A 54,532-nucleotide genomic window follows, 5' to 3' on the forward strand; every position below is an offset into this window, starting at 1 on the left:
GCTTGCCCTGATTGCAACAGTATTGTTCATGCATCGGTGCGCGAGTGTCCGGACTGCGGGCACATCTTCCCGCCACCACAGCTCAAGATCGATACCAAAGCCAGCACGCTGGATATTCTGAGTAACCGCAACTCGCAATGGGTGCCTGTCACTCGGGTGAGCTATGCCAAGCATGACAAGCCCGGCAAGCCCCCATCACTGCGAGTGGATTACTGGAGCGGCCTGGCTCACCACAGCGAATGGATCTGTATCGAGCACACCGGCTATCCACGGCAAAAGGCTGCCTCTTGGTGGGCTAATCGCGCACCGGGGCTGCCGCTACCCAAGCGGGTGGATGACGCATTGGCCTGCGCGCAACAGCTGAAGTGCCCGGCCGAGATCGCAGTGCGGTCATCAGGCCGCTACATGGAGGTTGTCGGGGCGCGCTTTCAGTGATCTGCGCGATATGTCGGCGGGCACCCCGAGGCTTTGGCTACGAGCCCGCCTTAACCAGACAAGAGGGGCCGCGCACGGAGTACTGCTCTATGCGCTGTCTTGATATTGGAAGCAGGCTTAAAGGAATGATTAACCCAAACAAACACGAACAGACGGCGCTTGCTGCTGCCAGTCGGGATGGTGGGATCTACGTGGAGCTCACTGGCAAAACGGATCTGGTGACCTGGACCGAGCAGGAGTGGGCGACGTTGATTGATGTGATCGTGACATCGTTTCAAGACTCCTTGCGGGAGTCTTATGGCGATGACCCACCGTTTTAAGGAGCCCCATGACAAACAACAACTACATGGCTCAGTTAGGGGCCACATTGGTCGATCGCGGCTATCCGATTCTGCCCATTCAACCCAACACCAAAAAGCCGGGCGTCTATCGCAAGGGCAAGTGGCACGAGTATCCCAAGTGGAGTCGGCACTGCGAGCGTGACACCACCGATAACGAGGTCGACATATGGGGTAACTGGCCGCAAGCAGGTATCGGCATTGCGGCTGGTCGAGTCATCGGCATTGATATCGATGTTCTGTTTTCAAAAGAAATCGCTGAAAAGATTGAGGGCTTGGCCAAGCGGCTTTTGGGCGACACCCCGGCGGTTCGCATCGGACATGCGCCCAAACGGCTCTTGGTCTACCGCGCAGCGCAGCCATTCTCCGGGTTTAAATACCCGCCTATCGAGGTGTTGGGCGTCGGGCAGCAGTTTATTGCGTACGGGGTACACCCAGATACAGGCAAGCCCTATGAGTGGCCCGTCACAACCCTGGCCGATCTCACACCGGACGAGTTGCCAGCCATTACAGAGGCCCAGGCGCGTGAGTTTGCCAAGCAAGCCTATGAACTCATACCTCCGGCGCAGCGACCCCAGACCTTGGTGGCCGGGCACACCGCAGTTAAAGAACAGGTGACACTGCCAGAACAACGGGGAACCTTTGAGGCGGTCGAAGATGCCTTACAACACATTCTTAATGCGGATCTCGATTACGACAGCTGGGTTCGGATTGGGCTGGCGATCAAGGGCGCGCTTGGAGATGAGGGCTGGCCGCTTTTTGATGCGTGGTCAGCTTCCTCAGGAAAGAACGACCCGAAGTTCACGGCAAAGACATGGCGTGGCTTTGCGCCTGATCGGATCGGGGCTGGAACGATCTATAAGCTTGCCCTTGATAACGGCTGGGAGCCTGCCGCCGATATTCGCCTAAACGGTGAGATCGTGGTCAACGGCCATCACCCGGCAAAGGAGTTCTTGCAGTCGTTACAGGCGGCAGATCCGATCACCATTGAGGAGCAGCAGTCGCTCCCACCCCCGCCAAAGCCTATGCCCGTGGGGTGGGATAAGGTGGGCGGAATCATCGCTGATCTGATGGCCTTTATGGCCGCTACCGCCAAACGTCCGCAGCCAGTGTTAGCGCTCGGTGCAAGCTTGTGTGCGATCGGCGCATTGATGGGGCGCAAGTACCGCACTGAGAGCAATACCCGCTCAAATCTCTATGTGGTGGGTATCGCGGAAAGTGGTGCGGGCAAGAATCACAGCCGTGTGGTGGTCAATGAGCTCTTTCGCAAGGCGGGCCTTCTGCAGTACTTGGGTGGCAATAAGATTGCCTCGGGCTCGGGGCTTTTAAACGCGATCCAACGCCAGCCTGCCATCTTGTTTCAGCTCGATGAGTTCGGCATGTTTTTGTCTGCAGCAGCTGATCGGAAACGCTCGCCACGGTATGTCTGCGAGATCTTGGATCTGATGACCGAGCTCTACACCACTGCAGGTACGACCTATTTTGGCATCGAGTACGCAAGCAATCAGCACAACAACTCCCACCGGGCGATTCACCAGCCATGCGCTTGCATCTACGGCACCACAACGCCCTTGCACTTTTGGCAGGCGCTACAGGCTTCTAACGTGGCCGATGGGTCGCTGGCGCGGTTTCTGATTATGGAGAGCGAGGAGGATTTTCCCGACAGCAATGAGCAGTTCGGTGTCATCGATCCGCCGCAAGACCTTATCGATCGGCTGATCTTGATTCACACGGGTGGAGGCGAGTTAAGCGGCAACCTGACCGATGTAGGTGCCATCGACGAGGTCATGGTGGACCCTCGAGTTGTTCCCATGACACCGGCTGCAAAGGCTGCATTTAGGCAGTTAGATGATGAGTTGGTGGCGAGACTCAGAACAACCCGGGGCACGGGCTACTCATCAATCTTGGCGCGTATTGAGGAAAACGCCACCAAGCTTGCCTTGATACGCGCTGTATCGCGTGACCCCATTGATCCGCAGATCGAAGATCACGATGCCCACTGGGGGATCATGCTCTCGCGGCACTGTGCTGAACTCACGATTCGTGAGGCTTCCGCTCGAGTCTCAGAGAACCTGGTGGAGTCAAACCACAAGCGGGCGCTGCAGATTCTGCGTGACGCAGGCCAAGCCGGGATGTCAAAAAGCGAGTTCACTAGGCGAACCCAGTTCATGGATCACCGCCAACGAGATGGGGTGCTGCGCACCTTGGCAGAGGCAAGGCTTGTGGAGTCGCTATTACTTCAAGCGAAAGGCAGGCCCACGCAATGGCTAAAAGTCATGTGAATCAATGGGTTGCGGGTGCAGCCCAGAGTTTCTTCAATTTCTTCAAATTTCAAGGCCACATCCTATATATACATTTTTAAAGTGGGTCCCTATACACACCTAAAAAGAGAAAAAGAAAAAGGTATCTATATTGAAAGAATGAAATATTGAAATATCTATAGACCCACCACCATGGGATCTAGGTTGAAAGAATGAAGTATTGAAATAAGTCGTTACACGTACCCGAACGATCTTCGGACGTGAAGGAGCCTTGTAGACCCTGACCCGGTGTGCAGTGGTGCTCCTCCAAGTCGCCTCGTGCACTTAAAGGAGGACACGCCCATGGGCATACGCACAAAGCTGCCGCCAGACAGCATCAAACCGGCCTTGGCAACGGAGTCATCACCGCTGGGCGTGATCTTGGCGCTTGACCTAGGACAAACGACTGGATGGGCTTTGCAGGCCAGCGGACTGACCCACTCGGGAAGTCACGGATTTAAGCCGGGACGCTTTGAGGGTGGTGGCATGTCGATGCTGCGCTTTAGCCGGTGGCTCACGGAGTTGCATGAACAAAGCGGGCCGATTGCCCGGGTTTACTTTGAGGAGGTTCGTGCCCACAAAGGCACGGCGGCCGCTCACACCTATGGTGCATTTCTAGGACAGTTGTCTGCGTGGTGCGAGGCCAATGGGGTTGCGTACCTGGGCGTACCGGTCGCAACCATCAAAAAGCACGCCACTGGCAAGGGCAACGCTGGCAAGGATCTCGTCATTGAGGCCATGCGGGCTAAGGGTTACCAGCCTACTGATGACAACGAAGCAGATGCTCTTGCAATCCTGCACTGGGCCATGGATCAGGAGGCAAGCCATGGGTAAAAAGCACCCTAAGCTTGTCCCTTTACCCCATGGCAGCGTCGTTGAACTGCCCGGCGGACGCGTAGCGCAGTGGGAGTCTTTAGAGGAGGATGGCACGAGCTATCGGACCGAACACTTCCGCTGCGTTGATAGCCTGGGCCTGCTTTTGAAAAACGGAGCGATCACGCAAGAGATGCACGATGCTGGGCAGGAGTTCAACCGTAACTTTGTCTACGCCCAACTCAACCCCGTGGGTTCGCCGCCGCTTGACCGTATCCCCGGTGGCCATTGGCAAGACACCATTACCGAGCGCGTAGCGTGGTCACGAAAGCGCTTAGGGCAAGCGCTGGATGCGGTGGGCGGGGTCTGCAGCCCGGGTGGGTGTGCGGTCTGGCATGTGGCCGGTCTTGGCCGAAGTGTTAAAGAGTGGTCTTTGCTTGAAGGTTGGAACGGACGCACACTGAATCAGTACGAGGCCAAAGGCATCTTAGTCGCAGCGCTTGGCATGCTTGCCGTTCACTACGGATATTCAACCCAAAGATAGAAACCTGTATTTTTCAGATGTTTAAATCTATTATTGAGTCGAAGCCGAAACCGCGATATCGAGTCTGTGAAAATTTAGGGAGCCGCATGCTGCAGAAATTCAAGCTCATCGCATACGTCCGTGCAATTAACTCAATAGGAGAGACGGGTCACTTTGACCTCGAAAAACCTTGTCAAGGTGAACTTGAGCCGACGGAAAAGGAAAAAGAGCTTTTCTTTGGTGAAAAATTCCGAGGACGGAAAGGCGAGAGCGAGCCCTGCGACTTCGTGGTCGTAGAGGTGATAGATATCGATTGTGTGCCCGAGCCTTTTTATCTCTCAGTAACAGAGGGCGGACGAGGTTCTGTTCGGTTGGGAAATTACGATAGTCCGGAGGACCTCAATCCAAGTTACCGTAAGTCTCCTTTAACTGGCCTTACGGTTAATTTTGAGATGTTGTCCGGCGAGGGGTTGGTTTTTTGTCAAGGAATTCGGTATTCACATGGTGTGGCGGCTAGCAAGTTTCGCTGGACAGCAAAAGAGTACATAGTGAAAAACGGCAAGGAGGAGATCTGGACTTTTCCGAAGTCGGATTGGGAACTTCATCTTTCGCCTGTCACCGGCGTCGATTATTTGGATCCTGATAACTTTCGGGACTCATTACCTGAAGTAACTTCTTGGTGAGTTACCGGCTTAGAAGAATATTTCAGTAAAGGGACGAAAATAGGCGCAGCAACTAACCTCGTTCAATTGGTACGTGTTTTTGCGAGCGAAATTTTTTAGCAAAAACCTTGACCGGTATATATCGATGATGTAGAGTTTCACTAATCGCTAAAAAAGCGCCCACTCGGATCAGCCCTGTGGGCGTTTGCGTTTCTGAATCCCCAAAACCCGCCCAAGGCTGCTTGCGCGGGTTTTTCTTTTTCCAAGGCCCTATGAACCCACTCAAGCTTGAGTACCGCTCTGTTGAGGCGTTGATTCCTTACGCACGCAACGCAAAGCAGCACCCCGATGCGCAGGTTGCGCAGATCGCAGCAAGCATTCGTGAGTTTGGCTGGGGCGCGCCAATCCTGGTCGATGGAAACAACAATGTCATCGCAGGCCACGGCCGCCTCATGGCTGCACGCAAACTAGGGATGGCTGAGGTACCTGTTGTCTCCATGGACCACCTCACGGACACGCAGCGTCGGGCTCTGATCCTGGCGGATAACAAGATTGGTGAAAACGCTTCTTGGGAAGATGAACTCTTGGGTATTGAGTTATCCGAACTGAAGGACGCAGGCTTTGATCTCGAACTCACGGGCTTTTCAACAGAAGAGTGGGAAGCGCTGATCGCAGGCGAAGAGACAGACAAAGATGGACTCACCGATGAGGACGCTGTGCCAGAGGTGGTGGAGACCATTTCGAAGCCTGGTGACTTATGGGTACTAGGCGAGCACAAGCTTTTGTGTGGCGATGCCACCAAGCTCAATGACTACAAGCGTTTACTGGGTGACGAGTTGGTCGACATGACCTTTACCGACCCTCCTTACAACGTGAACTACGCAAATACAGCAAAAGACAAGATGCGCGGCAAAAACCGCCCCATCTTGAACGACAACTTGGGCGATGGCTTTGAGCAGTTTCTCAAAGATGCTTGCGCCAACATTCTGGTTTACACCAAAGGCGCGGTTTACATGGCCATGAGCTCTTCCGAACTCGACACCCTGCAGAACGCGTTTCGTGCTTCAGGTGGACGTTGGTCGACATTCATTATCTGGGCAAAGAACACCTTTACCCTTGGGCGCGCTGACTATCAACGTCAGTACGAGCCAATCCTGTATGGATGGAAAGACGGCAACGACCATTACTGGTGCGGAGCGCGTGACCAGGGAGATGTTTGGAATGTGAAAAAGCCTGCGAAGAACGATCTGCACCCAACAATGAAACCGGTTGAGTTGGTTGAGCGGGCTATTCGTAACAGCAGCAAAACCAAGGATCTAGTCCTTGACCCCTTCGGTGGTTCAGGCTCCACACTCATTGCCTGTGAAAAGGCTGGACGCCGGGCCAGGCTCATTGAGCTTGACCCGAAGTACGTTGATGTCATTGTCAAGCGCTGGGAAGAGTACACCGGCCAAAAGGCTGCAAGGCCAGTCGCCTCGTCGGCCGACCCGGGTGAGCTGGCGCCTGCGACCACTTACTGACAGCCGGATAGGGCTTGGGGTATAAATAATGCCTATAACAAAAAAAGGCAAAAAATGGCCCAAGACTACGAAAGCGTCGTTCGAGATAACTACCGGCGAATGTCGACCGAAGAGCTTATTGAGCGAAAAGAGCGCGGTGGATTAACGGCTGAGGCAGCATCGATTCTTGACTCAGAGTTAGCAGGTCGCGGAGTAGCAGGTGAGGAGTACTCCTCAATACTCGAGAGTGTTAAAGCAGAAGAGAAGGCAATATTTGATCTTCCGGATGGGGTTGAAGGAAGAGACTTGGCGAGCCCCGGTATTCGGTTGGTGGCTCATTTCATTGACCATTTTGTCGCCCTTGGTTTGCTGCTTTTTTTGGCTTCAATGTCAGATGATCTGCTCTTGCTTGGCCTGCTTGCATATGTTGCGTATTACATATTTAGTGACGCACTGCCCGGTGGTAAATCGCTAGGAAAGCGAGTGGTCGGGATCAAAGTGATTGGTCTGAAGGGGTTGAAACCCTGTACGCCAGTTCAAGCGCTTCAGCGCAACATCCTCATGATGGTTCCTCTGGTCGGATTCTTGGACATGCTTTCGATCTTCGGTCGCCGATACCAGCGGTGGGGCGATAGATGGGCTGAAACAATCGTCGTTAAGTATCGCTAACCCAGGGCTTAGCCCTGAGCAGCGAGATTTTGTTTTTGACGTTAACTCAGCTAATCCGATATACGCGCTCGGCGTTACCGTCCTTGTTAGAGGTGATCACGAGACCGAGCTTTTTCTTAAACGAACCTGCAAAGGCACCCCGCACTGTGTGCTGCTGCCAACCGGTGGCTTCGCAGATTTGTTTGATGGTTGCTCCCTCCGGGCGCTTTAGTAGTGCGATGACCTGAGCCTGTTTGCTGTTTTCGCGCGTTTTGATTTCACCAGGTACTTTTACTGGCGAGCTTGGCGGATCAATGCCGAGCGCAGCGTAGGCTGCCTTGGTAAGGACGATGGCGCGCTTGCGTTGTGCAATCAGTCCAGCCTTGGTCAGGCTCTCAAGCGTCTTTGCTTTTGCGCCGCCTTTTAAGGTCTCCGGAAACCATTCGACCTTCCCGTCGTGATGCTCATGAGCGTGGGTGAGGATGGCCTGCTGGGTGGTGGTTAGTTTGTGGGACATGGCTACTTCCTTTTAGCGTTATGAGTGGTTTGATGTTTTGTTTTGTGTGCCAGCAAGTTGTCCGGCCTCAAAGGCTGCTTTGAGCGCAGCCTTTACACCCCAGACACTCACATCATGAAAGTCCAAGCTATCGCTGTGTTGCGTCTTTAATGTCTCAATTAGCAGATGCTCCTTGGCGATCTGTTCCAACTGTTGGTCTAGGTGATTAGCTTTCAAGGTTGACTCCTTTGATTGGTTGATGGTGTTCGTATGAACGCTCTAGTTCCGAGGAAAGCCAAGTCAATAAGGCCATCGTGTTGCTTATTTCTTGATTACCTGCCCTGATGCCCAAAAGTGCGCCGACTCCCTGCCGCTCCCCCGGTTGTGGGGCGGTGCTCGATAAGCCTGGTTATTGCCCAGCGCACCGTGTCGCAGTGCATCGTGACTACGGACGGGCCAGGCGAGCCTTTGACACCGAGGTCGGTTTCTACCAGTCCAGGGACTGGCGCTTGGTCAGAGCCCAAGTCCTGCGAGATAGGCCTGTGTGTGCCCAATGTGAGGCTGCTGGGCGGGTCGTTGCGGCTGGGGTTGTGGACCACATCGTGCCGCTCAAAGACGGCGGTGCGCGGTTCGATCGCGCCAACCTTCAGCCTCTTTGTGTCTCTTGCCACAACCGCAAGACGGCAAAAGAGTCGGCTGGCAGGCGCTAGACCCCCCTAGGGGGATCAAATCTCTACGGTTGGGTGGCGGCGATGCGCGCGTCAGCCCAAATTTTTGTGCGTGCAAATTGAAACAAGGGGGGGTCCCCTCCCCAATAAGGATTTATGGCGGGTCGAAAACCTTTACCGACAAAAGTTAAGCAGATCAAAGGAACGCTGCAAAAATGCAGAACCAATCCCCGGGAACCGAAACCCGATGGTGATCTGGTTGAGCCGCCGGAATACATGACCGAGGGAGCGAAGTCCGCATGGCGATACGCCCTGGAGTGCGCTCCCCCGCATCTTCTTAAGCGGCTTGATATGTCTGTGCTGGAGATCTGGGCATGTGCCGCAGATCTTTACCGCAAAGCGCAAGCTGGAATCAGTAAGACGGGATTGCTTATCAAAGCACCAAACACCGGTGTGCCGATGCAGTCACCTTACTTGGCAATTGCAAATAAACAAGCGCAGATCATGACGAAGGCGGCCGTTGAGATGGGTTTCACTCCAGCGTCACGCTCGCGAGTCATCCTGCCTATGGAAGCAGTTAATGATGAGATTGACCCATGGGCCGATATTGCCGGGTAGTTTCCATGCGGAGTTGCTTGTCATTCCGATGTAAATTTCTTGAGAGCCGCTTGTAATTTTTCCTTCGAGCTGCAGTAGTAAAAGCTGTAAGTGGATGACATGCCAGGTGCACTTTCTGGCGAAGCTTCTCTTTCGGCATCCGCAAGAGAGTTAACTTCCTGTAGGAGTTCTTCGAATGGCTCACGCTCGTCAAAATCTGGATCGTTTGCTTCGTCAAGAATTTTTGCCCAGCGCGCATTAAAGGCTTCAAAGAGAATACCGCCTTCCGCGTGGCGAAATGTTTGATCGACCATTAGGAGAAGATGGGCGCAATTGTCGGAGGTATTACAGAAGGGGCACCGAATCTCTCCGTCACCTTCGGCCTTGTCGGCTGGCACTTCTCCGTATTCGTAGACGTTGTCCCAAGCGGTCCGGGCGTAGGCGATTGCTGACTCGGAATTCAAGAAGTAACCAATGGGATCGCACTCAAGGGTTGATACCCAAAAGACCTCATGGTATTCGTTGACGCTAACGGGCCAATCATCGTTTTCGTCATGAATAAAGCCCGACCAGACAGTCTTTGCATTATTGACGATAGCGTCTAGTAAAAAATCATGCACCGTCGCGCCAAGGTCGCTATCAAGCTTCCCGGCTTCCATCAACTTTAGTGCCTCTGGATATCTGACGCTGCCCACTTGCTCTTTTAGGAGCATCTGAACGGAGTCACTTTTTGCGAGCACTTTGCAGGCCTCAGCCAAATCGACGGTGTCAGAGGAAAAACCCTTATCCATGCTGTCTCCCATTTTTTATGTGCCGCCGATAGGTGGCTTCGCATCAGGAGTGGGGCCGAAACACTTGGATTTTGACCGTTTACTCTCCGAGACGTAAATTGTACGAAAAAGGTAACTACTCCGAAGTAGCAAGGCAATATGCTGAGCAAGTCGTGGCTGGAGAGATCCTCGCTTGCCGATGGGTCCAGCGGGCCTGTCAACGCCAATTGGATGATTTGGCCAGGTTCAAGGGAAAGGCTTCGCCATATCGTTTCAACCCAAAGCTCACGGATAAAGTGGGCAGGAGTTTCCTGCCAGCAGACAACCTCTGCGCGTTTATTGAACGGTTGCCCCACGTCAAAGGACCACTCGCTGGCGATTCGATCCGACTGGAGCCTTGGCAAGCCTTTATTCTGACGACCGTATTCGGATGGGTAAAACCCGACGGTACCCGTCGGTTCCGACGCTCATACATTGAGGTGCCTCGGGGCAATGCCAAGTCGACCCTCTCATCGGCTGTCGGTCTTTATATGCTCACTGCGGATCGTGAAGGTGGCGCCGAGGTCTACTCTTTGGCGACGACCAGGGATCAGGCGCGAATCGTGTTCGGCGATGCGCAGATGATGGCTAGACGCAGCTCTGGGTTCCGGAGTCGGTTTGATGTGAATGTTGGGGCCCACAACATTCATGTGCTCGCATCGGGATCGAAGTTTGAGGCGCTCTCTGCCGAAGGCTCAACCCTAGACGGTCTAAACATTCACTTTGGTTGTGTTGATGAACTCCACGCGCATAAGACTAGAACGGTCTATGACGTGGTCGAGACCGGTACGGGTAAACGCGATAACTCCTTGTTGTGGGTCATAACCACGGCGGGCAGCAATCGCTCAGGCATCTGCTACGAGGTTCGTACCTTTGTGAGCAAGGTCTTGGAAAACGTTGTAGCCGATGACACACAGTTTGGGATCATCTACGGGCTTGACGATGGTGATGATTGGACGAGCGAGGATGCGCTGATTAAGGCAAATCCTAACTGGGGCATCTCCGTTCGGCCAGAAGTGCTCGGGCCATTGCAGGCCAAGGCGATGCAACTGCCCAGCGCAGTTAACAACTTTAAGACTAAGCACCTTAATGAATGGGTCAACGCCGACACGGCGTGGATGGACATGCGCGCCTGGGATGCTTGCGCGGATGCGGGCCTGGACCTTGATACGTTTGCTGGGCAGCCTTGTTGGGTCGGTCTTGACCTTGCAAGTAAGACAGACATTGCCGCGCTTATCTTGCTGTTTGCCCATCCTGAGATTACGGATGCATTCGTCGTCTTTGGGAAGTACTACCTGCCTGAAGATACGGTGAGCAGTTCAGCCAATAGCCAGTACTCCGGCTGGATGAGAACTGGTCGGCTAACGGTGACGCCTGGCAACGTGATCGATTTCTCGTGGATTGAAGCGGACCTGATCGACTTTGCATCGCGCTTTGAAATTCAGTCAGTTGCCTTTGATCCATTTCAGGCAACACAACTCTCAACGCGGATGATGGCCGAGGGGCTACCGATGATTGAGGTGAGACCTACGGTGCTCAACTTTAGTGAGCCCATGAAAACGCTTGAGGCCTTGGTACTTCAGAGAAAGCTAGCCCACGATGGCGACCCGGTACTTGGCTGGATGGCCAGCAACGTGGTGGCGCATCTGGATGCGAAAGACAACATCTACCCCCGTAAGGAGCGAGCAGAAAACAAGATCGATGGAATCGTGGCACTGATCATGGCGCTATCACGCGCAATCAAACCGGGCGACTCGGTGGTGCTGGGGTCCGATTACGAACTGATGCTGCTCTGATCACATGGGACTATTCAACTTCCTCGATCGATTCAAAGCGTCAAGCGAGGATCGATCTGCCTACGGTGATTTTTGGTTTGAGCCTGTTTCTGTTCGTACTGCAAGTGGCGCACGCGTCTCTGCTGACAGCGCCATGCGCTTGGCGGCGGTGTATGCCTGTGTGCGAATCCTGGCCGAGACCATGGCATCGCTGCCGATCGTGGTTTATCGCAGACGCCTAGATGGCGGCAAAGACAAGGACACGGATCACTGGCTCTACCGACTCCTCGTTAAGCGACCCAATCGCTATCAGAACGCGTTTGAGTGGCGCGAGATGCTTCAAGGGCACCTCGCACTGCGTGGCAATGCCTACTGTCAGATCATCACCAATCCGCGCGGCGAGATTGCAGAGCTGATCCCGATTCATCCAGACCGAATCAAGCTCGAACTGCTCTCAAGCGGAGACTACCGCTACCGGGTGACGGACCGATTCGGTAAGGAGTCGGTGTTGCCCCGGGAGGATGTCTGGCATCTGAGAGGGCTTTCCTCTGACGGTCTAATTGGTATGAGTCCCATTGAACTTGCTAGAGAAAGCTTAGGCATGGCCTTGGCCGCTCAGGACTACGGCGCACGGTTCTTTGCAAACGATGCCAAGCCAACCGGGGGCTGGATTGAGTTTCCCGGGTCATTTAAAGACGCTGAAGCCAAGCGCGTCTTTCGAGACTCCTATCAAGCAGCTCAGTCAGGAGCAAATCGGGGTAAGGTCCTAGTGCTTGAAAACGGGATGAAGTTTCATGAGGTGGGCGTGACCAACAAGGACGCACAGTTTCTCGAGCTTCGTAAGTTCCAGATGACCGATGTGGCTAGGCTCTTTCGGGTGCCACCCCACATGATTGCGGACCTAGACCGTGCGACGTTTTCAAATATCGAGCAGCAGTCCCTGGAGTTTGTGATGCACACGATGACGCCCTGGGCTGAGCGCTGGGAGGCTTCGATTGCCTCTGAGCTTTTGCTGGAGTCAGACGACCTGGAGGTGGAGTTCAACTTTGCCAACCTCATGCGAGGTGATGCTGCAAGCCGCTCTGCCTACTATCAAAGCGGGATTCAAAATGGGTGGCTAACCCGCAACGAGGCTCGCGCGGCAGAGAACCTCAACCCAATTGATGGCCTTGATGAGCCGCTTCGACCGTTGAACATGGTGGAGGAGCACGCCGCACAAGATATCGAGGAGCCTGTAGAGGTGGAATCGATTGTTCCAGAGCCTGCCGATGCCGAGCGTCTTGATGCGCTGATTAGCAGCACTGCGAACCGTTGGGCACGACGGCTTGCGAGATCTAAGCAACTTAATGCCAAGGACAGAGCGTTGTTGTCCGACGCCTTCGCATTGCCATTAGCAAAAGTAGACGAGTGGGCAGCGCGGATCGAACTCGCCTCCCTTACTGAACAAGATTTATCCCGATCACTGATCGAGTTAGGAAGAAAACCATGAATCGCCAGCTTCTTGCCGCTGAGTTTTTAGCCACACCCTGGGCCATGATGCCCGAGCGATTAGATGCTTTTGCAGCCTTAATTGGTAGGTGGTCTGTCGGAGTTAGTCCCCCTGAAGAGACGTTGGCAAGGATTGAAACGGACCGACAGCTTCGCACCGAGCGCAAAGCATCGTTACCCACGAGCGGAAGGTCTGGGATTGCAGTGTTGCCGCTTTACGGCGTGGTAACCCAAAGGGGCAATATGGTCGATGACGTCTCAGGACCTGGATCGACGAGCACACAGAAGTTTTCATCCGCGCTGCGGCAGGTCATTGCAGATGAATCAGTTGGCCAAATTTTGATCGACATCGATAGCCCAGGCGGAAGCGTCTACGGTGTGGCAGAGCTTGCCGATGAAATCTATCGCGCGAGATCGCAAAAGCCCGTTATCGCCTTGGCTAACTCGCTTGCCGCTTCTGCCGCTTATTGGGTAGGAAGCGCAGCCTCCGAGTTCTACGTCACCCCGGGCGGGGAAGTCGGCTCAATCGGTGTATGGCAAGCCCACTTTGACTACTCCGAGGCGTTCGCATCAGAGGGCGTTAAGCCTACGTTGATCTCGGCCGGAAAGTACAAGGTTGAGGGCAACCCCTATGCGCCCCTTGATGAGGAGGCGCTTGGGTTTATGCAGAGCCGGGTCGATGAGTACTACGCCGCGTTTACCAAAGCAGTAGCCAAAGGACGTGGCGTCTCTCTAAGTGATGTTCGTGACGCTATGGGCCAAGGGCGCGTACTCGGCGCCGATACCGCTTTGGAGCAACGTATGGTGGACGGAGTAATGACATTTGATGAGTTGATCCGCCGAATGTCCGCCAACGGAAGAGTTGGAAGTAAAAAATTATCGAACCTAGCGCGGGCAGAGCTAAACCTGCAGGTCATCGCTCTTTAAATATCGGTTGTCAGGAAGTTATTTGTGCGCGGCTTTTGTTGCAAGAAAAAAAAGGACTCTTTCCGGCACGGGTTCATTATCAATAACTGACGCAATTTGCTTTTGCGCGGGATCCATAGCGACCATAATCTTTTCGATGTTCGGACGGCACTTCCAACATCGTATGAAGTCAAGGAGATAAGATTGTGCGATCAAATAGCCTTCGTCATGTTCTGGGTTCGGGAACGGCTTTCCAGTCAAAGCATTATTAATGCACAGATCAATTGGTATTAGCGTTTCGATCGCAAGTCCTGTTGCTTTTTTAATTGCCGGGTCAAGTGCCCCAATGCCGGTAAGTAGCTCGAGACTATTTCGAGAGAGCTGATTCAGAATGTATTTTGAAAGGTGACGAATTTCATTGCGAGCCTCTCGGTGAGCCGCCGCGTATTTTTCTGGACTATGAACTTTGAAAACAGGTTCGATAAAGCTCTTTGATTCAAGGAGATCGGTTTCTATTGTCTCTGCTGTCCATCGAGAAAAAAGAGTTCTAAATCCAAAATATTCACGACGAGAGTAAAAGATCAGCCCTAAGCGTTCGAGGGAAGATTGAATCTCGTTGTAAGGTGAGGAAATGAGTCCGTTTGTTTCAAGATATTTTTTTAATGTTTGATTCAGCTCTAAGCGGGCGGGCTCATAGGGATTGAGCTTCTTTGCGGATTTTTCATTTTGAGTGGCCGAATGTGGGTGCTTGGTTAATGGCAGTCCCTGCTCAAACCGAAGATGGTTTTTTAGCAGTTCGTCAGCAAACCCGGGCTGATCCGGGAAAAGACCACGAAAATCAGGAGGTTTTCGCCAATTTCTCATTGGATGGTGTCGCTCATACCTTGCAGATAATTTCCCATCCGGAAAGTTTTGTAAACCCCAGCTTTAAACCCCAATTAATTCGCCCCATTGGGCGCTTTCTGACCCAAAGGTCACCCCAGACAAACCGCCGAGAGGCGGTTTTTTCATTTATGGAGATTTGAAATGAGCAAAAAACTTCGCGAGCTCCAAGCCCGCAAAGCCAGCTTGGTGAAAGAGGCTCGCGCCCTGACCGAACAGGCGGCATCCGATAACCGCGATCTGACCGACGAAGAGGTCAGCGCATTCGACGAACTGAAGTCCCGCATCGAGGCCGCCTCAAGCGCTATTGATCGAGAGGCTTCGCTAATTGCCGAGGAGGCATTCATGGCTACGACTGACACCGCAGAAGCCGCATCCTTTATCACCGTGACTGACAACCGTGAGGCGGATCCTGCCCACGGATTCAGAACTGTTGGTGAATTCATGCAGGCTGTATTTCAAGCCGAAAAGCCCGGTAAAGCACCCGATGAGCGACTGCTGATTGGTCGCTCGGCCGCCACGCCGGGCTCCTATGCCAACGAGTCTGCTGGCCAAGACGGTGGATTTTTGGTCCCGCCTCAGTTCTCCCAGCAGATCTTTAAGCTCTCATTGCAAGAGGACTCAATGTTGCCGTTGACCGATAACGTCGAGATCACAGGCAACAGCATGGCGTTTCCCCGGGATGAGACTACGCCCTGGGGAACCAACGGTATTCGCGCTTACTGGCAGGGCGAGGTAAGTACCGCCATTCCCACCAAGCCGGTCCTGGGGCTATCAACCCTGCGCTTGAAAAAGCTGATGGCGCTTGTGCCAACCACCGACGAGTTGCTTGACGACGCCAACGCACTAACCAGTTACTTGCCTGAAAAGGTTGCAGACTCGATTCGTTGGAAAACGAATGAGTCCATCCTCTTTGGCGCCGGTAACGGTGTTCCGATTGGTGCTCTGACTGCGGGCGCAACGGTAACCGTGGCCAAGGAGACAGGTCAGGCCACGCAAACGCTCGTGCCTCAGAACCTGGCCAAGATGATCTCGCGTCTGCCACCTGGAAGCTTTGCCAAGTCCGTGTGGATCGTGAATAACGATGTGCTTCCAGCACTCTTTACTCTGACGCTGGGTAACTACCCGATCTATCTGCCCAACGGCCTGAATGTTGGTGGCATCCAAGTCTCGCCATACGGCACCTTGCTCGGTCGCCCAGTGTTCGTCTCCCAGCACGCCAACAGCTTTTCTAGCCAAGGCGATGTTCTCTTGGTCGACTTGTCTTATTACCAGACCATCACCAAGGCGGGCGGTATTCAGACGGCCACCTCCATGCACCTGTACTTCGACTCGGATCTCACGGCATTTAGGACCACCTTCCGTATGGATGGCCAGTCCAAGATCTCCGCGCCGATCTCGCCCGCAAAAGGCAGTGCATCGATGTCACCGTTTATCCAACTGGGCGCGCGATAAGCGCTCCCATCAAATAGGAGATTTACTATGCTTCCCAACGCAAAAGGTAGCGAGCAACTCGCCGTGCTCGCATCCATCGATCCCGCTAGTCAGGCCGCAGGCACAAGCAACTCGGATTGGGTGTCTTGTGCCCAGTTTCATTCCCTCCTGGCGTTTATCCAGACTGGGACCATGGGCACCAATGGCACCCTGGCAGCCAAGCTACAACAGGCAACCGATGCCAGCGGCACTGGAGCCAAGGATGTAGCTGGAAAGGCCATCACGACGCTCGAGCAGGCTAACAACGGCTCCAACCGTCAAGTCCTGATCAACGTCCGTGGTGAAGAGCTCGATACGGTCAATGGTTATGGCTTTGTTCGCCTGGCGATCACAACCGCCACGGCAGCAAGCCAAGTGGCCGCGCAGATCATTGGCGTGGACCCACGTAACTTACCAGCCAATGTCTCAAACATCGCCTCGGTAGCTCAGGTGGTCTAAGGGCGGTTGGCGTGTCACTCAGTCTTATCACCCCACCCACGGTGGAGCCTGTCTCGCTTGCCGAGGCAAAGCTTCATCTTCGGGTGGACTTTGACGATGACGATGCCTTGATTGAGTCTTTGATCTCGGCCGCACGGGTTGCAGCCGAGACATTGACTGGCCGCCAGATTTGCACAGCCCGGTGGATGCGCACACTCGATGGGTTTCCCCGCTCGTCGCTGCACCTGCATCGCTGCCCGGTGCAGTCTGTCGTAGAGATTAGCTACCAAGACCAGTTGGGGCAGTGGCAAACGGTTGACCCTTCCATTTACGTCTCGGACCTTACTTCGGAGCCTGCCCGAATCACGCCAGGATTTGGCAATACATGGCCAATTACGCTGTCGCAAATCGGCGTGGTTAGGGTTGTCTTTGATGCGGGGTACGGCACACCAAGCGATGTGCCTGAGGGGTTAAAGAGTTGGATCAAGCTGCGCATCGGTAGTCTGTATGCACATCGAGAGGAAATGTCGATTCTAAGCAAAGGGCGAATTGACCCTCTGCCATTTGTCGACGGACTTCTTGATCCCTATCGAGTGGCTTTGGTATGAGCGCGCTATCGGCAGGCACGCTGGATAAGCGCGTCCGGTTTCAAAGACCATTTATGGTTAAAGACAGTCTTGGCGCACCGCGCAGAGAATGGGTAGACGCGGTAACCGTCTGGGCAAATATAGATCCCTTAAGCGCGCGTGACTTGATCTCTGCTCAAAGGATCTCAAATGAGATCTCACACATCATCACGGTGCGATTTCAGTCAGCGTTTTCCAACGCCGCACTGGTCTCTGAGTACCGGGCCCTCTACAAGAACCGGGTTTTCAGGATCTTTGGCGCAATCAACGAAGGCGAGCAAGGTGTGTTGGTGACACTTTGGGCTGCAGAGGGGCTCGATGATGGCCAAACGTGAGCGCTTTGAGGTCAAGGGTGCTGCGGAGTTGGTTAAAGCCCTAGAGGCCCTACCGGATCGGGTCGCTCGAAATGGACTCAGGGCGTCTGTTTATGCAGGGGCTAAGGTTGTGAGGGATGAGGCAAAGCGCCGTGCTCCTATTGCAAAGCAGTCGATGCCCAACCAGCCAGCGCCCGGGACCCTGCGTCGCTCCGTGATCATGAAGCACATCCGGGAGCTTTCAAGCCTCACGCGGCAGACCTTTTTCGTGACTGTTCGGCATGGCAAGAAATTCCGCAATCAGGGAAAGAAGAAGAACTTATCGCAAGACGCCTGGTACTGGCGCTTCATCGAGTTTGGTACACGCAAGATGGCGGCTCGTCCGTTTCTTCGACCAGCACTAGAGGCTAAGCGCTATGAGGCGGCCGATGCAATTAAGACTCGGCTTGCCCAGCGCATTGAGCTTGAGGCCAAGAAACTCAAAGGGCTTTAATGCAGGACTTTTACGATGCGATCAAGCACCTCGCGGACGGTCAGGTCTACGCCCTGATTGCACCAGGTGAATCAACCTATCCCTTTATCGTCTACACCCCCGTATCGGGCGAACAGATTCTTGGGATTAACGGTCTGCACGGTCTGGAGCGCATACGCGTGCAGGTTGATTGCTACGCGAAAACCTATGCCGAGGCACTAGGGCTTCAGGACGAAGTCTTGTTGGCCGTCCTCGCAGCCAAGAACACCGTTTCCGATGTTCGGATGGTGCTCACAGATTTTGAAAGCGAGACACGAAGTTATCGCGTCTCGGTGGACTACACCTACCACCGATAGGTGCACAACCCCAGCAACGCCTGGGATCAATCTTAGGAGATACCACGATGCCTAGTTCTGCGGTCCCTTCGCAGGGAATCACTATTGCCCGTTTTGGAACCACCGCGTTCGAGACGATCCCCAATGTTGTGTCATTTCAAGGTCCCGGTGGTCAAGCCTCGGTTATTGATGTGACAAACCTTGCCTCTACCGCGAAAGAAAAGCGTGTCGGGCTTCGCGATGAGGGCCAGTTATCCCTCTCGGTACATTTCAACCCAGACGATCCGGTACATATCGCCATGCGTGCAGACCGTGCTGCAAATACTCGTCGGCAATACAAGATCACCTTTACCGACTCGACACCTCCTGCAACCTGGACCTTTTACGGCTATGTGACGCAATTTAGCGTTCAGGGTGGAGTGGATGCGGTCGTTGAAGCTTCGGTGACGATTGAAATCGATGGCAGCATCACGGAGGAGTAAGCCCATGGTTATTTTGACTAAAGATGCAATCCTCGCGGCTGATGATCTCCCCAAAGAGCGGGTCAATGTTCCTGAGTGGGGCGGCGATGTCTATGTCCGAACCATGACAGGGACCGACCGTGATGCATTTGAGGCAAGCCTCATTGGCAAGGATGGGCGATTAGAGAACGTTCGCGCCCGCCTGGTGTCGCTCACCATTTGCTCGGAGTCCGGGGATCGTTTGTTCACGGATGATGAGATCTCGGCGCTTGGCAGTAAGAGCGCCAAAGCGCTCGATCGACTGTTTGCGGTGTCCCAGCGACTCAACGGCATTGGCGCTGAGCAGGTAGAAGCCGCAAAAAAGACCTAACGGCCAACCCCTCCCGACGATTTGTCTTTCGGCTTGCCTTGTCTTTAGGCATGACGGTGCGAGAGCTACTCGCAAAGCTTGGCTCTGATGAACTCTCGGAGTGGATGGCCTTTTATCAACTCGAGCCCTTTGGTGACTTTCGAGCCGATTACCGCAGTGCTTTGATGACTTCGACCTTTGCCAATGCCCATCGACAAAAAGACAGCCCCCCATTTAGGCCAGAGGACTTTATGCCCTTTATCGAAAGACAGCCCAGCATGTCGGACGCAAAGTCCAATGCCATGCGTCTGAAGGCAATGTTTTCGCATTTGGTGAAGAAAAATGGCTGATATTGGCTCGCTCGTCGTAAAGCTTGCCGCCGAAACGGCAGAGTTTCATGCGGATCTGGGCAAGAGTGCCCGCATGGTGGAAAAGCGCACCAATGAGATCAAGTCATCCTTGGCACAGGTTGCTTCTGTCGCCAAGACGGCATTTGCTGTGGCAATCGGCGTGACCAGCGTTGCAGCGCTTCGGGACTTCGTCAATCAAACTCTGGAGGCAGCCTCAGCGCTGCAAGGACTTTCCGAGCAGACAGGCGCAAGCGTAGAGGCGCTCTCGGGCTTTGCGCCTGTTGCAACCATCTCTGGCACGTCCATGGAAAACGTCGGCGCCAGTCTGTCTCGACTTTCAAAGGGCCTTGCGGGAATTGATGAAGAAACCGCAGGTGCCTCGAAAGCACTGCGCTTTTTGGGCATTAGTGCCAAGGACAGTAGCGGCAATCTGCGTGACCCAGCCGAGGTCATGAATGACATTGCACTTAAGCTCGCGGGTTTCCAGGATGGCGCCGGAAAGACAGCAATTGCGATGGAACTCTTTGGGAAGTCTGGCGCATCGCTGCTGCCGTTTCTGAAGGACTTGGCCGAGAATCAGGATCTCAATATCCGCCTCACAGCGGATCAGGTCGAGCAGGCTGATCGTGCGGGTAAGGCGCTCGCGCGTCTGAAGGCCGAAAGTGGTTTTATCGCCCAGACGCTTGTCACCGCGTCGGTCCCGGCCATGTCTGCGCTTGGTCAGGAGCTAAGCCGGGTGTTCTTTGGAAGCCAAGACGCCGTAAAAGGCATCATTCGGCTGCGTGAAAACGGCACCTTGACGAATTGGGCAGAGACCACCGCGTACGCACTGGCGGTTGTCATTGATGCCCTGCGAGGTATCGGGCAGACCATCAAGTCTGTCATCGGTAGCTTTCAGGCGGTATGGGCGGACATTGAACTCGCAGGTACTTTTCTTGCGGGTGGAAAGGGCATCAACCCCTTCTCGGAAGAAAACCGGGCGCGTCTGCAGGCAGCCTTAGAGAAACGAAACCAAATCGTCTCTCAGGCCAATAAGAACTACGTCGAGCTCTGGGAGATGCCGCTGCTTGCCGATGCAGTGACCGAGCGATTTAAAGAGATTCGAAGCGGTGCCGATGCAGCCAATGCGGCAGCAGAGGCATTGAGTAACCCTCGCAAGGCTCTGAATTACAACACCGCGAGCGCTTCACAGTCGGCCAATGCAATCTCCACTATGGAGATGCAACTGCGCGCTCTGCAGCGACTGGTCGACGAAGAGTCCGCTCTCTTTAGAGACCGTCAAAAGGTAACGGATCTACAAGAGGGCGCTGGGTATCTCAGCTTTAAACAAGCCACCGAACTACGGGTCTCTGCGCAGCAAGAGTATCTCGACCGAGTGCGCACCTTGTATGCGGACCAAGAGGCGATTGTTCGTAAAAGCTTGGCCGTTGATGCGCAGACTGCGCAGGATCGAATGAAGCTTGAAGAAAAGCTTGTTGAGATCGTCTCAAAACGTGAAAAAATCGAACGTGAAGCCCAGCAGTCTGCACTTGAGAGATCGATTCGCCAGCCCGTCGAAACACTCAAGGACTTGCAAGAGCAGGCGCAGCGCGGTCAGCTAGAACTCAGTGCCATTGAAGAGCAAATACGGACGCAAAGAGACGCGCGCGCAATCTCCGAGGTCGAGTCTCTGAACCGACTTGCTGAGGCTAGGCAGCAAAGTGCTGCCCAGCTTGCACAACTTGCCGCTCAGGCCAAAGAGGTGGCTCAAGCAGCGCCAGGCAATGAGCGCCTTGCCGATGCATTCCTGAGAATTGAAGAGGCAGCGAGACGGGCAGCCGATGGCGCAGCCTCCCTGCGACAGCGGGCCTTTGAGCTTGCCGATCCAAGTGCGGGTGTCGTCAAGGCTCTTCAAGACGTGGCCGACGAGGCACAACAAGTGGGTAAGCAAATGGAAAGTGCCACCCGCAAAGCCTTTAACGGCATGACGGACGCGCTCACAGACTTTGTGATGACGGGAAAACTCAACTTTAGAAGTCTTGCGCTATCGATTATTCAAGACCTCATCCGTATTCAGATTCAAAGCGCAATTACAGGCCCCTTGGCCAAAGCGATTGGCTCGATGTTTCCCTTCGCCTCGGGTGGTGTCATGACCGCTTCAGGCCCCATGCCGCTTAAGGCCTATGCCAGTGGTGGAATTGCCAACTCTCCCCAGATTGCTCTTTTTGGAGAGGGGTCAAAGCCTGAGGCCTTCGTACCGTTGCCCGACGGGAGATCCATCCCGGTCACGATGATGGGTAGCGCCCAAGGTTCTACCAGTGTGGTCGTTAATGTCAATGTCGAGTCAGGCCAGTCCTCGGTCATCGGTGAGCAAGAAGGCGCGGGTCTTGGGCGGCTAATTGCCTCGGCGGTGCAGTCCGAACTCATTAAGCAAAAACGCAACGGCGGCCTTTTGGCGGGTGCATAAAAAATGGCCACATTTAACTTTGCACCTACGCTTGGCGCGGCCGTGGATTACCGGCCCAATGTGCGCTCGGTGCGCTTTGGGGATGGGTATGAGCAGCGACTGGCCTTCGGGATCAATACCCGAGCAGAAGTCTGGAGGCTTGAGTTTCGTGGCTGCACCACAGCTACGGCCACGCAGATCGATGACTTTTTAAAGGCGCGAAACGCATCGCAAGCCTTTGATTGGACTTCGCCAGGCGGCACATCGGGCAAGTTCATCTGCCGCAGCTGGTCCAGAAGCTTTGATGAGCCCAACGTAGAAACTATTCGGGCTCAGTTTGAGCAAGTCTTTGATCAAGGCTAACGATGACGAGCGCTATCTCCACGGAAATACAGTCTCTCTCGCCAAGCGCAGTCATTGAGCTCTTCGTGCTTGATTCGAGTGCGAGTGGCGGCGATGTGTTTCGGTTTCATGCAGGGACCAACGCGCTTCGGGGAAAGCTGGTCTGGCAAAACAAAGACTACCTGCCGTTTCCCGTCCAGGTGAGCGGATTTGAATTCTCCGGGACCGGGCAACTGCCCCGACCAAAGATCGTCGTGGCCAATCTCACAGGCGTGATGACCACGTTGTTAATTGAGCTCGATGACCTTTTGGGCGCAAAGCTGATTCGAAAGCGCACCCTTGCAAAGTTTTTAGATGGGGCAAACTTTCCATCTGGCTCAAACCCAAACGCTGATCCGTTGGCGGAGTTTGCAGACGATATCTTCTATGTGGACCGCAAGGTCAGCGAGAACCGAGACATCGTTGAGTTTGAGCTCGCATCGTCCTTTGATTTGCAAGGCGTGAAGCTTCCAAGGCGTCAGATTATCCAAAACATCTGCCCCTGGAAGTATCGGGGCGCGGAGTGCGGCTACACCGGCTCGGGCTTTTTTGATGCCAATGACATCCCGGTGGGGTCGGTCTCGCAGGATGTCTGCGGCAAGCGGCTTTCATCGTGCAAATTGCGATTTGGTCTAAACGCAGAGCTTCCCTTTGGGGGCTTTCCAGCAGCAGGCCTAATTCGATGATGACCACCAGCGTTCGGGAGGCAGCATTTGCCCATGCCAGGCAGGTGTATCCAAGGGAGTCGTGCGGGTTGATTGTGGTGCGTAAGGGCAAAGCCTCGTATGTAAGCTGTAACAACCTCGCGATCGGCACCGATCAATTCGCAATTAACCCAAAAGACTATGCCAGGGCGGATCGTCGCGGAGTCATTGTGGGCGTCGTTCATAGCCATCCCAATGGCTCACCCCAACCGAGCCAAGCCGATTTGGTCGGTTGTGAGGCCAGTCAACTGCCTTGGCACATTGTGAGCTGCGCCTCAGGTGAGTGGGCAAGCTTTGAACCCACCGGCTATCGAGCGCCACTTGTTGGCCGTCAGTGGTCACATGGGGTGTTGGATTGCTATTCCATCATTCGTGATTGGTACAAGGAAGCACGCTCAATTGAACTCTTGGATTTCACTCGCCGAGATGAGTGGTGGCATCAGGGTGAAAACCTCTACCTTGAAAACTATGAAACGGCAGGATTTGTGCCTGTCGATGACGGGCCGCTAGAGGGAGATGTGCTCCTGATGCAAGTGGGCTCCCCTGTACCGAATCACGCAGCGATCTATCTGGGCGATGGGCTTATCTTGCATCACCTTCAAAACAGACTTTCAAGCCGCGATGTCTACGGCGGCTATTGGCACAAAAACACAACGCATATCTTGAGGTACATCGGTGAGCACAGTCCTACTTCTCGGTGAACTTGGTCAGCACTTTGGTAAGCGCCATCATTTCGATGTGCGCTCGCCCGCCGAGGCCGTTCGGGCATTGGTTGCCAACTTCGCGGACTTCGAGCGTTTCATCCTCCAGAGTAAAGAGCACCATCTTGGATACCGAGTCCTGGTTGGAAAGGAAGCGATCTCTGAACGAGACCTTCACGGCCCGGTAGGAGCAAACACCATCACGATTGCCCCAGTCATTGCAGGCGCAGGTGGCAAGTTCGGCCAAATCATTCTGGGAGTGGCTTTAATTGCTGCCTCCTTCTACCTTCCAACTACGGCGCTCTTTTCTATAGGCTCCTTTGCGCCCAGTATTGCCTCTTTATCGTTCTCGATAGGTCTATCGCTGACTTTGGGCGGAGTAGCCCAGATGCTTGCCCCGCAGCCAGCAAGTAATGAGCCCTCGGAGCGGCCAGAGAACCAGCCGTCTTACACGTTTAACGGCGCGGTCAACACTACCGCCCAGGGCCAACCGGTTCCCGTGGGGTATGGTCGCGTGGTTGTGGGCTCTGCCGTGATCTCCGCTGGCATCGATGTGGATCAGGTCGCTATATGAGCACTCTGATTCAGGGCTCGGGCGGTGGCGGCAAAGGCGGCGGTGGTGGCACTCGTGTTGCCCAAGAGGCGCCTGATAGCCTGCGCTCCAGAGCCTTTGCGAAAGTCATTGATCTGGTCTCAGAAGGTGAGATCGAGGGCTTAGTCAATGGGCTCAAGTCAGTCTATCTGGATGACACCCCTATACAGAACGCAGATGGCACCTACAACTTTTCTGGCGTGGAGGTTCACACCAGAAACGGCACGCAATCCCAGGCTTTCATTCCGGGGTTTTCTGCCATCGAAAACGAGGTGGTTGTTAACACCCAAGTTAAAGCCAATCAGAGCGTCACCCGCACTATTTCCGATACGGACATCGATGCTGTTCGCATCAAAGTAAGTGTTCCGCAACTAACCTTTCAAAACACCACCAATGGCGACCTATCGGGCACCGAGGTGGAGTTGGCGATTGACGTTCAAACAAACGGTGGGGGCTTCACACAGGTTTTGGTCGACAAGATTTCTGGCAAGACCACCAGTCGCTACCAGCGTGACTATTACGTTGCGCTTCCCGGTAGCGGGCCATGGGAGATCCGGGTCAGACGGCTAACCGAGGATTCCACCAAAGCCAACATTCAGAACAATACCTACGTTGATTCGTACACCGAGATCATTGAGTCTAAGTTGCGCTACCCCAATAGCGCTCTTGTCGCTCTTCGGGTTGATTCCGCGCAGTTTTCGAGCATCCCCCGGCGCAGCTATGACATGCGTCTCTTGCGCGTGCGGGTCCCCTCAAACTACAACCCCGTAAACAGAACCTACAGTGGAACGTGGTCCGGTGGCTTTAAGGTCGCCTGGTCCGACAACCCGGCATGGGTGCTCTATGACCTTCTCACCAACCCGCGATATGGACTCGGCGCGTACATCCCAGAGAATCAAGTCGATAAGTGGTCTTTGTACTCCATCTCAAAGTACTGCGATGAGTTAGTTCCAAACGGATTCGGCGGATCAGAGCCACGGTTTACCTGCAACGCTTATTTGCAGACTCAGGCTGAGGCCTATCGGCTGATGCAGGACTTGGCAAGCGTCTTTAGAGGCATGGTGTATTGGTCATCGGGCGCAATCACCGTGACCCAGGATGCCCCGAGCGATCCTGTGGCTCTGTTTACGACTGCCAATGTGGTCGATGGCGCCTTTCACTATTCCGGCGCCTCACTTCGCTCAAGGCATACCGTAGCCCTTGTGACTTGGAACGATCCGGATGACTTCTACAGACAAAAGGTTGAGTACGTCGAAGATGCAGACGGCATCGCCCGATTTGGGGTCATCCAGACTCAAGTTACCGCCTTTGGGTGCACAAGCCGCGGTCAGGCCAACCGTGTGGGCAAGTGGCTCTTGTACTCCGAGCGTAGCGAGTCAGAGACCGTCACATTCAAAACAGGGCTAGAGGGCGCTGTTGCGCGACCCGGCCACATCATTAAGGTAGCCGACCCCGTTCGTGGAGGCGAGCGGCTGGGAGGGCGCGTTGCGAGTGCAAGCGCTACTGCTATCACCATTGATGCTGACATCGAGCGCTCACTTGGGGGCTGGACACTCTCAGTTATGCTGCCAAGCGGGCAGATCGAGACGCGCACGATTGGCTCGAAAACGGGCCGTGTGTTGCAGCCTACCGTACCGTTTTCTCAGGCGCCGCTCTCAAACGCGATCTGGGTCGTGAGCTCAACTCAGGTTCAAGCCCAGCTTTTCAGAGTGATTGCAGTGGCAGAAGATGGAGAGGGCCAGTTCACCGTCACGGCACTTGCCCACAATCCGTCAAAGTACGACGCGATCGAGCGTGGGCTCAAGCTCCAAGAGCGGGACATCTCACTGCTGTCATTAACGCCCCCGGCACCGCTAGGCCTGAAGGTCTCTGAGAGTCTCTATCGGGTAAAAAGTGAAGCCTTCGTATTGATTCAAATAGGCTGGGAGCAGGTATTTGGTGCAATCGAGTATCAGGTGTCCTATCGCGTCAATGGCGGCAACACCATCAACTTGCCCAAAACCGCAGCCAATTACACCGAGATTCGTGAGGCTGAGTCCGGTGATTATGTGTTTACCGTTCGAGCAGTGGGGGCAACCAATAAGCTTGGCTCTGCAGCCACAATTGCTAAGACCATTGTCGGAAAGCTCGCTCCGCCGGAAGATGTCCAAGCGTTCGTCATCTATCGCAGGCCCACAGACCTCGTTTTGACCTGGCAGGCCAATAGCGATGCCGACTTGGCTGGATACGAGGTTCGGGTGGGTTCTGGCTGGGACAGCGCAACCCTTGTCGGCCGAACCGACGGCACGCAATTGGTTCATGATCAAAGCGAGTCCGGGGTTTACAACTACCACATCCGAGCGTTTGATACGTCCGGCAAGTACAGCACGAACGTTACGACCTTTGTACTGAATCTCACCGCACCCTCGGCGGTCAGGCAGTTTGACGTCATCCAGTCTGCCAATCGCCTTGAGTTTCGTTGGCTACCCAACCCAGAGCCGGAGGTCATTGCCTACGAGTTACGAGAGGGCGCTGCCTGGGACACCTCGGTGTTTGTGGCTGAGGTGAAGTCCACGAGTTACACCTTGCCAGCGGGTTTTGAGGGAGTTCGGACCTTTTGGATAAAGGCCATTGCCTCTCCTGGCATTTATGCAGACACACCGATGTTTGTGACTACGGAGGTTGCGCAACCCCAAAACGCAAACCTGCTGATTCGTCAGGATGAGGTCGAGCGGGGATTTCCCGGCATTCGACATTTCGCAGATATCGACTCGGTTGAGAGTATCCCTGTTCTTCGTATGCAAAGCGGTGCCCGGCGATCGGAGTACATCTTCGAGATCGACATTGGGACACGCATCCGCGCCCAAAACACACTGCTCACTGGAATCGGTGCCTCTCAAGACGACCGAGAGACTTGGGCGATGGCCGCCTATTCATGGAACAGCCCGGACGCCAATCGTCAATGGACCTACGACGGAGCGGTCAAAAACATACAGGCACGATTCCAGGTCGCAAAAGAAGATGGGCTCATCGATGGGGAAGTCCATGGCTGGCGACTCAATGGGACGCTTAACGGTTTGGGCGGCGTGTCAGTGGCAGAGCAAGTCGGCGCCTCGACCTATGCGGCGGGACGTTACGGCCAGGGACTCAAGGTAGTGGATACGACTCAGGTTGCATGGGCGGTTTCGATCCCAGAGACCTTTCACACCTCCTTTTGGTACATCCCCGACCAGGTCACCACCTGTCTTGTCTGGAGAGCGCTTGGAGCAACAGGCGCGCTATTGCAGGTTGGTTTTGATGCCCAAAAGTCGCGGTTTTTCCTCGAGGATGGAATAGGCAACGAGGTGGTGGTGCCTTTTTCATTTGCGATCGGAGAGCGACTCTGCATCGGAATCTGCCAGACCACAAATCACCGTCGGCTCTTTATCGGTTCGATGGGCGGAGAAATCCAGTCTGCGCAAGCAGAGCTACCCCCGCAAGGTAGCTACTCAAGTCTGCGGCTTTACTAGACCTAGGCCGCTTCACCCATGGCGTTGCATCGCGAGGTGCAGCGCCATTTTTTTGAAAAGAGGAAACCATGATTCAAGAAGCCATGAAGCTTCATGGAGCGGTCACGCTCGTGCTGCAAAAGTCCGACGGTGAGGTGCAGACCACACACAAGGAAAACATCATCGTCAACGTAGGTTTTGACTTCATCTCTGATGCGATTGGCAGAGCAACCAGTCGCCCTGGAGTGATGGGATTTATCGCCGTTGGCACTGGAACAACGGCAGCGGCTGCAAGCCAGAGCGCCCTAGTGACAGAGCTCAAGCGAAACGCCGCCACCTACGCGCACACCGTTGGCACCAAGACCTTTACCTTCACGGCTCAATATCCCGCAGGTGATGCGACTGGGGCGATCACGGAAGCTGGTGTGTTTAATGCAGCCTCCGCCGGAATCATGCTCGATCGGGTTGTGTTCCCCGTGGTTAATAAGGGAGCCGACGATAGCCTGACGGCCGTATTCACGTTCACGATGAGCTGATCCATCCGTGAGTGATGTTGTTTCCGTAGATACAGCGGCCGGACCCAGCTACACCTGGGCCAGCGCATCCTTTACTTGGGGAAGCGCTGCCGCTGGCAAGAACTGGAGCACAGCGTACCCAGCGGTCTATGCGCTCGGTGTTGCAGTCGCTTTGGGCCTTTCAGAGTCGAGGGTCAATCAGACAGTCAAAGGCATTTCAGAGCCGGTAGGGTTTACAGATGGCGCGGTTAAAGACCTCCTCCTTAGTCGGTCTGAAACCTTCTCGTTCTCCGAGACCTATGCAGATCTCATCAGCTTCGTTTTGCATTTTCTTGAAGGCCTTGCTTTGGCTGATTCCGAGGGCAAGGAGCTCGATATTCAAAGGGGTGAGCTGCTTGGTTGGACTGATCAGCTGACACAAAACGCAAGCAAATCGGTTTCTGAGGCAATTGGAGTGTCCGACATTCGGATGCTCGATAGCGTCAAAGGCCTCTCCGAGCCACTTACATTTCTTGAGGCCGCATCCCGGTCGATTCAAAAAGATGCGAGCGAGATCCTGGGGTTTTCTGATGGGACGCGCTCAGAGATTGAAAAGGCGTTTTTCGAGGCGCTAGGGTTTGCTGAGACCTATACCGACCTTATTGAGTATCTGATCTCCGTCTCCGAGAGCCTTTCAATTTCATCGGCACCCCAAAAAGAGCTCACTAAGCCGTTGTCAGAATCGTTTGCTTTGATTGATGCCCGGGTCAATCAACTCGTCAAAGGGATTCCTGAGGCGTTGGCGATCGGAGAGCTTCTGGGCAGGACGGTTGACTACCGTCGCAACCTAAGCGAGGGGCTGAACTTTGGCGATTCCATTGCCAAGGCACTAGCGATTTCGCTACCAGAGGCGCTGGCGATTGCTGACCAGTACAGACGCCGGGCCAACGGGGTGCTCAGCGACATTGTGATTAGTCGCTTGGCAATCACGGAGCAAGACTTCCGGGACATTTTGGACGCGGGCCATCCGCCTGGGTACTCAAACTTTCGGGATTTCATCTCCGGGGATTACACCTACCAGCGGGCTTTATTCAGAGCCATCTTGGAAACCGATAACGCGGATCGTGGCTACATCAATGGGCTGCGTGTGACCGTAGATGTGCCGGATGTATTTGATCGTGGCACGACCCAGATCAGCGATGCCTCGGCTGGCATTTATGTCGCATTCACACGCACCTTTCACATCGCCCCAGAAGTGACGCTTACGCACAAAGGGGGAACGGTCGTTGCGACGCCAAGGATTGTTGGATCGATCACCAAGAGCGGCTTTACCGCCGTTTTAGAAACGAGCGCCGGGACGAGAGTTGCCGGGTCATTCACATGGGTAGCACAGGGGTACTAAATGCAAAACTTCGTTGAGATACCTTCGTCTCGAACGTTGTCGGACTCTCTTGCCGAGATTCTTAACAACGATAAGACCGCGCTGTCACTGTCCAGTGGTAGTGCCTTTCCCACCACAAACCTTCAGCTGGGGATGCCGTGCTATAGGACGGACCAGCTAAAGCTTTACATCCTGACCCAGGTTAGCCCGAGTGCGGTGTGGAAGCTCTGGATGGATTTCTCAGGCAGTGAGGGCAAAGCACCGAACGCGGAAGCGGTGGACGGCATCGATGGCTCAGCTGTAGCCCTGAGAGCCAATAACCTCTCGGATTTGTCTAATGTCGCCACGGCCCGCAGCAATTTGGGGCTTGCAGCAGTTGCGGCATCAGGCTCGGCCGGTGATCTGGCCTCCGGCACGCTGCCTTCCGGGCGCCTGAGCGGCACCTACAACATCAACATTTCTGGAAACGCTGCCACAGCCTCAAACGGTGGTGTCACGAGTGTGAATGGCCTGACCGGTGCGGTAACGGTGGACCAGTCTGGCAAAGCCAATACCAACGGATCTAACGCGTCGGGTACGTGGCCCATCAGCATCTCGGGTAATGCGAATTACGCAACGACTGCCGGGTCGGCTACCAGCGCATCCTCAGCGGGCTCAGTCGCTTGGTCAAATGTGACTGGCCGTCCGAGTGGAGAGCCCTGGTTTAGCACTGTTAGCCATACCAACCATGCATCTGGTGCAGTAGGTGCTGGAAACATATCGACTAACTGTTTTCTAAATCTGAGCACCGTACTTGTTGATGAGGGGGCGAACGTTCGGCTTGCCCGCTATTACAACACCCTGTACTTCAATTGCAATTGCAACTGTAAGTGAGAGACTCGACATGGACATTGTTCAATCACTTCAGATACAAGGCGCACCGGTTCGAATCTATGACACGCACAGTAACGACCTTTTTAACAAAGTTATTGCGGATGTCTGTCGTAGTGGCGAGTTTGAAAGAAGCGAGGTTTTAAATAGAACGAGTCTAGTTAACAAGAGTACTGACCCGATCTATGAAACGCTTGACAGCATTTTTAAGCAAGGAATAAAGAGGTATCTCGAAGAGATCTACGACCCGAGAATCTTTGAGATTTTTGATTTTTGGCAGGACTGGTCGATCAATGTTCATCCGGGGTACCGGGCGTTACCCTCGCACTCGCACAATGAGTGCTTTCTTGCGCTCACCTACTACCCTGAAGCATGTGCCGACTCTGATCAAGATCTTCTGTACGCGGGGTTTGCGCCTTATCGTGGCGGGCAAATAGCCTTTCACGCTCCCAGGGGAAATGCAGCCTGGGACAAATTCCACAAAGGCGAAAAGACGCATCAACCATTTGGCTTTGATGCTGGCACGCTCGCTGTCTTTCCAGGTTATCTCCCCCATTTCACGGTTCCCGGCGGCACATCTCACTCGCGTGTCTGCATCGCTTCTTTTGTATCCGTCGTGACCAAATCTTCCACCCGTATTGATTGGAGCAATCTATGAAAGTCGTGCTAAGAGACTTCGCACCCCCAATGGGGGTACTCGAGGAGGAGTACCCCGTACTCGTTGAGACTGACACTGGACACAAAGTTGGTGAAAAGGACATTCCTTGGCGCCAAGATTTCAAACCGCTCTCGTACCGCTACTACATCTGGTCCCACTCGGAAAGCCGCACTATCTCGATCGACTCTCGCTTCATCATTGAAACCCGTGAAGGGCTGATGTCCATGGCGACCCTTTATGGTCATCGTTATGACGCTACGGGCCCAATCGCAGTGGTGTTTTTTGCCAAGAACCTAGCGGACTCGGTCCTTCTTCTGAATCAGTTTTGCGTGACCGATCTACCGCACTCTGTCGAAACGGAGAAAACCGGTCGCCTCGGAATCATTGCGCATCACTGCGAGGAGGCGGAACCGTTTAACCAACGCTGGCTTGCAAAGCGTGAACTGATGGCACTTCTAAACATTAACGATTCGGTTGCTGGCCTTGAGAAACAGGTGGATTTGCTAAGCGAGCTGGTTTTTTCAATGCTCGATCAGCAGTCCGCTATGCCGTCATGGGCAGAGGGATTCAAATTAAAGATGCGCGAGTTCGCTTCAGCTACACCGGCAGACATCGACAGCATAGTGAATGATAAGCGGTACCTCAGGGAGTTAGTCGGCAGCTATAAGAAGTCAAGGAGCGGCGCATGATCAATGTGCTCAGTTCCTCTAGTGCAGACAGTCTTAGCAAGAAAGCACTCCTTGAAGCTGCCGTTATGAAGGCTAGGCTGGAGATCCCAGAGCGGTTCACGCACTACTGCATCCCAACCTCGGACTCTGTTGCAATCGAAGCCGCGACTCTGAATGAGCGGCTGGGTATCAATGCAATGTCCCTGAACTTGGTGAGCACTCTGTTCAATAAAGCATTGGCGTATCAGTTCGCTAAAGAGAGGGGCCTTGAGATACCGGACTGGATCGTTCCGATGAACAAGGCGGATTTGTTGAACTCCGGGCTCAAGGGGCGTGTCATTGTTAAGCCAACGACGAGTAGCGGTGCCTTCTGCAATGAACCGTGGGGATACAAGGTGTTTGATTCGGTGTTCGCGTTCAGCGAGTGGCTGGAGCACTCCCAACAAGCGGCCCATTTCTGGCTTCAGCAGCAAACACCTAACCCAAACTATGGGCGTTTTTTAGTCATGCAGTACCACGACAACCCCGATATTTGGGGGATCCATGTGCTTAAGACATTCGATGGTGCCGTGCGAATATTTGGGCGCTGCTATATGCACTGCGTTGAGCCGACTTACTGGATTCAGTTTTGCTTGTTTAATCCAACCCACATAGGCTGGGCGATCCTTGAGGAAAAGCTTAGACACTTAGCGAGTGCGGCTGAGTTCGGTGCAGGCCTGCTCTACGTGCAGGCAATTGATGTCGGAGGCAAGTTGATGCCCATAGACTTTAACCTGCGCCATGGAACTCTGTTCGCCCAATACTGCGAGGCCCGTGAACCAGACTGGTTCAGCCGTTATTTGGAGTCTCTTCTTGGGATCAGGCACGCTCCCCTCGAGGTGCGCCCAAAGCATTTTTGCATAGGAAAGATCCCACTCGAAAAGCTTGCGCGTGGCGTAATCCCCGACCTTGGGCGACATCCCGCGATTTTCCCAGGACCATCATCTAGGGCCTTTGATTCTAGTCGGCCCTATGACGTTGCATACAAGGATTACCTCTTCATCTCTGAGGCGCAGCAGGAGACGGATTGCATGCGTTATTGGCAAGAGTATCGAATTGAGACGGAGGTCTTGAATGGCGCTGTTTAAGCTCTACTTCGAAGGAGATGAAGGAAAGACCCGTTCGATTGCCTATTACGACTCAGAGCTTAGCTCGTTGAGATGGGAGGATGGCGGAGCTGTTCTAAAGACACTTCCGCTGGATCCAAGTAAGCCGATTAAGCCTGCACGAATTGAGCCTGGGAAAAAAGACATTCGAGTACTAAAAATACAGCTCGGCCTGAACTGTAATTTCGAATGTAGTTATTGCAACCAAAAGTATGTCCCAAGAGCTGAGGTGTCTGCCAAGGATGCCGTTGACGACTTTTTGCGACTCTTGCCCTCGTGGTTCTCAGGGGGGAAAAATGGTTTAGGTTCAGGAGTTCGGGTGGAGTTCTGGGGGGGTGAGCCTTTTGTGTATTGGAAAACGCTGAAACCCTTGGCCGAGCGTATCAAGCAGAAGTATCCGAGCGTCAAGTTCAGCGTGATCACGAATGGCTCGTTACTTGACATCGAAAAGAACGATTGGCTTGTCAAGATGGGATTTGTGGTCTCAATTTCTCACGATGGGCCTGCACAGAACGCCCGCGGCCCTGATCCGTTAAAAGATCCTTCCAGTCGCTTTGCCATCTTGGATCTCTACAGCAAGCTAAGGCCCAAGAATCGGATCTCTTTTAACTCAATGCTGCATGCAGGTAACACGTCTCGAGAGGACATCCAGCGTTTTTTTGTCGAAGCCACTGGTGATCCTCATGTTCCCATCGGAGAGGGCATGTTCATTGACCCCTATGATTCTGGTGGGCTCGCATGTTCGCTGCCAGACCGTCTTTCGGAGGTAAATTTTTCGCGAAGCACGTACGGGGAGATCCGGAAAGGCAAAGCGACAAATTTTCATGGGGTCGCCGCCAAGTTTGAGGGTTTCATTGATTCATTGCGTCAGGGAACTCGTTTAGCCGAAGTGGCCCAAAAATGTGGCATGGATCAGCCTGACAATCTCGCCGTGGACCTCCATGGAAATGTTCTGACCTGCCAAAACGTCTCTGCTTCGGCCACCGCGCCGAATGGTCAATCTCATAAAGTCGGGCATGTAAGCGATTTGAATTCTGTTTCAGTATCTACTGCAACGCATTGGTCCGATCGGTCAGAGTGTCCCAATTGCCCCGTAATTCATCTTTGCAAAGGGGCATGTATGTTCTTGCAGGGTGACCTTTGGGAGGCTGCTTGTAACAATGCGTTTGCCGACAATATCGCTATTTTCGCTGCCGCCATGGAAAGCGTTACCGGGTCAATCTTGGTTTACATAGAAGGCCCGCAGCGTGAGGACAGAAAAGACATCTGGGGTCTAAACGGTGTCCCCGTTACTCCATCGCCCCGCAAAAAGATCATCCCACTCGTACCCGCATAAATAGCCAACTATCTAAATCGCCCGCCTGGTTATGCCAGAGCGGGCATTTTTCTTTGGAGATCGCATGACAGACAAGTATTCAACAACCGAGACAGCTGGCTTGATAAGCATTCGAACCGAGGATCTTGATGATCTATTGACCCGGGCCGCTGAGCGTGGCGCCGAGAGATGCCTAGCCCACCTGGGCCTTGAGAATGGCCACGCCGCAGCAGACATTCGTGACCTACGTAGCTTGATTGAGGCTTGGCGACAGGCCCGCCAGACCGCGTGGCAAACAACGGTCAAGGTAGTGACAACGGGAATCCTTGCGGCGCTGATCGTGGGGCTGGCCATCAAATTGAAGATCTACGGAGGCGGACAATGATCGAGACACTACTTGGCGGATTACTAGGCGGTGCGTTTCGTCTCGCGCCCGAGGTACTCAAGTGGCTCGATCGCAAGGGAGAGCGCAGACATGAACTAGCGATGCAAGACAAAGCTATTGAGTTTGAAAAGCTTCGCGGCGCTCAGCGCATGTCGGAAATTGGCGCTGCAGCCGATCTCGCATGGAGTACCGGTGCACTGGATGCGCTCAAGGAGTCCATTCATGCCCAAGGTCAGCGCTCTGGGGTCCGTTGGGCTGATGCCCTCTCGACTAGCGTGCGCCCGGTGATCACATACTGGTTCATGGCGCTTTACTGCGCTGCAAAGACAGCCGCCTTTGTTGGTGCATTAAACGCGGGTGCTGGCTGGACCGACTCGGCAATTCACGCCTGGACTGATGCCGATCAGGCCCTGTGGGCAGGAGTGTTGAACTTCTGGTTCCTCGGCCGCGTGTTCGAACGGATACGCTCATGATTGAGGTCCCTCAGGCGGCCATTGAGCTCGCAAAGCGTTTTGAGGGCTTCCATCGAGTCCCGAAAAACGACCCAGCCAAGGCTCACCCCTACATCTGCCCGGCGGGGTACTGGACGATCGGGTACGGGAGGCTTTGTTCACCGCAACATCCCCCGGTCAGCATGGATCAGGCTGAGACCTTCCTGCGGGAGGACCTACGAAGCGCTTTGGCAGCGACGTTGAGGTTCTGCCCTGTCTTGGCGGCCGAACCAGAAGGGCGGCTGGCTGCGATCGTTGATTTCACGTTCAATCTCGGTGCGGGTAGGCTTCAGACCTCCACGCTGCGTCGCAGGGTCAACCAAAGGGATTGGGCCGCAGCAGCTAACGAGTTGGGGCGTTGGGTGTATGGAGGGGGTAAGGTGCTTCCGGGGTTGATCGCCCGGCGGCGAGATGAAGCAATACTAATGCGATCTATTTGAATCGGATTTTTCCTGTGCCAGTTGTAGTGGATTGAGTTCCAAGTCTTACCTCGATAGCTGACCCAGTAATTTTCTTGTTGGAGTCAAACTGATCACAGTCCTTAGTCATTTCTCGCTCTTTAGATTCTAGGTTATTGCTTGTCTCGATTGTGCAGAACTCGAATCCACTACTAACTTTAGCCAGCAAAAACTCTACGTCGCCCATTAGGATGATTTTCCCTGACTTATCTTTTTCGGTGAGGGTCCCAACCTTCAGTCGTTGCCCAGGTTGCATGGACGTCGGTACATTAACCCACTGATAGCTTGTCACCGTGTCGTCACTCAGATCAATTGAGTGGCGAAGCTGCTTTGTCTTGGGGTCATAAAGGTCTAAAAAACGTACTTCCATTTTCTCTGCTTGAATGACCATGTCCCCAGTCAATTGAACACCAATCCAGTCCTGTCCAAATCTTTTCGTCGACTTTCCGATGCTTTGTTGAATGTTCATTGCCGCATTTGTAACTTGACCTGAATCCGATATTTGCATGTCTACCCTGAGATCAAATCCCTTTGTAAAGCTATTTGTGTAGCTAGCGACCTGAAAAGGGCTTATGTCCACGAGAGTATTAGCCTGGAGCGACGCGCTCAGAGAAAAAAAACCGGCAAGGAAGATTGATCGAAGTGGGCTGAACATAGTGGCTCCTAATTCCTGGGGAAAATTGATTGAAAGTCCGAGTCCATTTGCTCTCGGACCGTTTTGAGTCCTTTTACCATCAAGGAGACGCTGGTCAATGCAGAGTCACCAGGCTTCAAAGCTCTAAGGTTTGCCTTCATTTCGGCTGATTCAAACTTCTTCAATATCTCAGAGTAGCCCATCGAAAAGTCTGAAGGAACTCCGGGAAGCTGACTCATTCGGCTTGAGCAACGTCTTAGGTTATTTGCATGCTCGGCCTGAGAGGACGCTCCACCTGATTGCTGCGCATCCGGAAGTAGGCTTGTGATGTACAGTTCCGCCTGACGCTGGCAAAACATATGAAGTCTGACAACAGGCTCAATCTTAGATTTCTCTGCTTTGGGGACCTTGTCAGAGAAACGAGAGGTCAGAGTCTTGAAGTCGGAATTCGAGACTCTTTGTTCCGGAGGCAGTGTATTTCCTAGTCGGTAACGGTAGACAACACTGATTAAAACCGAAGCGCTCTTGCCTTGTTTCTCCGTTAAATCCGCTGGTATCGAGTTCGACAGTCGGTCAAACTCGGATTTGGGAAGCGACTCTTTATTCTGCTCATGGACCGCCTTGCGGGATACTTTGGATCCGATGACTGGCGCGACTTCGGAAGCGATTCGGCTTGCCAGCCCAGCATGAGCAGTGCTTGAAATAAGGTAGCCCGCTATCGCTAACGCGCTTCCAATAGTTATAAACTGTATCGGCATCGAACCATTTTCTATCAACCGGCTCCTGAGAAGCAAGTGTTTATGCGCCCGTAGTTTGTATTTCTGTCTGGCTGATCTGGTGAGACACCGGGGCACCCAAACTCGAGTAATGAGTTAGAGGAGTTAGCCCGGAAGACGTTTTTTTGGGCTACTCACGCCTGTATTTACTTGGATCATCTGAATCGGCATCATTGATCTGATCGCGGTCCTGTTTGGAAGTCTAACGGTCTTGGGGAGTTGAAATGAGCGGTGACGAAGAAAATCAGGCGATCAACGACGACGATCCCAAGGCTAGCCAGACTGATCAGCAGCGGGAGCAGGCAAGGCGTGACAAGGAGCGCGAATTGTTCAAGAGCCTTTCCCGGGTAAGGACTTATCCGGTCGTGTTGGAGCCTGATGTCAGCGAGACTAAGACCCCGGACAAGTGAGGCGGTTACGGGCTCGGTTCGAATCCCCGACCCCACCAGAACTTGATTTATTTTGACCTCAGCAAGTTAGCGAAGCGACCTCTGCTGGCCCGCCAAAATTACCTATACTAACTTGCTCGTGGTCACATGAGCATGCCCGGAGCCCCGCACTACGCGGGGCTTTTTGCTTTGGGCTGTTGACCTCGCCCCGCCGAAAACACCCCCAAAACCGTGCTCAAACCGCTTTCTGCTCAAAACCTGTTGACCTGAGCAAGGCTAGGTACGCCTCTCAAAAATGGGGTGTTCCGGGGCGTACTGATTGAACGGGGGTTAGTTGGTGTGGTGTTCTGGGGTTCATCTCCAACCCAATCATTTGACTTGGCTTTTCATGCTTTTAGAGCGTGAATAGAGCTGTCAGCTATCACGGAGCAATTAATGATTAACAAAACAAATTGGGCGCAGAGGCTTGCCGAGGATCGCGCTTCAGAGGCGATTGAGGCGGCCAGAAAAACTCTGGAGCGCGCCCTTCAGGAGGTTGAGACCTACCAGGTAAAGCTGGCAGAAGCGCAGACGCCTGAGCAAAAAGCAGACGTCGTCAACTGGACGATTAACTACCTTTCCTCGGGGATCTACCCCCGTCTTCAAGGGCCGAGGGGAGAGTGGGCTTTCGATACTTGATCAATCTGCATTCAATGAGTTGTTCCGAACGGCGGAGCAGTTGTTCAAAGACGGAAAACTCAAGGGATTTGGTGAGATCCACGTCAAGAATAAAAACAAATTCGACCCCAGTTTCGAGCGAAGCATTCCTCTAGACAGCCCCGTCATTAACAAGATGTATGAGTTGGCGAGTCAGTACGGGGGATTCGTTCAGATCCACTCAATGGGCGGAATCTTTGGTGGATATGAGGAGATCTCGGTCATGGCTGAGCGCTATCCCAAGGCGCTCACAATCCTCTCGCATTGCTTGCCGGCCACGCCCCCCCATCTTTTAGGAAGACTCTTTGACAGGCATCCGAACGTGGTCTGCGAGATTTCCGCACAAGGCCCAGTTCACGGCCACCTCGACGGAGGCCGCATATTTACACGCAACGGCCTTCGACCTGAATGGGTCGAGTTGATCGAGCGGCATCCAACTCGATTTCTTGTCGGTACCGACCCCTGCTGTGGGTTTGATCGTAGGTATGGAGAGATGGTTGAAGAGATTAGAAGGGATTTTCTGCCCTATCTCACTCCAAACACTCTGCGAAGAGTAGCCTATGAGAATGCAGTCGAACACTTCAATCTCCCAAGACTGTGACCCCCTAAGGGGGGCCGGTGAACTTGAAGAAACAAGGATTTGGAAGCAAACAACTCACAACGAATAAGTACTTAGTTACGGGAATCAGAAATGACTGAGAAAACAACTTCCATACAAGTGAACCTAACGGGTAAAAATGTAATCGTCGCCTATTTACTCTGGTGGTTTCTGGGTTGGGCTGGCGTTCATAGGCTCTACCTCGGTCGGGTCAAGACGGGCCTTGCACAACTTCTTTTGTTCGCCATCGGTGTTGTGACGCTAATCCTGTTGGTCGGCTACATCTTCTTGGCCATATGGGGAATTTGGTGGCTACTTGATGCGTTCTTCACCTACAAGATTGTCACTGAGGAGAATGAGAGGCTAGGGGTCTTGGCTTCAACATTGTCTGTATCGAAGTCCGGTGGTATTCACAACGAACTGGATCAACTCGAAAAACTCCATGCACTCTTTGAGAAAGGCGTTCTGACTAGAGAAGAGTACGAAGCCAAGAAGGCGACGTACTTGTAGCAAGTTAGTTAAACCTCAAAAAATCAATAATTTAGCCTCTACAAGTCTCTTTCTCGGCGTTTTCGAGAGGCGTCACAGCCTCGTGACATAAGGCACTTGGATATTGCGCCTCATGTTCAGCCGTACTTCAGCGCGGTCGCCTTGCCCCAAAACACTCGGTACATGAAGACCGTGTAAGCGATGATCACCGGCAGCGTGATAGCCACACCCACAAAAATCACATTCAGCGACGCGGTGCTGATGGCAGCCTCCCACACCGTCATGCGGCCAATCACAATGTCGGGAAAGATGCTGTAGGCCAAGCCGAAGAAGGCCAACACAAAAATAAGAACGGTATTGGCAATCACCAACCAGCCGTAACCCGCGTTCACCAGGTTCGGACGCATGAGCACCCAACGCATGGCAAAAAACGCCAGGGCGCACATGAGGGGGACCGGCAGCAGGGCAAATACCTGCGGCACACCAAACCATTTTTCCAATACGCTCTCCTTCACCAGCGGCGTGGCCGCTGATATGGCCAGCAAGGCACCTGCCATGGGCCACAGCACGCGCTGAGCCCAGCGCACTGCTTTTTGCTGCAGATCGCCTTCGGTTTTCATGATCAACCAGCCCGAGCCCAGCAACACATAAGCGGCGGGCAATGTAATGGCGATTCCCAGGCTAAATGCCCAACCCAGAGATCCATTTGCAAAGCCGGTGATGTAACTGCCCAGCATCCACCCTTGCGACGCACTGGCCATGAGCGAGCCAACGAAAAAGGCGCGGTTCCAGAACGACTTGTAGCGCAGTGGTGCTTTCACCCTGAAATCAAACGCTACACCGCGCAAAATCAACCCGATCAGCATCACTGCCACCGGCAGGTAAAGCGCTTGCAGCACCAAGCCATGGGCCATCGGAAAGGCGATCAACAACACGCCCACGCCCAGCACCAGCCAAGTCTCGTTGGCGTCCCAAAAGGGGCCGATGCTGGCGATCATGATGTCCTTCTCGGCGTCGGTCGCTTGCAAGAGCAGTAAGCCAACACCCAGGTCGTAACCATCCAAAATTACATAGGCCAGCAGGGACAACCCCATCACAGCCAAGAAAAACAGTGGCAGAAATTCAGCCCAAGTCATGGTCGCCTTTCAAGTTCATTTCACTTTCAGGTACAGGGCAACAGGGAGCGGTGCATCACACCCCTGCTTTGCCCAACAAGGCACCCGTGGGTGCTTCATGTTTGTGTTCTTTGGGGTTCTCGGCCATGTACTTCAAGACGCCGACGTAAGTGACCAACAGCAAGCCGTAGACCACCAGGTAGGCCGTTAAGGTGAGCGCAATGTAAGGCGGCGGCAAAGTGGTGGCGGCTTCGCTGGTGCGCATCAAGCCATACACCAGGAAGGGCTGGCGACCGATCTCGGTCACGTACCAGCCCGCCAGCGTGGCGATCCAGCCAGAAAATGCCATGCCCGACAGCACCCATAGCAGGGGCCTGGGCAGCACCACTTCCGACTGCCCGCGCTGGCGCCACAAGCGCCAGGCGGTGAAACCGGCGACCAACAGCATCAACGAACCCACGCCCACCATCACGCGAAAGGCGTAAAACACCGGCGCCACGGGTGGGTGCGCACCTTCAAATTCGTTGATCCCTTTGACTTCGCCGTCCAACTCATGGGTCAAGATCAGGCTGGCGACTTTGGGAATCTTGACCGCGTAGTTGGTGGTGCGTGCTTCTTGGTCCGGAATGCCAAACAGCGTCAGCGGTGCGCCGCGCTCGGTTTCCCAGATGCCCTCCATGGCGGCGACCTTGGCCGGTTGGTGCTCCAGTGTGTTGAGGCCGTGCATGTCCCCCACGAGGAACTGCAGCGGCATCACGCAAGCAGCGGTGAAGATGGCCGCACGCATGGCCTTGTGGGTACCGCGCGTCGCGCTGCCTTTGAGCAGTTGCCAGGCGCACAGCCCAGCGATCAAAAACGACGCGGTCAGTGCTGAAGCGAGCAACTTGTGGGCAAACCGGTAGGGGAATGAAGGGTTAAAGACCACCGCCAGCCAATCGGTGGGGATGAACTGACCGTTGACGATTTCGAAACCTGCCGGGGTGTGCATCCAGGAGTTCAGGCTCAGGATCCAGAAGGCCGACATGGTGGTACCAAAGGCGACCAAAAAAGTGGCCACCAAGTGCACCCGCTCGCTCACCCTGCCTCGACCGAACAGCATGATGCCCAGGAAGCTGGCCTCCAGGAAAAACGCTGTCAGCACCTCATAGCCCAGCAGTGGCCCTGAAATATTGCCTGTGCGTTCCATGAAGCCTGGCCAATTGGTGCCGAACTGGAAGCTCATCACAATGCCTGAGACCACCCCCAGCGCAAAGGTGAGCGCGAACACTTTGGTCCAGAAATAGTAGGCCTCTTCCCAAGCCACATCCCGAGTGCGGGCGAAGCGCAGACGGAAGAACAACAAGAACCAGCACAGCGCGATGGTGATGGTTGGGAATAGGATGTGGAAGCTGATGTTCGCAGCAAACTGGATACGAGAAAGGATGAGTGCGTCGATGTCCATGGGGGCTTTCCTATGAATTTACGAGGTTTGACTTTCGGAGCCAACGCCCGTTGCTTTGGGTGATCGACCGGTCAGACGGTCTTTGAATTCGAGCACTTTGGTCACCGTGGCGCCCATGCCCATGAGCTGCATGGCGGTCTCGGGCGCGAGCTTTTGCACGTCGTCAAACCAGGTCATGAGGCGATCAATCAGGTCGTGCATTTCGCGCATCCGCTGCTGTGCATGTCGCTCTGCGTCGGTGGTGGGCGTCTCGAGCAAGGCGGTTCGCAGCATGGTCAGCGTTGGCTCAATTTCGCGGCGGCGGCGTTCCTCGGCCAGCACCCGAAAGATTTCCCACACGTCCGCCGGTGCCTCAAAGTACTCTCGCCGGTCACCCGCTTGGTGACGCAAACGCACCAACCGCCAGGCCTGCAACTCCTTGAGGCCCATGCTGACATTGGAGCGCGAGAATGCCAACGCTTCGGCAATCTCATCGGCATTCAAAGCCTGCGGCGACACATAGAGCAGCGCGTAAATTTGACCCACCGTGCGGTTGATGCCCCACTTGCTGCCCATTTCACCGAAATGGGCGATGAACTCGCGATTCAAGGGCGGAATTTGATCAGAAATAGGCATGTCCCTATTCTAACCGAAAATTCTGAATTTTCAGAAATGACTGAAATATAAGGAAGTGCTTGATTCGCCTGCCCATCAAAAACTTAGGCGGTTTATGAAGAGGTGTGTTTTGCCCCGCCAGAGATAAAGGCGGGGCCTTACAGGAAGCGAATCAAGTCCTCGATGTCGTCGGGGAACATCTCCCGCAGCTCAATGGCCCTCACCACCGAACGACGATCCAGGACGAATAGCTGGGGCAGGCCCCGACGGGCCTTGTAGGTCGACATCCAGTCTGGGCTCGCCATGGCGACGTCAAAGGCGTAGCGGTTCTTCTTCACATAGGCCAGTACATCGTCGCGCGACTTGTCTGTGCTGACCGCAATGACCTCAAGCCCGCGGTGCCGGTGTTTCAAATAGAAGGCATTGAGCAAAGGATTCTGTTTCGCACAGAAGGGGCAACGGGTATGCCAGATCTCAATGATGACGACCTTACCGACAGCCTCGGACTGCTTCCAGACGCGTCCATCCATCAGTTGGATGTCGGGCAGCACTGCCACTTTTCCGATCTCGAGCGCGATGGGCGCGGGCGAATTCTGAGACGAAGGCTGGGCAAGCACCGGCGCTGAGGCCAGGCCCAATGCAATGAAAAAGAGAGGGAGGAGTCGGGATGCCATGCGTATTGGTGACGGTATCACTTCCGGCGGATGGCTGTGACCATATTCCTCTTCCCTTCGACCGCTGCCTGGAACTCAATCTGATCGGTCACCTGCAGGCCATTGAGGATGGTGGCATCCGACACATAAAACACCATGGTCATCGGTGGCATGTCCAAGGAGGGGATCTCCCCATGCTTGATGGTGAGCCGTTTGTTCTCTGGGTCGAGCCGACGAATCTCTCCGGTGGCCCATTCCGCCATGGCGGAGGAACAGACGCCAGCCAGAAGCAGACTGGCCAAGGCCTTTGAAATGGTCTTCACGATCAACCTCCTTTCTTGGGTCGGTAGGCGGCAAAGACGGTTGCCCGCCCGGCACCTTTGACAAGCAACACGTCATACGGGTCGACCTGGCCGCCGTATTCGGGTCCGTCCATGCCGGGTGACCCAATGGGCATCTCTGGAACGGACAGTCCAATGGCCTTGGGCCGCTCCTTCAGAAGACGATGAATCTCTCTGGCGGGCACATGCCCCTCGACCACATAGCCATTGACGAGGGCTGTGTGGCAGGAGGCATATTCCTTGGGCATGCCGACCTCAATGCGCTTTGCATTGTTCCCGACGTCGTAGCCTTTCACCTGAAAGCCATTGGCCTCGAGGTGCTTCATCCAATCGGCGCAGCAGCCGCAGGTGGGCGACTTCCAGACCTCGACCAGCGGCTTGTTGAATTGGGCAATGCCCAAGGATGGCATTGCCGCTGCCCCCAAGCAGGCCAGTCCCAAGCCTGTTAGGAGTCGGCGTCTTGCCAATGGGCTGCTCATGGGCTCACCCGAATCTTTCCGCGCATGCCTGCATCGTAGTGCCCTGCCACGAGGCAGGCAAAGTCGAATTCACCCCCACGGTTGAAGTGCCAGACGATCTCCCCCTTCTCACCTGGGCCCACGTGTGCCATGTAGGCCTCGTCGTGTTCCATGTTTGGATGCTTCTTCATCATCTCGGCATGGGTATCAAGTTCCTTCTGTGTGCCGATCACCATTTCGTGCATCACCTTGCCGCTGTTGCTCACTTCAAAGCGAATGGTCTCATTCCTCTTGATTTGGATGACCTCCGGTGAGAATCGCATGGCATCGCTCATGTCGACCTTGATCACCCGGCTCACCTTGGCCGGATCTCCGGCAATGCCCCAGGCCGTCTGCTCTGCCGGAGCGACCTGAGCATACGACCGTGTCTGCGATCCGTGATGGGCGTTGCCGTGGGCGAGCGCCTCGTGAGGAACGCTCGCGATCAGCGTTCCCGCCGTCAGTGTGAACGCAAAAATGGCTGAATAGTTTTTCATGCGAATGTCCTTTCTGTTGTTTGCTTAATGCTGATGGCCATGACCACCGGCCGACTTGCCTGGCTTCTGAACCTTGACCTCAATCTCTTGGGTGTCGCGCCGGGGCATGGCGCCCTGGCCTGCATGGCCTGATCGGGCCGGGGTCGCGAGAGGGCTGCCCTTCCACTCGAAGGCCTGGGTGCGTGGCGGCTGCTTGTACCAGCCTGGGTTGCTGTAGTCGCCGGGCTTTTGGTCCCGTCGCACCTTGACAACACTGAACATGCCGCCCATCTCCACCGAGCCGTAAGGCCCCTCACCCGTCATCATGGGCGCTGTGTTCTCGGGCAGTGGCATCTCCATTTCGGCCATGTCGGCCATCCCGCGTTCACCCATCACCATGTAATCCGGGATAAGCCGGCCTATGCGCTTGGCCAGCCCTGTGTGGTCCACGCCAATCAGCGTGGGCACGTCGTGGCCCATGGCATTCATGGTGTGGTGTGACTTGTGGCAATGAAAGGCCCAGTCTCCCTCCTCGTTCGCGATGAACTCGATCTGTCGCATCTGACCCACTGCAACGTCTGTGGTGACCTCAGGGCTTCGCATGGCTTTGGGTCGGGGTCCTCCATCGGTGCCTGTGACCTCGAACTCATGGCCATGCAAGTGAATGGGATGGTTGGTCATGGTGAGGTTGCCAAACCGGATCCGAACGCGGTCATTGAGCCGGACATGAAGCGAGTCGATGCCGGGAAAGACTCGGCTGTTCCAAGACCAGATGTTGAAGTCCAGCATGGTCATGATCTTGGGGGTGTAGCTGCCCGGGTCGATGTCGTAGGCATTGAGCAGAAAGCAGAAGTCTCGGTCCACGTTCTCGATGAGGGGATGCTTGGTCTTCGGATGTGTCACCCAAAAGCCCATCATTCCCATGGCCATCTGGGTCATCTCATCGGCATGGGGGTGATACATGAAGGTGCCCGGCCGTCTGGCGGTGAACTCGTAGACAAAGGTCTTGCCGGCAGGAATGCCCGGCTGGTTCAGGCCGGTGACACCATCCATGCCGTTGGGAAGGCGCTGCCCATGCCAGTGGATGGAGGTGTGTTCAGGAAGACGATTGGTCACGAAGATCCGCACCTTGTCACCCTCGACCACCTCAATGGTGGGGCCCGGGGATTGCCCGTTGTAGCCCCACAGGTGCGCCTTAAAGCCAGGCGCCATCTCTCGAACCACCGGCTCGGCCACCAGGTGGAACTCCTTGACGCCGTTGTTCATCCGCCAGGGGAGTGTCCATCCGTTGAGGGTGACAACCGGGTTGTAGGGTCGGCCGGAACTGGGCATCAGGGGCGCCTGCGTCTGCGGGCTCGTTTGCAATACTGGCTCGGGCAATGCTGCCATCGCCACCCGGCTCACGGCGGTGGCCGCGAGCGTGGCAGAGGCAGCTGCGCCGGTGAGCAGTGCACGTCGTCTTGTCATTTCCATGCGTCTCTCCTGGTCTGTGCGAGTTGCTCTCGCAGCGCGAAGATCTTGGGTGTGAGGGCGTGTTCGGCCTGCCAATAAGAGGAGAGCGCCCGAAGGTAGCCTTCGACCGCCTCGGTCTGATGCTTGGCATCCTTGAGCAGTTCGAAAACGCCGATGATCATTCCGTTGTAATGCAGCAGGTGTTCACTAGAGATTCGCTTCTGCAAAGGAAGAATCTCTTGGCGGTGATGCTGAACCTGGGAGAAGGCTTCGTCGCGCGCGAGCATCGCCTCCCGCACAGCGGATTGCAGTGCAATGGTCTCAGGGTGACTGACCTGCACACGCAGGAGGGCTGCATCTGTGGGCGAGGGGAGGGCTGGCTGGGGCGGTGCATCGGGCAGCCGGCTCGGAAGCGCAAAGTCTGTTGCCTGGGCATCGAGCTGAAGGCGTCGAATCAGGGCTTCCCGCGCGGCACCCGCCGCCACCCGCGCCTCCGACAGCGACTTCTGTGTCTGAGCGGAAGACAATTGCTCCTCGGCCTGATGCAGCAGATTGAGGTTTCCAACCTTGCGCATGCGCGTGGCAAGCTCTGCAGCAACAGAGGCCACTTCGGCCACCTGCTGTCGGTGGGCAACGCGCTCCTGGGCAGCCACAGCCAAGTGGTAGAGCCCACTCACCTGGGCGATCAGTCGCGCCTCATGGCTGAGTGCCGACCGGTCTTGGTCACGCAGCAAAAGATAGTCGGCTGGGTTGCGCGAGATGCGCGCGAGGGACTGCTCAAGACCGGGATCCAGTGCGAGTGCGCGTGAAATCGCCATCTGCAGCGAAAGCGGGTTCTTGGGTGAAGAACTGTCGGTGGCTGGCTGGGCTGTATCCGCCGCAATCTCCCGGGCATAAGCCTTCCAGCCGCCGGCCTGATCAACTCGCTCGTTCGCCTGGCGCCAATCCTCCACGGGATCGGCCATGGCAAGCCGGCTCGACCCAAGCAGGGCGAATAACATCCATACAAGCAGGTGTTTCATGGTGACTCCTCAAGACATCAGACAACTGCTCCCCGTGAAGGGCACGGGAAGCCCTGTGACGCTGTCTTTTAGATGCGAGGAGGTCTTAGCAAGCCCTCGAGCACCACGCTGGCAAAGTCTGCGGTGGGCCCCGGGCTTGGGCGGTGGAATGCTGCTTCGGTGAACGTGAGAGAGGCTTGGGCCGGCAGCCCGTACGCCATGAAGCAGGTTGCGGCACAGAGGGCGCAGGCGCCGGCATGGGCTGTGGCCGGGTTGCTGGCGATCGGATCGGCAGCAACCGCCGACTGCGATGCATGCGCACCATGCGCGCTCACGTGCGACCCAAGGTCGGTCGGGGCCGATCCGTGACAGGTCATGGCCGCAGCCGCCTGACCCTGAAGGGGCAGGCTTATCAGCAACAGTATGGTGAGAAGGCGATTAACGAACTTCATATTGGCAATAAGAGTAAACCTTTTTAATGGCTTGGGTAAACTCCAAAGCCCACTGGAGAGGACATGAAATTTACCCCCGCTCTGAGGCTGCCCGTCGCATGGGTCTGTCACCTGCCTGTGGCGCACCGTCCGAGCACTAGTGGGATTCGAGTCGGGTGATCAGGCTTGAAATGTCGAGCCGTCGGCCACCCTGGCTTTGAATGTCCGCGTAGAACTGATCCACGAGTGCGGTCACGGGAAGTTTGGCTTGGTTGCGGCGGGCCTCGCTCAGGCAGAGCTCCAGGTCTTTGCGCATCCAGTCCACGGCAAAGCCAAAGTCGAATTTTCCTTCAATCATGGTGGGGCCACGGTTCTCCATCTGCCACGACTGGGCTGCACCCTTGCTAATCGATTCAAGCACCAACGACATGTCCAGGCCGGCACGTTTGCCGAATGCAATGGCCTCGGCCAAGCCCTGAAGCAGTCCGGCCACGCAGATTTGATTGACCATCTTCGCGAGCTGCCCACTGCCGGAGTCTCCGATGCGTGTGAATGCCTTTGAATAGGCCATTGCCACGGGCTTGGCCGCATCGAAATGTAACTGGGCTCCTCCCACCATGACGGTGAGTTGGCCGCTGACAGCACCTGCCTGGCCACCCGAGACCGGTGCATCCATAAATCCAAGGCCGAGCGCACTTGCCTTGGCGTTGAGTTCCCGAGCAACCTCCGCCGAGGCGGTGGTGTGATCCACGAAGAGCGCGCCCTTGGCCATGGCTGCGAATGCGCCATCGGGGCCAGTGGTCACGCTTCGCAGGTCGTTGTCATTACCGACGCAGCAGAACACCATGTCGGCCTTGGCGGCGGCCTCTGCCGGAGTGACTGCAGTGGCCCCTCCGAATTCCTCTGCCCATGCTTTGGACTTCTCTGCTGAGCGGTTGTAGACCGTGACCTGATGGCCGGCCTCCACCAGGTGGCCCGCCATGGGAAAGCCCATGACGCCCAGGCCAAGGAAGGCGACCCGTGTGGCCGGGCAGGAGGAATAACTTTTTGCTTGGATGCTGGGCATGTCTTTGGGTCCCTTGATTTGAAATAAGTGTTGCAGCCTATTCTGACAAAATGAAGCTTCATGTCGACGCTGGCCCCGCCAACCACTCCCCGCATTCAGCAGCCCTCGGCCTCGCTGAATGGTCGTGCCTTTGGCATTGCGTTGGGCCTGCACGCTGTAGCCTTGTCTTGGGTTTGGTTGGAGATTGATCAGGCGCACCTCCAGGTCTCCGGGGTCAGACCAATGATGGCCAGCATCATTGCGTCTCAGCAAGAGGCTGTTGAATCGAGAGCATCACCGCCCGCCGCCAAGCGCCCCGACACCCAGCAGACCAAGCGCATCATGGCGGCCGAGTCTAGTCGGCCTTCCCCCTTGGAGGTTGCTCGCGAGAGGGAGAAACCGCGTGACCAGGCTGCTTCCGCAGTGGATGCCGAACGGAGGGATCAGGGCAAGGAGGCGGCTGGCTTGGCCGAGGTGATTCAGCCTCAGTTTGATGCAGACTATCTCAACAATCCCAAACCAGCGTATCCCGCCATGTCGAGGCGACTCGGCGAGGAAGGGCAGGTACTCTTGCGTGTGTTGGTGAGCAGCCAAGGCAGCCCAGAACAGATACAGTTGCTGCAGACCAGCGGATTTCCTCGCCTCGATCAGGCGGCCGAGGCGGCGGTTTCGAAGTGGCGTTTTGTTCCAGCCAAGGTGGGCAGCGTGGCCACCACGGCCTGGGTCCAGGTACCAGTTTCATTTCAGTTGCGGAGATAGCGCATGTCGACATCACAGGCCATGGGTCTTGGCCATTTCCTGGAGCAGACTGATGCCGTGGGCATGACGCTCTTCATCATTCTCCTGGCGATGTCGGTGGCCAGCTGGACCGTCATCGTGAGTAAGATTCAGCGGGCACGCAAGGCCAAGCTGTCTGCCACCGATTTCTTGTCTCGATTCCAGAACTCCAACTCGATCGACGACCTTAGGGCGCTCATTGCCGACCATCCCGATGCCCGCTCCCAGATTGCCGCCCATGCGCTCTCGGCCGCGGCGTACAGCCGCATTGCGCCGGGTTCGGGGCTGATCGATTCAGAGAGTCCCAGTGAACTGGTGAGTCGGGCCCTGCAGCAGGCCATCGATGAAGAGGCGGCCCGCCAGGAGTATGGGCAGACCCTGCTCGCGTCGGTCGCATCGAGCGCCCCTTTTGTGGGACTTTTTGGAACGGTCTGGGGTATTTATCACGCGCTCATCAGCATTGGCATGAGCGGGCAGAGTTCGCTCGACCAAGTGGCAGGGCCCGTGGGCGAGGCCCTGATCATGACCGCGCTTGGCTTGGCCGTGGCCATTCCTGCAGCGCTGGCCTATAACGCCTTTCAGCGGCAGGCTCGGCTCTACAGCGGTCAGCTCGAGCGTTTTTCCCACGACCTGTTCGTACTGATTTCCACAGGGAGCAAGCCTCGATAATGGCCTTTCACATCTCCTCAAAGACTGGGCGCAATCAGCCCAATCCCGAGATCAACATGGTGCCGCTCATCGATGTGATGCTTGTGCTTGTGATCATCTTCATGGTCACCGCGCCGCTGATGACCCATGCTGTGAAGGTGGATCTTCCCAAGGCGAACAGCCAGCGCAACGAGGTCAAGCCAGAAACCATCTCTGTCTCGATCGATGCCAAGGGGGATCTCTACTGGAACAAAGAGAAACTTAGTTGGAGTGAACTGCCCGCTCAAATGCAGAGCGCATCGACTGCCAACCCTCAGCCCGAGTTGCACATTCGGGCCGATGAGAACACGGCTTATAAGAAGGTGGCCGAACTCATGAGTGAGGCCTCCAAGGTGGGGCTGACTCGGATTGGGTTTGTGACCGACCCGAAGTAGTCGTGCAGCTCTCGGCTGATCACCACTTCTTCTCAATGGTGAGCATCAGCATGCGAACGCCCTCGGTGGTGCTGCTCTCCCGGGTATCAAGAGCCCCGGCGGCATAGCGTTCACTGATTGTGGTTCGATTGGGTGCCGTGAGATTGCTCACCGAGAGGCGAACATTGGATGTCGCGTCGAGCCGATGCAGGGCATAGAGGTCGATCTGATGATTGTTGCCCACATTCACGATGGTGTTGGTGGAGGCCTCGCGGCTAAAGGATGAGTTCCAACTCACGTTGCCACCCAGGCTCGTTTTTTGATTCTCAAGCTTGTATTCTCCGCCAAGACTCGCTGCATAGCGAGCTGACTCCTGACGTACGAACTCTCCCGACCGATCTGTAATTTCGAGCCGATTCGCGGAGGCATTGCCCTGGAGCTCCAACCGTTGGATTGCCTTGGGCTTGAGTTTGAAGTCGAACACCAGGCTGTAGTCCCTCGCAGAGGCGGCGTTGACTGGGCGCTCTAGATATCGAATGCCTTCGAGTGTGGTTCGGCTGAGTATCTTGTTGCTGGTGTTCCGCACGTACAGGTTTGCGCCACCCGAGCCGCGTTTGTTCTCCAGGAATCGCTCAAGACCAAGTTGCAAGGTGGTGGTCTTCTCTGCCTTTAGATTCGGATTTCCCGACCGATCGGGATTGGCCAGTCCGTTGTCGCCAGTAGCTTCCGTAATGACAGAACTTATCTGAGAGATGCTTGGTTGACGCTGTGTCTGGGCCAGGCTGGCACGAAGGTTGGCACCTTGATTGAGTCGCCACAGCCAATGCAGAGAGGGCAGGACGTTGGTCGCACTGGTCTTGGTCTCTTGCGTGGTTGCATTCTTGGTTCGGTTCTCCGAGGTCTCCAGTCGCAGGCCCGGGGTGAGGGTGTGGGACTTATTGAGTTGCCATTCATCCTGACCCCAGAGGGCAAGATTGCGCTCGCTTGAGTCGACCGAGGTTGCGCCTGAGATTTGCTGTGATCGGCGCTCATCCTCGGCTCGGTATCGCGCATTAAATCCAAACGTTCCCAGGTGGTCGTTGGCCAAGGGCAGGCTGCGCTTGGCAGCAAGCCCAAAGCCCCGGCCGCTGTCTTGGTTGCGTGTCGCTGAATCGCTGTCCACTCCCCCTGCGTTATCGAAACGGATCAGCCTGCCCCTTGCCTGGGTCTCATCGACATGAACAGTCCCTCTCACACTGGCCTCGCCTGCACCCGCGGTTCGCTTCTTCCATTCTCCTGAGACTCGAAGGCTGCCACGGCGGACACGGTCTGTATCCGTCTCACGCGAGATGGTGCCCCCCGTGAGGGTGGTCTGGGTGTCGACTTGTCGCTCACTACCGAAGAACATTGGGCTGATGATGAGCTGCTCGCCGCGGCCCAGGTCTTGCGTAAACCGAGAGATGAAATGCAGGCCGAGGTTGTGGCCTGACTGCTCGTCGCGCTCGGTGGTGCTGCCAGCCCCCGACTGTTCCGCGCTGCTGCGTCTGAGTGTTTGCGGCGAGCCGTCCACCGAGAGGGTGAGTATGGTTCCGGCCACGCCCTCGCGATTCCCGTAGACCACATTGGCGCGGCCCCCAAAGGCACTCCCATCGTGAGACGCGCTCCACTTGGTGGTCGTGGTTTTCTCAGGGGGCACATCTCGCAGAATGAGGTTCACCGTTCCGCCCGGACCCGACGGAAATTCAGCGGTGCTGTTGCGAATAATCTCGATGCGTTCAATCAGTTCGGTGGGCAGTCGAAGCGTTGCCATGGTCCCGCCCGGTCCTCCACCCAAGGGCTCGCCGTCGACGACAATTCTTGGCATGAGCCGATCGCTCGGACCCGAGTGGCCACGCCCCCTGCGCCCGTCCACCGGGGGAAGGCTCAGGTTCACCCCAGGCAGTGCTCGGAGAAGGTCGGAGACAGTCACCGCATCAATCTTCTCGATCTGACTGCGATCAAAAATAATCTTTGTGGTCGATGAGTCGCGTCGCTCGTCATCAGCTGAGACGGCCTCATCGACAACAGTGACCTCGCGAAGCCGCGACTCCGCTCCAGCGTTCTGTGGCAATGCTGAAGCAGCCGGGGTAGTCGATGCGGTGGTGGACTCGCGCGCGGGCGCTTGGGCCAATGCAACCTGGGCGGCAAGAGCACTTAGAACCAGCGCATGTGTTGGTGAAAGTTTCAGGGTGTGCTGCACGGACCAGCGCACCCCGTGAGACGTTGGTTTAATCACTTCCTGTTGGGCTCTGGAGTCAGGGCCCGACTCTCACCGATGGCCCACATTTGAATCCGAGTGGCCTGCGCAGGCAGTGACTCTTGGACCTTCCGGAGGTCTGCGAGGGGCTGCTCAACCGTCTCATCACACAGACGAAAAACGCCCCAGTGAACGCCCAAGGCATTCTTGGCCCGAAGGTCTTGGGTAATCTTCTGGGCCTCGGCCGGGTCTACATGGTGCGCGCCCATGAACCAGCGTGGCTCGTAGCAGCCGACGGGCGCCAAGAGCCAGTCGACAGGCGGCCACTTGCTGGCCATCTGCCGAAAAATGGCGCTGTAGCCAGTGTCGCCCGTGTAGACGAGGTTCATCTCTCGTGTGAAGAGTCGGAAGCCGGCCCAGAGCGTCTGGTTGGTGTCCGTGAGTGTTCGCCGACTCCAATGGTGTGCTGGGATCATTTCCAAGGTTAGTGGCTCGTTGGCATGCAAAGGTCGCTCGAATGTCTGCGTGTCGAACCAGTCCATGGTCTTGATGGATGTCACGCCCCAGTCACGCAGGTAACGGTCCACGCCAAGAGGAACGATGAACGTGGGCGGCCCGCCCGGCTGGGAGGCGAGCGCACGAACGGTCTGCTCGTCGAGGTGGTCGTAGTGGTTGTGCGAAATGAGCACAAGATCGATCCGTGGCAGGTTCCTTAGCGTGATGGGCGGGGGGTTGTGGGCCTTGGGCCCGATGGACTCAAATGGAGAGGCCCTTGCGCTGAAGACGGGGTCGATCAGGATGGCGAGCCCGTCGACCTGCAGGTGCACGCTGGCATGCCCCAGCCAGGTCATGGTCCAGCCGGGCGACTTCTCCTTGAGTGCGGAGGGATCGAGGGCAACCCTTGGAACGTTGCTTGCGTCTTGGGGGGTCAGCTCACGGCCGAGTCGTTCCCACTGCCATTTCAGGAAGCTCTTGAAACCGGGCTTGTCGCCGCCGCCAGGCAGGTTCTGAAATCCGGTGGGTGTGTGATGTGGCTTGTCCGGGCCAGGGTCTGTGGGGATGGCTGTGCAGCCCATGAGCACAAGGCTTGCAGCCAGCATGGACATAAGGCTGCGGGACGGGAAGGAAGAGAAGGGCATGGCTCTTAACTGTGTTGAGTCACAAGCATAATGGCTCGTCATGGGCCATCCGATTAAAAACCTCTTGCTCATCCTCGGTGATCAGTTGGACGAGGCCGCCCCGGTGCTCGCCTCGCTTGATCCGCAGCGTGATGTCGTCTGGATGGCGGAGGTCATGGAGGAGTCCACCCACGTCTGGTGCTCCAAGCAGCGTGTGGCGCTTTTTCTCTCCGCCATGAGGCATTTCGCCCAAACACTCCGCAGCAAGGGCCTGACGGTGTCCTACCGACAGATTGATGATCCCGATAACCGGCAGTCGCTCGCCGCGGAACTCGAGGCGGCCATTGGGGCGTACAAGCCCGATCAGGTGGTCATGACAGCGCCAGGCGACTGGCGGGTCTTGGCATCGATCCGGTCGGCCTGCCAGGCCTGTGGTGTACCCCTGCAGATTCATGAGGATGCCCATTTCTTCTCGACTGTGGCCGACTTCCGAGCCCATGCCAAAGGGCGCAAGCAACTTCGCCTGGAGTATTGGTACCGCGAGTCTCGGCAGCGGCATGGCGTTTTGATGGATGGAGATGAGCCCGCCGGCGGGAAATGGAACTTCGATCATGAGAACCGGGCGTCCTTCCCGAAGTCCGGGCCACCGGAGCAGCGGCCTCCACTGAGATTCGAGCCAGACGAGGTCACTTGCAGCGTGATTGCCTGGGTCAATGCTGCCTTGGCGGGGCATCCCGGCACTGTGGCACCCAGCGCGCAAGGGTTTGGATGGCCAGTGACAAGGCAAGAAGCGCTGGCCCTGTTGTCAGATTTCATTGCGCACCGGCTGCTGCAGTTCGGCCTTTATCAAGATGCCATGTGGACCGATGAGCCGTGGCTTTTCCACTCCCATATCGCCAGTGCCTTGAATCTCAAGCTTCTCTCGGCACGGGAGGTGGTCT

The 54,532-nt window shown here is 55.3% G+C and carries 65 protein-coding genes (2 of these 65 running past the window's edge); 45 read left to right on the forward strand and 20 right to left on the reverse strand.

The window, feature by feature from the left end; all coding sequences use genetic code 11:
• From AC8GDA_RS03440 to AC8GDA_RS03475, 8 genes are all read left to right on the forward strand, one after another.
• Positions 1-435, forward strand: the 3' portion of a protein-coding gene (locus AC8GDA_RS03440; RefSeq protein WP_506556911.1) for a DEAD/DEAH box helicase. It extends 1,143 nt beyond the left edge of the window; only the last 435 of its 1,578 coding nucleotides appear in the window; its start codon lies off the left edge, out of view; the stop codon is at positions 433-435.
• An 89-nt stretch (positions 436-524) separates the two neighbouring features.
• A complete protein-coding gene (locus tag AC8GDA_RS03445) occupies positions 525-755 on the forward strand; it encodes a DUF6511 domain-containing protein (protein ID WP_506556912.1) in 231 nt (76 codons plus the stop codon).
• A gap of 8 nt (positions 756-763) precedes the next feature.
• Positions 764-3,055 carry a PriCT-2 domain-containing protein gene (locus tag AC8GDA_RS03450; protein WP_506556913.1) on the forward strand — a complete coding sequence of 764 codons (2,292 nt, stop codon included), beginning with the start codon at positions 764-766 and terminating at the stop codon, positions 3,053-3,055.
• 321 nt (positions 3,056-3,376) lie between these two features.
• Positions 3,377-3,907, forward strand: a complete 531-nt coding sequence (locus AC8GDA_RS03455) for a crossover junction endodeoxyribonuclease RuvC (RefSeq protein WP_506556914.1) — start codon at positions 3,377-3,379, stop codon at positions 3,905-3,907.
• Entirely contained in the window at positions 3,900-4,430 is a 531-nt protein-coding gene (locus tag AC8GDA_RS03460; RefSeq protein WP_506556915.1) for a hypothetical protein, read from the forward strand. The genes AC8GDA_RS03455 and AC8GDA_RS03460 overlap by 8 nt, the downstream gene beginning before the upstream one ends.
• 86 nt (positions 4,431-4,516) lie before the next feature.
• The gene (locus AC8GDA_RS03465; protein WP_506556916.1) at positions 4,517-5,092 is read left to right on the forward strand and encodes a hypothetical protein; all 576 of its coding nucleotides are present in this window, start codon (positions 4,517-4,519) and stop codon (positions 5,090-5,092) included.
• A gap of 251 nt (positions 5,093-5,343) precedes the next feature.
• On the forward strand, positions 5,344-6,591 hold the full coding sequence (locus AC8GDA_RS03470; protein ID WP_506556917.1) for a site-specific DNA-methyltransferase: 1,248 nt from the start codon (positions 5,344-5,346) through the stop codon (positions 6,589-6,591).
• 54 nt (positions 6,592-6,645) lie between these two features.
• Positions 6,646-7,239, forward strand: coding sequence for an RDD family protein (locus tag AC8GDA_RS03475; protein ID WP_506556918.1), 594 nt, complete (start codon positions 6,646-6,648; stop codon positions 7,237-7,239).
• 46 nt (positions 7,240-7,285) lie between these two features.
• Here the strand turns inward: AC8GDA_RS03475 and AC8GDA_RS03480 are convergent, their stop codons facing one another.
• Positions 7,286-7,735 carry a DUF3489 domain-containing protein gene (locus AC8GDA_RS03480; protein WP_506556919.1) on the reverse strand — a complete coding sequence of 150 codons (450 nt, stop codon included), beginning with the start codon at positions 7,733-7,735 and terminating at the stop codon, positions 7,286-7,288.
• A gap of 18 nt (positions 7,736-7,753) precedes the next feature.
• Positions 7,754-7,951 carry a DUF6900 domain-containing protein gene (locus AC8GDA_RS03485; protein ID WP_506556920.1) on the reverse strand — a complete coding sequence of 66 codons (198 nt, stop codon included), beginning with the start codon at positions 7,949-7,951 and terminating at the stop codon, positions 7,754-7,756.
• Between the two features lie 107 nt (positions 7,952-8,058).
• On the opposite strand from AC8GDA_RS03485, the gene AC8GDA_RS03490 reads away from it, so the two are divergent.
• Both AC8GDA_RS03490 and AC8GDA_RS03495 read left to right on the forward strand, forming a co-directional pair.
• Positions 8,059-8,424, forward strand: coding sequence for an HNH endonuclease (locus AC8GDA_RS03490; RefSeq protein WP_506556921.1), 366 nt, complete (start codon positions 8,059-8,061; stop codon positions 8,422-8,424).
• Between the two features lie 114 nt (positions 8,425-8,538).
• Complete coding sequence (locus tag AC8GDA_RS03495) at positions 8,539-9,000, forward strand: phage terminase small subunit P27 family (RefSeq protein WP_506556922.1); 462 nt, start codon at positions 8,539-8,541, stop codon at positions 8,998-9,000.
• A gap of 20 nt (positions 9,001-9,020) precedes the next feature.
• On the opposite strand, the gene AC8GDA_RS03500 is transcribed toward AC8GDA_RS03495, so the two are convergent.
• Positions 9,021-9,770 (reverse strand): hypothetical protein, encoded by a 750-nt coding sequence (locus AC8GDA_RS03500; protein ID WP_506556923.1) that lies wholly within the window; start codon positions 9,768-9,770, stop codon positions 9,021-9,023.
• Between the two features lie 98 nt (positions 9,771-9,868).
• On the opposite strand from AC8GDA_RS03500, the gene AC8GDA_RS03505 reads away from it, so the two are divergent.
• The 3 genes from AC8GDA_RS03505 to AC8GDA_RS03515 are packed head-to-tail and all read left to right on the forward strand — an operon-like array spanning position 9,869 to position 13,978.
• Positions 9,869-11,584: a terminase large subunit gene (locus tag AC8GDA_RS03505; protein ID WP_506556924.1), complete on the forward strand. Its 1,716-nt coding sequence runs from the start codon at positions 9,869-9,871 to the stop codon at positions 11,582-11,584.
• Positions 11,585-11,588: 4 nt separating this feature from the next.
• Complete coding sequence (locus AC8GDA_RS03510; RefSeq protein ID WP_506556925.1) at positions 11,589-13,052, forward strand: phage portal protein; 1,464 nt, start codon at positions 11,589-11,591, stop codon at positions 13,050-13,052.
• Entirely contained in the window at positions 13,049-13,978 is a 930-nt protein-coding gene (locus AC8GDA_RS03515) for a S49 family peptidase (protein ID WP_506556926.1), read from the forward strand. Before AC8GDA_RS03510 ends, AC8GDA_RS03515 begins: the two co-directional genes overlap by 4 nt.
• Before the next feature lie 18 nt (positions 13,979-13,996).
• Here the strand turns inward: AC8GDA_RS03515 and AC8GDA_RS03520 are convergent, their stop codons facing one another.
• Positions 13,997-14,821 (reverse strand): hypothetical protein, encoded by an 825-nt coding sequence (locus tag AC8GDA_RS03520; protein ID WP_506556927.1) that lies wholly within the window; start codon positions 14,819-14,821, stop codon positions 13,997-13,999.
• Positions 14,822-14,983: 162 nt separating this feature from the next.
• On the opposite strand from AC8GDA_RS03520, the gene AC8GDA_RS03525 reads away from it, so the two are divergent.
• The 13 genes from AC8GDA_RS03525 to AC8GDA_RS03585 are packed head-to-tail and all read left to right on the forward strand — an operon-like array spanning position 14,984 to position 23,868.
• Positions 14,984-16,294 (forward strand): phage major capsid protein, encoded by a 1,311-nt coding sequence (locus AC8GDA_RS03525; protein ID WP_506556928.1) that lies wholly within the window; start codon positions 14,984-14,986, stop codon positions 16,292-16,294.
• Positions 16,295-16,321: 27 nt separating this feature from the next.
• A complete protein-coding gene (locus AC8GDA_RS03530) occupies positions 16,322-16,771 on the forward strand; it encodes a hypothetical protein (protein ID WP_506556929.1) in 450 nt (149 codons plus the stop codon).
• A gap of 11 nt (positions 16,772-16,782) precedes the next feature.
• On the forward strand, positions 16,783-17,358 hold the full coding sequence (locus AC8GDA_RS03535) for a head-tail connector protein (protein WP_506556930.1): 576 nt from the start codon (positions 16,783-16,785) through the stop codon (positions 17,356-17,358).
• Positions 17,355-17,711, forward strand: coding sequence for a phage head closure protein (locus tag AC8GDA_RS03540; RefSeq protein WP_506556931.1), 357 nt, complete (start codon positions 17,355-17,357; stop codon positions 17,709-17,711). Before AC8GDA_RS03535 ends, AC8GDA_RS03540 begins: the two co-directional genes overlap by 4 nt.
• Positions 17,695-18,183 (forward strand): HK97-gp10 family putative phage morphogenesis protein, encoded by a 489-nt coding sequence (locus AC8GDA_RS03545; RefSeq protein WP_506556932.1) that lies wholly within the window; start codon positions 17,695-17,697, stop codon positions 18,181-18,183. Before AC8GDA_RS03540 ends, AC8GDA_RS03545 begins: the two co-directional genes overlap by 17 nt.
• Positions 18,183-18,518, forward strand: coding sequence for a tail completion protein gp17 (gene gp17, locus AC8GDA_RS03550; protein WP_506556933.1), 336 nt, complete (start codon positions 18,183-18,185; stop codon positions 18,516-18,518). The genes AC8GDA_RS03545 and gp17 overlap by 1 nt, the downstream gene beginning before the upstream one ends.
• A gap of 47 nt (positions 18,519-18,565) precedes the next feature.
• A complete protein-coding gene (locus AC8GDA_RS03555) occupies positions 18,566-18,979 on the forward strand; it encodes a phage tail tube protein (protein WP_506556934.1) in 414 nt (137 codons plus the stop codon).
• A 4-nt stretch (positions 18,980-18,983) separates the two neighbouring features.
• Positions 18,984-19,328: a phage tail assembly chaperone gene (locus AC8GDA_RS03560; RefSeq protein ID WP_506556935.1), complete on the forward strand. Its 345-nt coding sequence runs from the start codon at positions 18,984-18,986 to the stop codon at positions 19,326-19,328.
• 50 nt (positions 19,329-19,378) lie between these two features.
• Positions 19,379-19,657, forward strand: coding sequence for a phage tail assembly protein T (locus AC8GDA_RS03565; protein ID WP_506556936.1), 279 nt, complete (start codon positions 19,379-19,381; stop codon positions 19,655-19,657).
• Positions 19,650-22,103 (forward strand): phage tail tape measure C-terminal domain-containing protein, encoded by a 2,454-nt coding sequence (locus tag AC8GDA_RS03570; protein ID WP_506556937.1) that lies wholly within the window; start codon positions 19,650-19,652, stop codon positions 22,101-22,103. The genes AC8GDA_RS03565 and AC8GDA_RS03570 overlap by 8 nt, the downstream gene beginning before the upstream one ends.
• 3 nt (positions 22,104-22,106) lie before the next feature.
• Positions 22,107-22,445, forward strand: coding sequence for a phage tail protein (locus AC8GDA_RS03575; protein WP_506556938.1), 339 nt, complete (start codon positions 22,107-22,109; stop codon positions 22,443-22,445).
• A 2-nt stretch (positions 22,446-22,447) separates the two neighbouring features.
• A complete protein-coding gene (locus tag AC8GDA_RS03580) occupies positions 22,448-23,149 on the forward strand; it encodes a phage minor tail protein L (RefSeq protein ID WP_506556939.1) in 702 nt (233 codons plus the stop codon).
• Positions 23,146-23,868, forward strand: coding sequence for a C40 family peptidase (locus AC8GDA_RS03585; protein ID WP_506556940.1), 723 nt, complete (start codon positions 23,146-23,148; stop codon positions 23,866-23,868). Before AC8GDA_RS03580 ends, AC8GDA_RS03585 begins: the two co-directional genes overlap by 4 nt.
• Here AC8GDA_RS03585 and AC8GDA_RS03590 read toward each other — a convergent pair.
• The gene (locus tag AC8GDA_RS03590) at positions 23,855-24,115 is read right to left on the reverse strand and encodes a hypothetical protein (protein WP_506556941.1); all 261 of its coding nucleotides are present in this window, start codon (positions 24,113-24,115) and stop codon (positions 23,855-23,857) included. The genes AC8GDA_RS03585 and AC8GDA_RS03590 overlap by 14 nt on opposite strands.
• Positions 24,116-24,438: 323 nt before the next feature.
• Between AC8GDA_RS03590 and AC8GDA_RS03595 the strand changes: the two genes are divergently transcribed.
• The 11 genes from AC8GDA_RS03595 (at position 24,439) to AC8GDA_RS03645 (ending at position 35,774) form a co-directional block, all read left to right on the forward strand.
• Positions 24,439-27,948: a TipJ family phage tail tip protein gene (locus AC8GDA_RS03595; RefSeq protein WP_506556942.1), complete on the forward strand. Its 3,510-nt coding sequence runs from the start codon at positions 24,439-24,441 to the stop codon at positions 27,946-27,948.
• 68 nt (positions 27,949-28,016) lie between these two features.
• A complete protein-coding gene (locus AC8GDA_RS03600; RefSeq protein WP_506556943.1) occupies positions 28,017-28,463 on the forward strand; it encodes a hypothetical protein in 447 nt (148 codons plus the stop codon).
• A gap of 7 nt (positions 28,464-28,470) precedes the next feature.
• Positions 28,471-29,823: an H-type lectin domain-containing protein gene (locus tag AC8GDA_RS03605; RefSeq protein ID WP_506556944.1), complete on the forward strand. Its 1,353-nt coding sequence runs from the start codon at positions 28,471-28,473 to the stop codon at positions 29,821-29,823.
• Positions 29,824-30,675: a hypothetical protein gene (locus AC8GDA_RS03610; RefSeq protein WP_506556945.1), complete on the forward strand. Its 852-nt coding sequence runs from the start codon at positions 29,824-29,826 to the stop codon at positions 30,673-30,675. It begins immediately after the preceding gene.
• Positions 30,676-30,685: 10 nt separating this feature from the next.
• Positions 30,686-31,330, forward strand: a complete 645-nt coding sequence (locus AC8GDA_RS03615) for a 2OG-Fe(II) oxygenase family protein (protein WP_506556946.1) — start codon at positions 30,686-30,688, stop codon at positions 31,328-31,330.
• Positions 31,327-32,019: a hypothetical protein gene (locus AC8GDA_RS03620; protein ID WP_506556947.1), complete on the forward strand. Its 693-nt coding sequence runs from the start codon at positions 31,327-31,329 to the stop codon at positions 32,017-32,019. The genes AC8GDA_RS03615 and AC8GDA_RS03620 overlap by 4 nt, the downstream gene beginning before the upstream one ends.
• On the forward strand, positions 32,016-33,125 hold the full coding sequence (locus AC8GDA_RS03625) for an ATP-grasp domain-containing protein (RefSeq protein ID WP_506556948.1): 1,110 nt from the start codon (positions 32,016-32,018) through the stop codon (positions 33,123-33,125). Before AC8GDA_RS03620 ends, AC8GDA_RS03625 begins: the two co-directional genes overlap by 4 nt.
• The gene (locus AC8GDA_RS03630) at positions 33,112-34,479 is read left to right on the forward strand and encodes a radical SAM protein (protein WP_506556949.1); all 1,368 of its coding nucleotides are present in this window, start codon (positions 33,112-33,114) and stop codon (positions 34,477-34,479) included. The genes AC8GDA_RS03625 and AC8GDA_RS03630 overlap by 14 nt, the downstream gene beginning before the upstream one ends.
• 64 nt (positions 34,480-34,543) lie before the next feature.
• Positions 34,544-34,843, forward strand: a complete 300-nt coding sequence (locus AC8GDA_RS03635; RefSeq protein WP_506556950.1) for a DUF6127 family protein — start codon at positions 34,544-34,546, stop codon at positions 34,841-34,843.
• Entirely contained in the window at positions 34,840-35,316 is a 477-nt protein-coding gene (locus AC8GDA_RS03640; protein WP_506556951.1) for a hypothetical protein, read from the forward strand. Before AC8GDA_RS03635 ends, AC8GDA_RS03640 begins: the two co-directional genes overlap by 4 nt.
• Positions 35,313-35,774, forward strand: a complete 462-nt coding sequence (locus AC8GDA_RS03645; protein WP_506556952.1) for a lysozyme — start codon at positions 35,313-35,315, stop codon at positions 35,772-35,774. The genes AC8GDA_RS03640 and AC8GDA_RS03645 overlap by 4 nt, the downstream gene beginning before the upstream one ends.
• Here AC8GDA_RS03645 and AC8GDA_RS03650 read toward each other — a convergent pair.
• A complete protein-coding gene (locus AC8GDA_RS03650; protein WP_506556953.1) occupies positions 35,767-36,261 on the reverse strand; it encodes a hypothetical protein in 495 nt (164 codons plus the stop codon). The genes AC8GDA_RS03645 and AC8GDA_RS03650 overlap by 8 nt on opposite strands.
• Before the next feature lie 194 nt (positions 36,262-36,455).
• Entirely contained in the window at positions 36,456-37,184 is a 729-nt protein-coding gene (locus AC8GDA_RS03655; protein WP_506556954.1) for a hypothetical protein, read from the reverse strand.
• Between the two features lie 242 nt (positions 37,185-37,426).
• On the opposite strand from AC8GDA_RS03655, the gene AC8GDA_RS03660 reads away from it, so the two are divergent.
• From AC8GDA_RS03660 to AC8GDA_RS03675, 4 genes are all read left to right on the forward strand, one after another.
• Positions 37,427-37,612, forward strand: a complete 186-nt coding sequence (locus tag AC8GDA_RS03660; protein WP_506556955.1) for a hypothetical protein — start codon at positions 37,427-37,429, stop codon at positions 37,610-37,612.
• A 414-nt stretch (positions 37,613-38,026) separates the two neighbouring features.
• Entirely contained in the window at positions 38,027-38,269 is a 243-nt protein-coding gene (locus AC8GDA_RS03665) for a hypothetical protein (RefSeq protein ID WP_506556956.1), read from the forward strand.
• A gap of 40 nt (positions 38,270-38,309) precedes the next feature.
• Positions 38,310-38,888 (forward strand): amidohydrolase family protein, encoded by a 579-nt coding sequence (locus tag AC8GDA_RS03670; protein ID WP_506556957.1) that lies wholly within the window; start codon positions 38,310-38,312, stop codon positions 38,886-38,888.
• A 90-nt stretch (positions 38,889-38,978) separates the two neighbouring features.
• A complete protein-coding gene (locus AC8GDA_RS03675; RefSeq protein ID WP_506556958.1) occupies positions 38,979-39,395 on the forward strand; it encodes an NINE protein in 417 nt (138 codons plus the stop codon).
• Between the two features lie 116 nt (positions 39,396-39,511).
• Here AC8GDA_RS03675 and AC8GDA_RS03680 read toward each other — a convergent pair whose 3' ends face one another.
• From AC8GDA_RS03680 to AC8GDA_RS03730, 11 genes are all read right to left on the reverse strand, one after another.
• Positions 39,512-40,510: a cytochrome d ubiquinol oxidase subunit II gene (locus AC8GDA_RS03680; protein WP_506556959.1), complete on the reverse strand. Its 999-nt coding sequence runs from the start codon at positions 40,508-40,510 to the stop codon at positions 39,512-39,514.
• A 55-nt stretch (positions 40,511-40,565) separates the two neighbouring features.
• Positions 40,566-41,924, reverse strand: a complete 1,359-nt coding sequence (locus AC8GDA_RS03685; protein ID WP_506557186.1) for a cytochrome ubiquinol oxidase subunit I — start codon at positions 41,922-41,924, stop codon at positions 40,566-40,568.
• A gap of 24 nt (positions 41,925-41,948) precedes the next feature.
• The gene (locus tag AC8GDA_RS03690; RefSeq protein ID WP_506556960.1) at positions 41,949-42,545 is read right to left on the reverse strand and encodes a GbsR/MarR family transcriptional regulator; all 597 of its coding nucleotides are present in this window, start codon (positions 42,543-42,545) and stop codon (positions 41,949-41,951) included.
• Between the two features lie 137 nt (positions 42,546-42,682).
• Positions 42,683-43,198, reverse strand: coding sequence for a TlpA family protein disulfide reductase (locus tag AC8GDA_RS03695; protein WP_506556961.1), 516 nt, complete (start codon positions 43,196-43,198; stop codon positions 42,683-42,685).
• Positions 43,199-43,215: 17 nt separating this feature from the next.
• Positions 43,216-43,500 (reverse strand): copper-binding protein, encoded by a 285-nt coding sequence (locus tag AC8GDA_RS03700; RefSeq protein WP_506556962.1) that lies wholly within the window; start codon positions 43,498-43,500, stop codon positions 43,216-43,218.
• Positions 43,501-43,502: 2 nt separating this feature from the next.
• On the reverse strand, positions 43,503-43,997 hold the full coding sequence (locus AC8GDA_RS03705) for a DUF411 domain-containing protein (protein ID WP_506556963.1): 495 nt from the start codon (positions 43,995-43,997) through the stop codon (positions 43,503-43,505).
• A complete protein-coding gene (locus AC8GDA_RS03710) occupies positions 43,994-44,512 on the reverse strand; it encodes a cupredoxin domain-containing protein (protein WP_506556964.1) in 519 nt (172 codons plus the stop codon). Before AC8GDA_RS03710 ends, AC8GDA_RS03705 begins: the two co-directional genes overlap by 4 nt.
• 24 nt (positions 44,513-44,536) lie before the next feature.
• A complete protein-coding gene (locus tag AC8GDA_RS03715) occupies positions 44,537-45,958 on the reverse strand; it encodes a multicopper oxidase family protein (RefSeq protein WP_506557187.1) in 1,422 nt (473 codons plus the stop codon).
• Positions 45,955-46,965, reverse strand: coding sequence for a TolC family protein (locus tag AC8GDA_RS03720; protein WP_506556965.1), 1,011 nt, complete (start codon positions 46,963-46,965; stop codon positions 45,955-45,957). The genes AC8GDA_RS03715 and AC8GDA_RS03720 overlap by 4 nt, the downstream gene beginning before the upstream one ends.
• A 68-nt stretch (positions 46,966-47,033) precedes the next feature.
• Positions 47,034-47,396, reverse strand: a complete 363-nt coding sequence (locus AC8GDA_RS03725; RefSeq protein WP_506556966.1) for a hypothetical protein — start codon at positions 47,394-47,396, stop codon at positions 47,034-47,036.
• A 136-nt stretch (positions 47,397-47,532) separates the two neighbouring features.
• The gene (locus AC8GDA_RS03730; RefSeq protein WP_506556967.1) at positions 47,533-48,441 is read right to left on the reverse strand and encodes an NAD(P)-dependent oxidoreductase; all 909 of its coding nucleotides are present in this window, start codon (positions 48,439-48,441) and stop codon (positions 47,533-47,535) included.
• A 60-nt stretch (positions 48,442-48,501) separates the two neighbouring features.
• Between AC8GDA_RS03730 and AC8GDA_RS03735 the strand changes: the two genes are divergently transcribed.
• The 3 genes from AC8GDA_RS03735 to AC8GDA_RS03745 are packed head-to-tail and all read left to right on the forward strand — an operon-like array spanning position 48,502 to position 50,279.
• Positions 48,502-49,179: an energy transducer TonB gene (locus tag AC8GDA_RS03735; protein ID WP_506556968.1), complete on the forward strand. Its 678-nt coding sequence runs from the start codon at positions 48,502-48,504 to the stop codon at positions 49,177-49,179.
• A gap of 3 nt (positions 49,180-49,182) precedes the next feature.
• Positions 49,183-49,866 (forward strand): MotA/TolQ/ExbB proton channel family protein, encoded by a 684-nt coding sequence (locus tag AC8GDA_RS03740; protein WP_506556969.1) that lies wholly within the window; start codon positions 49,183-49,185, stop codon positions 49,864-49,866.
• Entirely contained in the window at positions 49,866-50,279 is a 414-nt protein-coding gene (locus AC8GDA_RS03745; RefSeq protein WP_506556970.1) for an ExbD/TolR family protein, read from the forward strand. Before AC8GDA_RS03740 ends, AC8GDA_RS03745 begins: the two co-directional genes overlap by 1 nt.
• A 19-nt stretch (positions 50,280-50,298) precedes the next feature.
• On the opposite strand, the gene AC8GDA_RS03750 is transcribed toward AC8GDA_RS03745, so the two are convergent.
• Positions 50,299-52,512: a TonB-dependent receptor plug domain-containing protein gene (locus AC8GDA_RS03750; protein WP_506556971.1), complete on the reverse strand. Its 2,214-nt coding sequence runs from the start codon at positions 52,510-52,512 to the stop codon at positions 50,299-50,301.
• On the reverse strand, positions 52,509-53,612 hold the full coding sequence (locus tag AC8GDA_RS03755) for an MBL fold metallo-hydrolase (RefSeq protein WP_506556972.1): 1,104 nt from the start codon (positions 53,610-53,612) through the stop codon (positions 52,509-52,511). The genes AC8GDA_RS03750 and AC8GDA_RS03755 overlap by 4 nt, the downstream gene beginning before the upstream one ends.
• Before the next feature lie 40 nt (positions 53,613-53,652).
• On the opposite strand from AC8GDA_RS03755, the gene AC8GDA_RS03760 reads away from it, so the two are divergent.
• Positions 53,653-54,532 carry the 5' portion of a cryptochrome/photolyase family protein gene (locus AC8GDA_RS03760; RefSeq protein ID WP_506556973.1) on the forward strand. Its footprint extends 695 nt past the window's final position, so 880 of the gene's 1,575 nt are visible here — the first part of the coding sequence; its start codon is at positions 53,653-53,655; its stop codon lies beyond the right edge, outside the window.

Origin of the sequence: Hahnella aquatica (SeqCode), assembly GCF_965194505.1 — a bacterium.
Lineage (GTDB): Bacteria > Pseudomonadota > Gammaproteobacteria > Burkholderiales > Burkholderiaceae_A > Hahnella > Hahnella aquatica.

Bases quoted from the DNA above. Each gene is read 5' to 3' on its own strand.
- AC8GDA_RS03600 (WP_506556943.1), top strand. From the start codon at position 28,017: ATGATTCAAGAAGCCATGAAGCTTCATGGAGCGGTCACGCTCGTGCTG.
- AC8GDA_RS03635 (WP_506556950.1), top strand. From the start codon at position 34,544: ATGACAGACAAGTATTCAACAACCGAGACAGCTGGCTTGATAAGCATT.
- AC8GDA_RS03720 (WP_506556965.1), bottom strand. From the start codon at position 46,965: ATGAAACACCTGCTTGTATGGATGTTATTCGCCCTGCTTGGGTCGAGC.
- AC8GDA_RS03560 (WP_506556935.1), top strand. From the start codon at position 18,984: ATGGTTATTTTGACTAAAGATGCAATCCTCGCGGCTGATGATCTCCCC.
- gp17 (WP_506556933.1), top strand. From the start codon at position 18,183: ATGCAGGACTTTTACGATGCGATCAAGCACCTCGCGGACGGTCAGGTC.
- AC8GDA_RS03480 (WP_506556919.1), bottom strand. From the start codon at position 7,735: ATGTCCCACAAACTAACCACCACCCAGCAGGCCATCCTCACCCACGCT.
- AC8GDA_RS03620 (WP_506556947.1), top strand. From the start codon at position 31,327: ATGAAAGTCGTGCTAAGAGACTTCGCACCCCCAATGGGGGTACTCGAG.
- AC8GDA_RS03555 (WP_506556934.1), top strand. From the start codon at position 18,566: ATGCCTAGTTCTGCGGTCCCTTCGCAGGGAATCACTATTGCCCGTTTT.
- AC8GDA_RS03595 (WP_506556942.1), top strand. From the start codon at position 24,439: ATGAGCACTCTGATTCAGGGCTCGGGCGGTGGCGGCAAAGGCGGCGGT.
- AC8GDA_RS03570 (WP_506556937.1), top strand. From the start codon at position 19,650: ATGGCTGATATTGGCTCGCTCGTCGTAAAGCTTGCCGCCGAAACGGCA.
- AC8GDA_RS03655 (WP_506556954.1), bottom strand. From the start codon at position 37,184: ATGCCGATACAGTTTATAACTATTGGAAGCGCGTTAGCGATAGCGGGC.
- AC8GDA_RS03695 (WP_506556961.1), bottom strand. From the start codon at position 43,198: ATGGCATCCCGACTCCTCCCTCTCTTTTTCATTGCATTGGGCCTGGCC.
- AC8GDA_RS03510 (WP_506556925.1), top strand. From the start codon at position 11,589: ATGGGACTATTCAACTTCCTCGATCGATTCAAAGCGTCAAGCGAGGAT.
- AC8GDA_RS03725 (WP_506556966.1), bottom strand. From the start codon at position 47,396: ATGAAGTTCGTTAATCGCCTTCTCACCATACTGTTGCTGATAAGCCTG.
- AC8GDA_RS03450 (WP_506556913.1), top strand. From the start codon at position 764: ATGACAAACAACAACTACATGGCTCAGTTAGGGGCCACATTGGTCGAT.
- AC8GDA_RS03515 (WP_506556926.1), top strand. From the start codon at position 13,049: ATGAATCGCCAGCTTCTTGCCGCTGAGTTTTTAGCCACACCCTGGGCC.
- AC8GDA_RS03740 (WP_506556969.1), top strand. From the start codon at position 49,183: ATGTCGACATCACAGGCCATGGGTCTTGGCCATTTCCTGGAGCAGACT.
- AC8GDA_RS03705 (WP_506556963.1), bottom strand. From the start codon at position 43,997: ATGAGCAGCCCATTGGCAAGACGCCGACTCCTAACAGGCTTGGGACTG.
- AC8GDA_RS03690 (WP_506556960.1), bottom strand. From the start codon at position 42,545: ATGCCTATTTCTGATCAAATTCCGCCCTTGAATCGCGAGTTCATCGCC.
- AC8GDA_RS03495 (WP_506556922.1), top strand. From the start codon at position 8,539: ATGGCGGGTCGAAAACCTTTACCGACAAAAGTTAAGCAGATCAAAGGA.
- AC8GDA_RS03660 (WP_506556955.1), top strand. From the start codon at position 37,427: ATGAGCGGTGACGAAGAAAATCAGGCGATCAACGACGACGATCCCAAG.
- AC8GDA_RS03640 (WP_506556951.1), top strand. From the start codon at position 34,840: ATGATCGAGACACTACTTGGCGGATTACTAGGCGGTGCGTTTCGTCTC.
- AC8GDA_RS03470 (WP_506556917.1), top strand. From the start codon at position 5,344: ATGAACCCACTCAAGCTTGAGTACCGCTCTGTTGAGGCGTTGATTCCT.
- AC8GDA_RS03445 (WP_506556912.1), top strand. From the start codon at position 525: ATGCGCTGTCTTGATATTGGAAGCAGGCTTAAAGGAATGATTAACCCA.
- AC8GDA_RS03745 (WP_506556970.1), top strand. From the start codon at position 49,866: ATGGCCTTTCACATCTCCTCAAAGACTGGGCGCAATCAGCCCAATCCC.
- AC8GDA_RS03545 (WP_506556932.1), top strand. From the start codon at position 17,695: ATGATGGCCAAACGTGAGCGCTTTGAGGTCAAGGGTGCTGCGGAGTTG.
- AC8GDA_RS03575 (WP_506556938.1), top strand. From the start codon at position 22,107: ATGGCCACATTTAACTTTGCACCTACGCTTGGCGCGGCCGTGGATTAC.
- AC8GDA_RS03650 (WP_506556953.1), bottom strand. From the start codon at position 36,261: ATGAACATTCAACAAAGCATCGGAAAGTCGACGAAAAGATTTGGACAG.
- AC8GDA_RS03710 (WP_506556964.1), bottom strand. From the start codon at position 44,512: ATGAAAAACTATTCAGCCATTTTTGCGTTCACACTGACGGCGGGAACG.
- AC8GDA_RS03675 (WP_506556958.1), top strand. From the start codon at position 38,979: ATGACTGAGAAAACAACTTCCATACAAGTGAACCTAACGGGTAAAAAT.
- AC8GDA_RS03755 (WP_506556972.1), bottom strand. From the start codon at position 53,612: ATGCCCTTCTCTTCCTTCCCGTCCCGCAGCCTTATGTCCATGCTGGCT.
- AC8GDA_RS03465 (WP_506556916.1), top strand. From the start codon at position 4,517: ATGCTGCAGAAATTCAAGCTCATCGCATACGTCCGTGCAATTAACTCA.
- AC8GDA_RS03665 (WP_506556956.1), top strand. From the start codon at position 38,027: ATGATTAACAAAACAAATTGGGCGCAGAGGCTTGCCGAGGATCGCGCT.
- AC8GDA_RS03630 (WP_506556949.1), top strand. From the start codon at position 33,112: ATGGCGCTGTTTAAGCTCTACTTCGAAGGAGATGAAGGAAAGACCCGT.
- AC8GDA_RS03645 (WP_506556952.1), top strand. From the start codon at position 35,313: ATGATTGAGGTCCCTCAGGCGGCCATTGAGCTCGCAAAGCGTTTTGAG.
- AC8GDA_RS03715 (WP_506557187.1), bottom strand. From the start codon at position 45,958: ATGACAAGACGACGTGCACTGCTCACCGGCGCAGCTGCCTCTGCCACG.
- AC8GDA_RS03475 (WP_506556918.1), top strand. From the start codon at position 6,646: ATGGCCCAAGACTACGAAAGCGTCGTTCGAGATAACTACCGGCGAATG.
- AC8GDA_RS03730 (WP_506556967.1), bottom strand. From the start codon at position 48,441: ATGCCCAGCATCCAAGCAAAAAGTTATTCCTCCTGCCCGGCCACACGG.
- AC8GDA_RS03525 (WP_506556928.1), top strand. From the start codon at position 14,984: ATGAGCAAAAAACTTCGCGAGCTCCAAGCCCGCAAAGCCAGCTTGGTG.
- AC8GDA_RS03680 (WP_506556959.1), bottom strand. From the start codon at position 40,510: ATGACTTGGGCTGAATTTCTGCCACTGTTTTTCTTGGCTGTGATGGGG.
- AC8GDA_RS03530 (WP_506556929.1), top strand. From the start codon at position 16,322: ATGCTTCCCAACGCAAAAGGTAGCGAGCAACTCGCCGTGCTCGCATCC.
- AC8GDA_RS03455 (WP_506556914.1), top strand. From the start codon at position 3,377: ATGGGCATACGCACAAAGCTGCCGCCAGACAGCATCAAACCGGCCTTG.
- AC8GDA_RS03615 (WP_506556946.1), top strand. From the start codon at position 30,686: ATGGACATTGTTCAATCACTTCAGATACAAGGCGCACCGGTTCGAATC.
- AC8GDA_RS03580 (WP_506556939.1), top strand. From the start codon at position 22,448: ATGACGAGCGCTATCTCCACGGAAATACAGTCTCTCTCGCCAAGCGCA.
- AC8GDA_RS03610 (WP_506556945.1), top strand. From the start codon at position 29,824: ATGCAAAACTTCGTTGAGATACCTTCGTCTCGAACGTTGTCGGACTCT.
- AC8GDA_RS03625 (WP_506556948.1), top strand. From the start codon at position 32,016: ATGATCAATGTGCTCAGTTCCTCTAGTGCAGACAGTCTTAGCAAGAAA.
- AC8GDA_RS03490 (WP_506556921.1), top strand. From the start codon at position 8,059: ATGCCCAAAAGTGCGCCGACTCCCTGCCGCTCCCCCGGTTGTGGGGCG.
- AC8GDA_RS03565 (WP_506556936.1), top strand. From the start codon at position 19,379: ATGACGGTGCGAGAGCTACTCGCAAAGCTTGGCTCTGATGAACTCTCG.
- AC8GDA_RS03540 (WP_506556931.1), top strand. From the start codon at position 17,355: ATGAGCGCGCTATCGGCAGGCACGCTGGATAAGCGCGTCCGGTTTCAA.
- AC8GDA_RS03520 (WP_506556927.1), bottom strand. From the start codon at position 14,821: ATGAGAAATTGGCGAAAACCTCCTGATTTTCGTGGTCTTTTCCCGGAT.
- AC8GDA_RS03500 (WP_506556923.1), bottom strand. From the start codon at position 9,770: ATGGATAAGGGTTTTTCCTCTGACACCGTCGATTTGGCTGAGGCCTGC.
- AC8GDA_RS03735 (WP_506556968.1), top strand. From the start codon at position 48,502: ATGTCGACGCTGGCCCCGCCAACCACTCCCCGCATTCAGCAGCCCTCG.
- AC8GDA_RS03460 (WP_506556915.1), top strand. From the start codon at position 3,900: ATGGGTAAAAAGCACCCTAAGCTTGTCCCTTTACCCCATGGCAGCGTC.
- AC8GDA_RS03585 (WP_506556940.1), top strand. From the start codon at position 23,146: ATGATGACCACCAGCGTTCGGGAGGCAGCATTTGCCCATGCCAGGCAG.